The sequence below is a fragment of the Streptomyces sp. MspMP-M5 genome (assembly GCF_000373585.1).
Taxonomy (GTDB): domain Bacteria; phylum Actinomycetota; class Actinomycetes; order Streptomycetales; family Streptomycetaceae; genus Streptomyces.
In genome coordinates, this window is record NZ_KB891908.1 from 1 (window position 1) to 57129 (window position 57129).

The window sequence follows — 57129 nt, forward strand, 5'->3', positions numbered from 1 at the left end:
GCGCTGCTGATCGACATGTCCTCGATCACCCCGCAGACCTCCATCGACCTGGCCCAGAACGCCGCCGAAAAGGGCATCCGGGTCCTGGACGCACCGGTCTCCGGCGGCGAGGCCGGCGCCGTCGAAGCCGTCCTGTCCATCATGGTCGGCGGCCACCAGGACGACTTCGACGCCGCCCAGCCGATCCTCCAGACACTGGGCAAGACCATCGTGCTGTGCGGACCGCACGGCTCCGGCCAGACCGTCAAGGCCGCCAACCAGCTCATCGTCGCCGTCAACATCCAAGCCTGCGCCGAGGCCGTGGTCTTCCTGGAGAAGTCCGGCGTCGACCTGCCCGCCGCCCTCGACGTCCTCAACGGCGGCCTGGCCGGCTCCACCGTCCTGACCCGCAAGAGGGCCAACTTCCTCAACCGCGACTTCAAGCCCGGCTTCCGCATCGACCTGCACCACAAGGACATGGGCATCGCCACCGACGCCGCCCGCACCGTCGGCGCCGCCCTGCCCCTCGGCTCCGTCGTCGCCACCCTCGTCGCCTCCCTGCGCGCCCAGGGCGACGGCGGCCTCGACCACTCCGCCCTCCTCCGCGGCGTCGAACGCCTCTCCGGATACGACCTCAAGGACTGAGACCCGGATCATGGGGGCACGTCGGATTCCCGCCGTACAGGCGGCCGTTGAGATCATGAAGGACGAGGGCGCCGACACCGTCTTCGGCTGCCCCGGTGCCGCGCTGCTGCCGCTGTACGCGGCGATGGAGCGGACCGGCGGCATCGCCCATCTGTCCGCGGGCCACGCCGAGGGCGCCGCACACATGGCCGACGGCTGGGCCCGGACGACCGGGCGGGCCGGCGTGGCCGCGGTGGCGGGCGGACCCGGGGCGGTCCGGCTGCTGAGCGGCCTGTACGCGGCGCAGCAGGACGCCGTCCCGCTGGTGTGCCTCACCGGCCGGGAGGCGTCCGTGCCGCCCGCCCCCGCCGTACCGCTGCGGCACGCGGGCCACCGTCCGCCGGATCTGGTCCGGCTGGCCGGTGCGGTCACCAAGCGTGCCGAGCGGATCGAGGACCCCGCGCGCATCCCGGGCGCCTTCCGTGAGGCGTTCCGGATCGCGCGGGAGGGCCGGCCCGGGCCCGTACTGATCGACGTTCCGGCCGACCTGGCCGCGGCGGAGATCGAGTACGGCCCACGGCCGGTCGCCCCCTCCGCTCCCGGCGCCGGACCGCCTCTGGTGGACGGCGACCGGTCCCCGGCGCCGGGAGCGGTGGTACCCCTGGCCGGGCCCGCGGAGCGGGTGACCTCCGGGGTCCGCCGGGCCCTGGCTGAGCTGGCCGAGGTCTTCGCCGCGCGGTCGCCGGCCGGCACCTATGTCGTCAGCGGACTGCCGGAGGTGTGCGCCGTCGGCGCCGGCCCGCGGCGCCGCCACCGGGTGCCGCGCCGGAACGGCCCGCCGGGCTGGGAGGTGCCGACCGCGATCGGGGTCCGGACGGCACTGGACTCCCGGGGCGAGCGGGCGGCGGAGGTCGTGGTGGTCGTCGACGGCCGCGGATTCCCGCTGACCGCCGGGGAGTTGGCCGCGGCGGCACAGTACGAAGTGCCGTTCGTGGTGGTGCTGCTCGGCGGCCCCGAGGACGCCGACCCGTTCACGGACCCGGTGAAGCTCGCCGAGGCGTACGGCTGCACGGGCCGCGATGTGCTCGATCCGGCGGAGCTGCGTTCGGCGGTCGAGTGGGCCCGCAAGGAGGCCGTCTCCACCCGGCGGCCGGTCCTGGTGGAGGTCCGCACCGAGCGCGCGGCGGACGCCTGCGACGGGGCGCCGGCGGGCCTCGCGCGGGGCCGTGCGTACGGGACCTGAAACCCCGCCGCGCAGGGGCTTCCCGGGCCCGTGAAACCAAGCTTCCGGGCGGTGGTCGCGCTGACACCTGTCCTGTCGCGCCCAGGCGCGGCCGCCGCCCGGAATACCCACCCGGGTTTTGTTTCAACAAACTGTTGACGTTTGGTCGGAGCGCTTTCTACGCTCCGAAACGCGGAAGCCAACTTCCGCGCTCTCGTACGGAAGGTCACCATGTCGAAGCCCACGCTGACGGCGCGTAGTCTCACTACGGAGGCTGGCGCCCCGATCGCCGACAACCAGAACTCCGCCACCGCCGGCGTCGGCGGCCCGATCATCCTCCAGGACCAGCACCTGCTGGAGAAGCTCGCGCGCTTCAACCGCGAGCGCATCCCGGAGCGAGTCGTGCACGCCCGTGGCTCCGGCGCGTACGGCTACTTCGAGGTGACCGACGACGTCACCGGCTTCACCCGGGCCGACTTCCTCAACACCGTCGGCAAGCGGACCGAGCTGTTCATCCGCTTCTCGACCGTGGCCGACAGCCTGGGCGGCGCGGACGCCGTGCGGGACCCACGCGGTTTCGCGGTGAAGTTCTACACCGCGGAGGGCAACTACGACCTCGTCGGCAACAACACCCCGGTGTTCTTCATCAAGGACCCGCTCAAGTTCCCCGACTTCATCCACTCGCAGAAGCGCGACCCGTTCACCGGCAAGCAGGAGCCGGACAACGTCTGGGACTTCTGGGCACACGCCCCCGAGGCCACCCACCAGGTCACCTGGCTCATGGGCGACCGCGGCATCCCCGCCTCCTACCGCCACATGAACGGCTACGGCTCCCACACCTACCAGTGGACCAATGCCGAGGGCGAGTCCTTCTTCGTCAAGTACCACTTCAAGACGAACCAGGGCGTCCGCAGCCTCTCCGCCGACCAGGCCCAGGAGCTGGTGGGCAAGGACGCCAACAGCCACCAGACCGACCTGCTGCAGTCCATCGAGCGCGGTGTGTACCCCTCCTGGACGCTGTATGTGCAGGTCATGCCGGCGGCCGAGGCGGCCGGCTACCGCTTCAACCCGTTCGACCTCACCAAGGTGTGGCCGCACGCGGACTACCCGCTCCAGCGGGTCGGCCGGATGGTCCTGGACCGCAACCCCGACAACGTCTTCGCCGAGGTCGAGCAGGCCGCGTTCTCGCCGAACAACTTCGTGCCAGGCATCGGCCCGTCCCCGGACAAGATGCTGCAGGGCCGGCTGTTCGCCTACGCCGACGCGCACCGCTACCGCCTGGGCGTCAACCACACCCAGCTCGCGGTCAACGCCCCCAAGGCGACCGAGGCCAACAACTACGGCCGGGACGGCTTCATGGCGACCAACGCCCAGGACCGCCGCGCCAAGAACTACGAGCCGAACTCCTACGACGGCCCGGTCCAGACCGACCAGCCGCTCTCCGCGCCGCTGGCCGTCTCCGGCTACGTCGGCACCCACGCGGCCCCCACCCACACCAAGGACGACGACTTCTTCCAGGCCGGTGAGCTGTACCGCCTGATGTCCGAGGACGAGAAGCAGCGCCTGGTGGAGAACATCGCCGGCGGCCTCTCCCAGGTCGGCCGGGACGACGTGATCGAGAAGAACCTCGCGCACTTCCACGCCGCCGACCAGGACTACGGCAAGCGCGTCGAGGCGCGCGTCCGTGAGCTGCGCGAGGACTGACGGGAGGTCGGCATCCTTGCGCTCCCGTACCGGCCGGCCCGTTGAGGGGTGGTCGGCCGGTACGGGGAGGCAGCGCGGAGCTCCGCGGAACGCGGGGAGATTCCAGTGCGGTGGCAGGCCCGCCCGTCAAGGAGGGCGGGCCGCCTCCCCCGCCGCGGAGCCCGCCTGCTGCCCTCCACCCCTCTCCTGCTGCTCCGTCCGGCGGTGTGACGTCCCGTCGCGCCCATCTCTCGCACCGTCGGACGGGATCACTCACCGGGCCCGGTACGCGTACGGTCACGCGCGCCGGGCCCTGTGCCGTGCCCGCGCTCCCCTGTGCCCCCTTGCAACCGGCGGCTCTCGGCGCATTCCCGCCCCGGACGGGCGCGTTTGGAGGGACCATGGACGCCCAGCAGAGCCGACCGACCGCCTGCCCGACCTGCCCGGAGCCGACCATGGCCGACAGCGTGCCGGTGCGGTGCCCTACGTGCCGCCGCGAGAACGCCTTCACCCCGCCGACCTTCCCCTGCGCCTGTGGTGCCCCGCTGACCCTGCCGGTGCTGCGCGGCGGGGTGCCGGTCGAGATACTGCACCGCACCTGGGAGGCGTCCTGGGTGGAGGTCCGGTGCGAGGTGTGCGGACGGCAGGACGCCTGGCCGGCGCCGGAGAGCGGCTGCGCCTGCGGCACCGTCGTCCGGGTGCCGGTCGACCCGCCGCCCGTGGTGCCGGCCGCGCCCGGACCGCCCACCGGGCCGCTGCCCTCCCCCGCCGCGCGTCCGGGGTCCGGGCCGGACGCCCAACCACCGCCGCAGCGGCCGGTGTTCCGCCCGGTGACGATCCGGACCGCGCGGGACTGCGTCACCGCGGCCGCGCAGTACCTGAAGTGGCTGGGCTTCGCCGACGTGGCCCGGTGCCAGGAGCGGACCGCCGCCGGCGTGGACCTGCGCGGCACCGGCGTGGTCGCCCAGGTCGATCCGACGACCCGGGCCACCACCCTCCGCGACGTCGAGTGCCTCTGGCTCAACGGCCTGGCCGATTCCGCGGTCGCGGTCTTCTTCTCGCTGGCCGGCTACGCCCGCGACGCCCGGTCGCGCGCCGACGACCTGCACGTCCCGCTGTTCGTCATGGACCTCACCGGCACCCCGCAGCCGGTCAACGACGCGGCCGACGAGCTGATCGGCCCGGGCGACCGGCCGTCCGGCTGAGCCCGCGGCCCGGCCGACCGGCCCCGGCACCGGAAACCGGTTCGCCCGGGGCGCCCCGAGCGGCGAGACTGGCCCCATGCTGATCCGCGTCCCGGACCCCGCCGAGCTACCCGCCCTGCGCTCACTGGAGCGCACCGCCGGAGAACCGTTCCGGGCACTCGGCATGGCGCCGATCGCGGACGACGAGCCGCCGCCGCTGGCACTTCTGACGGAGTATCAGCAGGCTGGCCGGGCCCTCGCCGCCTACGACACCGGGCGCCCCGGCGAGCCGCCCCGCGGCTACCTCCTGTGGGACCCGGTCGACGGCTGCGCCCACATCGAGCAGGTCTCGGTCCACCCGGAGCGGGCCCGCCGCGGCATCGGCCGGGCCCTGATCGACCACGCGGAGCAGGAGAGCGGGCTGCCGGCGCTGACCCTGACCACCTTCGCCGACGTGCCGTGGAACGCCCCGTACTACGCCCGGCTCGGCTTCCGCCGACTGACCGCCGACGCGCTGACACCGGGACTGCGGGCGATCCGCGCACACGAGGCGGAGCTGGGACTGGACCGCTGGCCCCGGGTCTGCATGCGCCGGGAAGCGGGAGCGCTCGGCTGAAGCACCTGGGCACGACGTGATCCGGCTGCCGGACACCGATGTGACGCCGCATCAGTTCAGGCACACTCCGGCCTGTCGGCGCCACCCGCCATAATGTCCCGATGATCGATGCGAACGCCCTCCGTGCCGCCTGCCTGGGGTTCAACGGCGCGACCGAGGAGAATCCGTTTCCCCGGCACCCGGAAGTCTCGACGTTCAAGGTGGGCGGCAAGATCTTCGCGCTGACGTCGCTGGACGCCACACCGCTGACGGTCAGCCTCAAGTGCGACCCGGAAGTCGCCCAGCGGCTGCGCGCGGAACATCCCGAGGTGGTGCCCGGCTACCACCTCAACAAGCGGCACTGGAACACCGTTTCACTGACCGGCGGCCTGCCCGACCGGCTGGTCCGGGAGATGGTCGAAGACTCCTACGACCTGGTCGTCGCCTCGCTCCCGCGCGCCCAGCGGCTCCTCCTGGACTGGCCCGGCGAGCGCCGGTGACCGCCGCCGGTCCCGGGAACGGCGGACGCCCCGCAGCCGGACCTCCCACCGGGGCCGGCCCTCCGCGGCCGGCCAGGAGCGGCTGCGGGGCGTCGTGCCGGGCCGGCGATCAGCCTTGCGGCGGCAGGACGGCGCGGATGCCGCCCTGTGCGGTGGCCGGCGCGACGGTGTCGTAACCGCCGTTCACCGCGCCGTTGCCGGCGTACTCGGCGGTGTAGCCACCGCGCAGCACCTCGGCACCGGAGCTCGGCCGCTCGGCGTCACAGGACGCGCGGCCGGCGATGTCCGTCCGGGCCACGCACAGCACCTTGCCGGTGGTGTCCTTGAAGGTGACGGTGGCGTTCCAGATGGCGTCCTGCGGACCGGCGGCGCGGGCCCGCACCAGGGTGGCGTGCAGCCCGACGACCTTCAGCGGCCTGGTGGACAGCGTGGCCTTGCCGGCGGTCAGCCGGGTCGCCATCTCGGGTACCGTGGCGGCCGGTTCGCACAGGCCCCGGTTCCAGTCGAAGAGACCGCCGGGGGTGCAGGTCGCGTGCCCGTCCTCGGTCGCGACGCGGTGGGTGACCGGGTCGCAGCGGTAGAAGCGCGCGGCGCTGTCGGCGTCCACCACGGTCGGCGCCACGGTCGCCGCGTCCTCGCCGCTCGCACAGCCGGCGGTGAGCACCTCGCGGGTGGGACCGTCGGGAGTGCCGGGCTGGACGACATCGGCGTAGGCGGGGGCGGCGAAGCTCCCCAGGGCGGCGGCCACGGCGGCGGCAGTGGTCGCCCAACGTGCGATACGGGTCATGAATGTCCCCTCTTGGCGGGAATCCCACGGGATCTCCGGCCTGGTTAACGGCCTTACGGTTCGGCCTGGTTGACGGCCTTTCATCCGCTCCCGACGACGGGGAACGGGCCAGTTCAGGACCCTATCGGCCGGGCGGGCGGGGACCGACGGCGACCCGGGCGGGGGCGGGGCGCGGAGGCCGGGCGCCACCCCGGGCCTGCCTGCCCGGGGGCGCTCCCCGACTCCCCTCCCCTACTCCCGCCCGCCCCGCCGGAACGCATCAGCCCGTCACACCGCCCCCAGACTGTCCTCGCGGGCCGGTGCGGCGGGTTTCCCCGGCCGCTCCGCCGGGGTCTCCGACCGGGTCTCCGCCGCCCCCGGTGCCGGCGTCCCCCACTTCGCCGCGCACCGCTCGCGGAGCTCGATCTTGCGGACCTTGCCGCTGACGGTCATGGGGAAGGCGTCGGTGATCTCCAGATAGCGCGGCACCTTGTAGTGCGCGAGCCGGGAGCGGCAGAAGCGGGCCAGCTCGTCGCGGGTCAGGGTGTCGGCGGGATCGCGGAGGATCACACAGGCGGCGATCTCCTCGCCGTACTTGGCGTCCGGGACCCCGACGACCTGCACATCGGCGATCTTGGGATGGGAGTAGAGGAACTCCTCGATCTCCCGCGGGTAGACGTTCTCCCCGCCCCTGATGATCATGTCCTTGATGCGGCCGACGATCCGGACGTAACCGTCGTCGTTCATCACCGCCAGGTCGCCGGTGTGCATCCAGCGGGCCGGGTCGACGACCTCGGCGGTGCGCTCCGGGTCCTCCCAGTAGCCGAGCATCACGCTGTAGCCGCGGGTGCACAGCTCGCCGGGGGTGCCGCGGGGCACGGTCACCCCGCTCGACGGGTCCACGACCTTGACCTCGATGTGCGGCAGCACCCGGCCGACGGTCGAGGTGCGGTGCTCCAGGTCGTCGTCCCGCCGGGTCTGGGTGGAGACCGGCGAGGTCTCGGTCATGCCGTAGCAGATGGCGACCTCGGCCATGTGCATCTCGGACATCACCCGCTTCATCACCTCCTCCGGGCACGGCGAGCCGGCCATGATGCCGGTGCGCAGCGAGGAGAGGTCGTAGTCGGCGAAGTCCGGGAGGTTCAGCTCGGCGATGAACATGGTGGGCACGCCGTAGAGCGAGGTGCAGCGCTCGTCCTGGACGGCCCGGAGGGTGGCGGCCGGCTCGAAGGCGGGCCCCGGGACGACGATGCAGGCGCCGTGCGAGGTGATGCCGAGGTTGCCCATCACCATGCCGAAGCAGTGGTAGAAGGGCACCGGCAGGCACACCCGGTCGTGCTCGGTGTAGCCGAGGGTCTCGGCGACCCAGTAGCCGTTGTTGAGGATGTTGTGGTGCGAGAGGGTGGCTCCCTTGGGGAAGCCGGTGGTGCCCGAGGTGTACTGGATGTTGACCGGGTCGTCGGCGGTCAGGGCCTTCTCGCACTCGGCGAGCCGGGTGTGCGGCACGGCGGCGCCGGCGGCCAGCAGCCCGCCCCAGGTCGGGTCGCCGACGTAGACCACGTCGCGCAGCGCCGGGCAGTCGGCCCGCACCTGCTCGATCATCCGCCGGTAGTCGCTGGTCCTGTGGGCGACGGCGGAGACCAGCACGGTCACCCCGGCCTGCTTCAGTACGTACGCCAGCTCGTGGACCCGGTAGGCGGGGTTGATGTTGACGAGGATCGCGCCGATCCGGGCGGTGGCGTACTGGACGAGGACCCACTCGGCGCAGTTCGGCGCCCAGATGCCGACCCGGTCGCCCTTGCGGACGCCCTTGGCGAGCAGCCCGAGCGCCACCTCCTCGACGGCGCGGCCCAGTTCGGCGTAGCTCCAGCGGCGGCCGCCGGCCACCTCGACGAGGGCTTCCCGGTCGCCGAAGCGGGCGATGGTGCGGGCCAGGTCGGCGCCGATGGTGCGGCCGAGCAGCGGCCGGTCCGCCGCCCCGCTCGCATACGACAGCTCGGTGTGCGACTGACTGGTCAACGGTGGTTCTCCTCCCCGTACACGGCCTTCGGCAGATCGGCGAACTCCGGCCGCCGGACGGGCTCACCGCGGGCCGGCAGGGCCCCGGTCCCCCGCACTCGAAGAGGCGGCAGCCCCACTCCACCCTCCGGGGGCGCCACCCCCGGTACGTACACCAACGCGTCCATCAACTGCTCCCAAGTGCCGGTCTTCGGCCATCGCTGCCATACATCCGCAAGATTGCCCGCCGGAGCGGCCAAGCCATGCCAGGAACACCCCGTTCGTGCCCTGCCCAGCATGGCGTCCGGCGGGGTCCGAGGCGATGGCCGACACGACGACCGCCGCGACGGCCGACCCGACCTACGCGCCCGCGGCAGCACTCGTCGATACCGTCAGCGCACCGGACCACCCGCAGGATCTCATCCGGAATGGTGACTCCGGACGCCAACCGGTGGAGAACACCGGGTAGTTACCCGTGGTGTGCGGGTGCCGTCCCGGGAGCCCGTCGGGGGAACATGCCGTGGGAACCCGTCGTGGGATGCGGGACGTGCTCCGGAGTTCGACGCACCCTCAACCAGCCTGCGGCCGACTGATCTTGACGTGGTGGCGCCGAGGACGTTGCCTGCGGTGCACCCGCCACCACGCCGGTCGGGAGCCCCGCGCCCCCGGTCGCACCGCCGAACTCCACACCGCCGACTCGGTGTTCCCTCTCCACTCCGGCCAGGCCCCGATACGGGGTCGGGCGGGGGCGGCCGGAGCGGAGACCGGCTCGGTCGCTCAGCTCCGGGTGCCGTCCCCGCCGCCGGAGGTCGCCTTGACGGGGGCGGGGCCCGGTGTGCTGTGGCGGGTGAACGCCCACAGCAGGAGCCCGAGGCAGCTGAACGTGGCGCCCAGGGCGCAGACGGCGCCCCAGCCGGCCACCGTGTAGAGGGAGGTCGCGGCGATGGCGCCGGTGGCGCTGCCGATCGAGTAGAAGACCATGTAGCCGCCGATCAGCCGGCTGCCCGCGTCCGGGTGCAGCGCGTAGATCAGGGTCTGGTTGGTGACGTGCACCGCCTGCACGGCGAGGTCGAGCAGGATCACCCCGACGAACAGGGCCCACAGCGAGCTGCGGGTGTAGGCCAGGGGCAGCCATGAGACGGCGAGCAGGGCCAGGGCGATGCCGGTGGTCCGCCGGGAGAGTCCGCGGTCGTTCAGGCGGCCCGCCACGGTCGCGGCCAGGGCGCCGGCGACACCGATCAGCCCCAGCGCCCCGATCGCGCTGTGGGAGAGGAGGTACGGGGCCTCGCTGAGCGGCAGTGCGATGCTGCTCCACAGGGTGCTGAAGGCGGCGAAGACCAGCAGGCAGAACAGGGCCCGGAGCCGCAGCAGCCGTTCCCGCGCGAACAGGGTGAGCGTGGAGCGCAGGAGCTGCCCGTAGCGCAGGGCCGTCGGCGGGGCCGCGCTGTGCCGCGGCAGCACGCGGTACAGGACCAGGGCGAGCAGAGCGGTGAGCGACGCCGAGGCGAGGTAGACGGAGCGCCAGCCCGCGAGATCGGCGATGAGGCCGGACGCGGTGCGGGCGAGCAGGATGCCGATGACCACGCCGCTGGTGACCAGGCCGACGACCCGTCCGCGCCCGGCGGGCGGCGCCAGGGACGCCGCGAAGGCCACCAGCGTCTGGGTGACGACCGCGAGAAGCCCCGTCGCGGCCATGCCGGCGAGCAGCATCGCCGCCGTACGGGCGGCGGCCACCACGACCAACGCCGCGACCAGGAGCAGCAGTTGGGCCACGATGAGCCGTCTGCGGTCGGCCACATCGCCCAGCGGCACCAGGAAGAACAGCCCGAGCCCGTATCCGACGTGCGTGAGGGTGACCACGCTGCCGACCAGCGCCGGGCTCATGGCCAGGTCGTGGCCCATGGTCACCAGGAGCGGCTGGGAGAAGTAGACGTTGGCCACCGCCGCCCCGCAGGCGACGGCGAAGAGCAGGACGACACCGCGGGACAGGGCGAACGCGGGCCCCTCCCCGCCTCGAGCTTCGGTCCGTCGCGTCACGGCCGCACGGTTGCCGGGCATCAGCATTCCCCCTCGTTCAAGGTTTCCCGAATCCGAAATCCGGTCCATCCGGTTTCATCTTGCTACCAGCGCGACAGTAGCCCTCCCTGGTAGCATGTTGCAACCATCCTGAGAGTGAGGGACGCCATGGTGACCAGAACCCGCTTCGACGACAGCGAATGTCCCGTCGCCCGGTCCGTGGACGCGATCGGCGACTGGTGGTCCCTGCTGATCGTGCGGGACGCCTTCGACGGCAGCCGACGCTTCGGGGAGTTCCAGCGCAGCCTCGGCGTGGCGAAGAACATCCTCACCGCGCGGCTGCGCACCCTCGTCGCCGGCGGCGTCCTGGAATCCGTCCCGGCCTCGGACGGCAGCGCCTACCGCGAGTACGTACTGACCCCGAAGGGCAGGGCGCTCTTCCCGGTCATCGTGGCGCTGCGGCAGTGGGGCGAACAGCACTTCTTCGCCCCCGGTGAACCGCACTCGGAGTTGGTCGACCGCCGCCGGGGACATCCCCTCCGCGCCCTGGAGGTGCTGTCCGCCGACGGGCGGCGACTGGACCCCGACGACACCACCGTCCACAAGGTCCCCGCCCCCTGACCCGGACCGGCGCACCGCCGCCCGACCGGGCAGGGGACTGACCTGACGCTACGTCACACCCGTGCCGGAGTCAGTCCCTGCACCGGCCCTGCCCCTCCGTCCAGTTGACGCCGCTCAGTAGACGCCGCTCAGTTGACGCCGCTCAGTTGACGCCGCGGTCCAGGCCGGACCAGTACGGCTGGCGGAGCTTGAACTTCTGGATCTTGCCGGTGGCCGTGCGCGGAATGGCGTCGCGGAACTCGACCGAGGTGGGGGCCTTGTAGCCGGCCAGGTGCCGCTTGCAGTGGGCGATGATGTCGGACTCCTGGGCCGTTGCGCCCTCGGCGAGGACGACCAGGGCCTTGATGGTCTCGCCCCACTTCTCGTGGGGGACGCCGATGACGGCGACCTCGGCGACGGCCGGGTGGCTGAAGATGGTGTCCTCGACCTCGATGGAGGAGACGTTCTCGCCGCCGGTGATGATGACGTCCTTCTTGCGGTCGGAGATCGTCAGGTGGCCGTCGTTCTCGTCCAGGGTGCCGCCGTCGCCGGTGTGGAACCAGCCGTCTTCCAGGGCCTGTGCCGTCTCCTCCGGCTTCTCCCAGTAGCCGTCGAGGACCGTGTTCGAGCGGGCCAGGACCTCGCCGGCCGCCGAGATCCTGAGTTTGACGCCGAGTGCGGGGACGCCCGCGCGGGAGAGCCGGCGGGCCCGCTCCTCGGCGGGGAGGTCCACGTCGGCGGGGCGGGTGCGGTTGAAGGTGAGGAAGGGGGAGGTCTCGGTCAGGCCGTAGAGCTGGGTGAACTCCCAGCCCAGTTCCTCCTCGACGCGCTGGATGGTCCTGGTGGGGGGCGGGGCGCCGGCGCAGATGACGCGGACGCGGTCGCGGCCCGGGATCTCGCCCTGCCAGGTCGTCGCGGCGTCCAGCACCATGTTCCAGACGGCGGGGGCGCCGCACATGAGGGTGACGCCGTGTTCGTCGACGCGCCGGAGGATCTCGGCGCCGTCGACCTTGCGCAGCACCACCTGCTTCACGCCCAGGCCCGCCATCACATACGGCATGCCCCAGCCGTTGCAGTGGAACATCGGGAGGGTGTGCAGGTAGACGTCGCGCTCCCAGACCCGGGTGTGCAGGCCGAAGGTCATGCCGTTGACCCAGATGTTGCGATGGGTGAGCTGGACGCCCTTGGGGCGGGCGGTGGTGCCCGAGGTGTAGTTGATCGTGGCGGTGGCGTCCTCGTCGGGGTGGGACCACGGGCGGGGGTCGACGCCGAACCGCATCAGGCCGGTCTCGGTCTCGTCACCGAGGACGAAGCGGTGGCGGACCTTGATGTCACAGAGCGCGTCGTCCAGTTCGGGGTCGACGAGGAGGACGGCGGCGCCGCTCTGCTCCACGAGGTAGGCGACCTCTTCGGGCTTGAGGCGGAAGTTGATCGGGACGCAGATGCGGCCGCTCATCGGGACCGCGAACAGCAGCTCCAGGAGGCGTGCGGAGTTGTGGGCGGCCACTGCCACCCGTTCACCCTCGCCGACTCCGAGGGCGTCCAGGCCCGCCTGCCAGGCACGGACGCGTTCGGCGAACCGGCCGTAGGTCGTCTCGGGCACCGGCCGGGCGGGTTGCCGCGGCTCGTCGACGACGCCGGGGCTGTCGCGGAACCCCAACTCGGCCCGGTCGAGGAAGTCGGCAATCGTCATCGGTGTCCGCATGCGTTCTCTCCTGTGCTGGTCGGACGGGGAGGGGGCCCGGGCGTCGCGGCCGCCCCCTGGTCAATTCCCTTGCCGCGCCGGCGGCGGCGTCGACATCATCTCCCCATGATCGATGCCACCGCGCTCGCCGAGAAGCCGGTCCTCGAAGGCGACCGGATCCGGCTGGTGCCGCTGTCCGAGCGGCACGCGGACGCCTTCCACGCCACCTTCCAGGACCCCGAGACCAGGCGCCTGACCGGCACCCACCACGACTGGACGCGGGCCGAGATCGGGGCCTGGGTCGCGCAGTGCGCGGAGCGCACCGACCGGCTGGATCTGGCCATCGAGGACCGGGAGACCGGCGCCTATCTCGGCGAACTGGCGCTGAGCAGCATCGACCGGGACAACGCCCACGGCTCCTTCCGGATCGCGCTGGTCCCCGCCGCCACCGGCCGCGGCCTGGGCCCGGAGGCGATCCGGCTGCTGCTCGGCCACGCCTTCGACCGGGTCGGCCTGCACCGCGTCCAGCTGGAGGTCTACTCCTACAACGAGCGGGCCCGGCGCGCCTACGAGGCGTGCGGCTTCGCCCTGGAGGGCCGGATGCGCGAGGCGCTGTACTGGGACGGAGCCTGGCACGACGTACTGCTGATGGCGGCGCTGCGGCCGTCGGGCCCGGCCCGCACGGCTCAGTAGCCGCGGCCGGCCACGGGAAGCAGGCCGCCGGCAGCGCCCTCGGCCCGTTCCGTCATTGCGGGGTGCGCGGTGCGTCGCGCCGCTCGCGGGCTACGCATGCGTCGTAGGCGGCGCGGGCCGTCGCGATTTCGTCTTGGTGTTCCTCGGTCCAGGTGACGAGGGACTGGATGGTGTCGTGCAAGGTCGCGCCCAGTGGCGTGAGTTCGTAGTCCACCCGCGGCGGGACGACCGGGTGGACGGTGCGGCGGACCAGGCCGTCGCGCTCCAGCTGGCGGAGGGTGACGGTCAGCATCCGCTGGCTGATGCCGTCGACCTCCCGGCGGAGTTCGGTGAAGCGCAGCACCCGCCGGTCGAGCAGGGCGATGACCAGCAGCGACCACTTGTCGGCCACCCGGTCGAGGATCTGCCGGACCTCGCAGCCCTCCCGGACGTCCCACTGGCGGGCGTCGTAGTCGCAGTCGGCGTCGGCCGCGCCGCCGTCGGTGCCGCCGGCGGGGGCGGTGGCCCTTTTCCCGTGCATGGTTCCTCCGGAGTGACCGGGTGACTTCACAGTGCCTTCTTCCATGATCCTCCACGGTGCCGCACGATGCGGTCAGTAACAAGAGGTAACCGTCGTGGTCATGTGAGGTCTTGTGAGGAGCACCGCTATGTCCCGGTCCCCGGCAGCGTCCTGGCCGCTGCTGCTCGTCCTGTGTGGGGCGATCTTCCTGGAGGGCATCGACATCGGGATGCTGAATGTCGCACTGCCGCCGATCCGCGCCGAACTGGGCTTGTCCACGGGCGAGTTGACGTGGGTGATGAGTGCGTATGTGCTGGGCTACGGCGGGTTCATGCTGCTGGGCGGGCGGGCCGCTGACCTGTTCGGACGGCGCCGGATGTTCCTGGTGCCGCTCGCGGTGTTCGTGGTGTTCTCGGGGCTGGGCGGACTGGCGACCGAGGGGTGGGCGCTGATCGGGGCGCGCTTCGTGACCGGGGTGTGCGCGGCGTTCATGGCCCCCGCCGGGCTGTCGATCATCACCACGAGCTTCCCGGCCGGGCCGCACCGCGACCGGGCGCTGCTGATCTACTCCGGGACCTCCGGCGGCGGGTTCTCCGCCGGGCTGATCGCGGGCGGGCTGCTGACCGCGGTCGACTGGCGCTGGGTGTTCTTCGCCCCGATGGTGCCGGCGCTGCTGGTGCTGGTCGCCGGGTGCCGCCTGGTGCCGCGGGACGCGGTGCGCGGCGGCGCCCGGCCGTCGGTCGACACGGCCGGTGCGCTGACCGTGACCGGCGCCGCGCTGCTGCTCGTCCTGGCCGTCGAACAGGCCGCGCACGCACCCGTGTTGCGCACCGCGGCGGTGCTGGCCGCGGGGGCGGCGCTGCTGGCCGCGTTCGTGGTGATCGAGCGGCGGTCCGCGGCGCCGCTGGTCCGGCTGGGCCTGCTGCGCTCCTGGCCGCTGGTGCGGGCGAACGTGACGGGGCTGCTCTTCACCGCGGGGTTCTTCGGCTTCCAGTTCGTCGCGGTGCTCTACTTCCAGGAGCTGCGCGGCTGGTCGGCCGAGCGGACCAGTTACGCGATGCTGGCGATGGGCGCCGACGCGGTGCTGGCGCCGGTGCTCACCCCGCGGCTGGTGCGGCGGTTCGGGCACGCCCGGGTGATCGTCGCCGGCCTGCTGTGCGCCGGGCTGGGCTATGCGCTGTTCCTGCCGGTGGGCGCGGACTGGCCGTTCCTGGCGATGTTCCCCAGCATGCTGCTGGTCGGCGTCGCGTTCGCGCTGGTCTACGGCCCGCTGACGATCGTGGCGACGGACGGGGTCGCGGCCGCCGAACAGGGCCTGGCCGGCGGCCTGTTGTACACCTCGTTCCAGTTCGGCGCGGCCTTCGGGCTGTCGGCGGTGACCGCGGTGACGGTCGCGGCCACCGGTGCCGGCGGCAGCCCGGGCGCGGTGCTCGCCGGCTATCACGCGGGGCTGGCCGTGCCCGCCGGGCTGGCGCTGGCGGCCCTGCTGGTCGGCGCGGCCGGGCTGGTGCGGCGGCGCGACCGCCCGGGGCCGCCGGACGGGATGGGCGGGCCGGGCCTCGGCCCGGACGCGTGCCGGCACGGGCGCGACCCCCACACTGTCGCGCCCGTGCCGTGAGCGGGCGACGGCACTCCCACGGGTCATCGACCCCCGTGGTGCACCGCATACTTGACGCTACGTCAGGCCACCTCGCCGATCCGCCCCACCGGCCGGGAGGTCTCCCGGTGGATGGGGGTGTGCGCGCCGGTCAGCGGGGCGCCGGTGCCGCCGCGGCGGTTGGCGACGATCTCGGCGGCGATGGAGAGCGCGGTCTCCTCGGGGGTGCGGGCGCCCAGGTCCAGCCCTATGGGCGAGCGCAGCCGGTTCAGCTCCAGCTCGGTGACTCCGACGTCGCGCAGCCGCTGCTGGCGGTCGAGGTGGGTGCGGCGGGAGCCCATCGCACCGACGTAGGCGACCGGGAGCTTGAGCGCCCGCTCCAGCAGCGGGATGTCGAACTTGGCGTCGTGGGTGAGGACGCAGAGCACCGCGCGGGAGTCCAGCTGCTGGGAGTCGAGGTAGCGGTGCGGCCAGTCGACGACGATCTCGTCCGCGTCCGGGAAGCGGGTGCGGGTCGCGAAGACGGGGCGGGCGTCGCAGACCGTGACGTGGTAGCCCAGGAACTTGCCGACCCTGACCAGCGCGGACGCGAAGTCGATCGCCCCGAAGACGATCATGCGGGGGGCGGGGACGGAGGATTCCACGAGGAGGACGACAGGCTGCCCGCACTGCGAACCATCCGCGCCGATCTCCAGCGTCGTGGTCCGCCCGGCGTCCAGCAGGGCCCGGGTCTCCTCGACCGCGGTGCGGTCCAGGGCCGGGTGTCCGCCGAGGCTGCCGGTGTGGCTGCCGTCGGGGCGGACCAGGAGGGCGCGGCCGAGCAGTTCGGCCGGGCCGTCGATGATCCGCGCGACCGCCGCCGCCTCCCCCGAGACGGCGGCGGCCAGCGCGGTGGCGAGCGTCGCGGCGTTGCTGTCCACCACGTCCACCCCGTCCCCCGTGGCGCCGCCGTCGGCGGCGGGGGTGCTCGCCCGTATCGGAGTGATGAAGATGTCGATGATTCCGCCGCAGGTCAGGCCCACCGCGAAGGCATCCTCATCGCTGTATCCGAAGCGCTCCAGGACCGGGCGGCCGGTCTCCAGGGCCTCCTGGCACAGCTCGTAGACCGCCCCCTCCACGCACCCGCCGGAGACCGACCCGATCGCCGTGCCGTCGCTGTCCACGGCGAGTGCGGCGCCGGGCTGGCGGGGGGCGCTGCCGTTGGTGGCCACGACGGTGGCCACGGCGAAGGTGCGTCCCTGCTCCATCCACCGGTTCAGCTCGTCGGCGATGTCCAGCATGTCGGTCTCCTTACGGACGGGGAGCGGGCGGGCGCTACTTGACGCCCAGCCACTGCTCGATCGGATGGAGCGAGAAGTAGACGAGGAAGATGCCGGTCAGCACCCACATGAAGGCACCGATCTCGCGCCACTTGCCCTGGGCCGCCTTGATGGCGGTGTAGGCGATGACGCCGGCACCGACGCCGGTGGTGATCTGGTACGTGAACGGCATCAGGGCCACGGTCAGGAACACCGGGATCGAGGTCGCCCGGTCGCTCCAGTCCACGTGCCCCGCGACACTCATCATCATCGACCCGATGACGACCAGCGCGGCGGCGGCCACCTGGGCGGGCACGAGCTGGGTGACCGGGGTGAAGAAGAGGCAGGCCGCGAAGAGCAGGCCGGTGACCACCGAGGACAGGCCGGTGCGGGCGCCCTCCCCGACGCCGCTGGCCGACTCGATGAACACGGTCTGGCCGGAACCGCCGGTCAGGCCGCCGATCGCCCCGCCGGCGCCGTCGACGAACAGCGCCTTGGACAGGCCCGGCATGCGGCCCTTGTCGTCGGCGAGCTTGGCCTCGGTGCCGACGCCGATGATGGTGGCCATGGCGTCGAAGAACCCGGCCAGCACCAGGGTGAAGACGATCATGGTGACGCTGAGGGCGCCGATCGAGCCCCAGCCGCCGAACGCCACATGCCCGAAGAGCCCGAAGTCCGGCATGGAGACCGCCGAGCCGCCCAGCTCCGGGGGCGTGCCGCCCCAGTCCTTGGCGGTCAGCCCGCCGAACTTGGTGGCCCCGATGGCGAGCGCCGAGCCGACGACGATGCCGATCAGGATCGCGCCGGGCACCTTGCGGGCCTGCAGCATGAAGATCAGCAGCAGGGTGATGCAGAAGAACAGGACCGGCCAGCCGACGAGGTGGCCCGACAGGTCGCTGCCGAGCGTGACCGGGCCGCCGGCGCCCTTGCCGACGAAGCCGGCCTTCACCAGCCCCAGCAGGGCGACGAACATGCCGATGCCCATGGTGATGGCGTGCTTGAGTGCGAGCGGGATGGCGTTCATGACCATCTCGCGCAGCCCGGTGACGACCAGGAGGCAGATGACGACGCCGTACATCACGCACATGCCCATCGCCTGCGGCCAGGTCATGTGCGGGACCACCTGGGTGGTCAGCGCGGCGGAGACGTTGAGGCCGGCGGCCAGGGCCAGCGGGACCTTGCCGACGAAGCCCATCAGCAGGGTGCAGACCGCGGCGCCCAGTGCGGTGGCGGTCACCAGGGCGGAGTGTTCCAGGGTGTTCTTGTGGACGTCCTGCACGGTGCCGAGGATCACCGGGTTGAGCAGCAGGATGTAACACATGGCCATGAAGGTGGTGATGCCGCCGCGCGTCTCCCGCGCGAGGGTCGACCCTCTGTCGGATATGTGGAAGTACCGGTCGAGCCAGGATCGGCCGGCGGGCGGGCGCGAGCCGTCACCCGCGTCTTCCGCTGTGATTCTCGGCTCGGTGGACTGCTGGGTCATGGTGCCTTACTCCCAAGGTTCACAGGGGCACTCGCGAGGGGGCGAGATTTGGGATGGACTTCGGCTGCACGACCCGGGGGACGGCCCGAGACGAACGTGGTACTGCCTGCCCGGAGTTGTAGCAGGTCAGCCTGGGGTTGGTGCGGTGGGGGACGCCGGGCGGTGCGCTGAGGAGGTCGGACCGGACACCCCTTTGTTCGCGCACCGCCCGGAGGGTTCGGGGGCCTGGGGAGGCGGCCCCGGGCGGTTCCGCTACGTACCCGTCAGGTGCTCGGGACGTACCGGGGTCCGGTTGAGCTCCAGCCCGGTCGCGTTCCGGATCGCCGCGAGGACGGCCGGGGTGGACGACAGGGTCGGGGCCTCGCCGATGCCGCGCAGCCCGTACGGGGCGTGCTCGTCGGCGAGTTCGAGGACGTCGACCGGGATGGTCGGTGTGTCGAGGATGGTGGGGATGAGGTAGTCGGTGAAGGAGGGGTTGCGCACCTTCGCGGTCTTGGGGTCGACGATGATCTCCTCCATCACCGCCACGCCCAGGCCCTGGGTGGTGCCGCCCTGGATCTGGCCGACGACGGAGAGCGGGTTGAGCGCCTTGCCGACGTCCTGGGCGCAGGCCAGCTCGATCACCTTGACCAGGCCCAGCTCGGTGTCCACCTCGACCACCGCGCGGTGCGCGGCGAAGGAGTACTGGACGTGACCGTCGCCCTGGCCGGTCTTGAGGTCGAAGGGCACGGTGGGCCGGTGGCGCCACTCCGCCTCGATCTCGACGACCTCGTCCTCCAGCACGTCGGCCAGGTCCGCGAGGACCTCGCCGCCGTCGGTGACGACCTTGCCGCCCTCCAGGAGGAGTTCGGCGGTCGCCCACGCCGGGTGGTACGTGCCCATCTTGCGGCGGCCGACCTCCAGCACCTTCTCGCGCACCAGCTCGCAGGCGTTCTTGACGGCGCCGCCGGTGACGTACGTCTGACGCGACGCGGAGGTGGAGCCGGCCGAGCCCACCTGGGTGTCGGCGGGGTGGATGGTCACCTGGGTGACCCCCAGCTCGGTGCGGGCGATCTGCGCGTGGACGGTGACGCCGCCCTGGCCGACCTCCGCCATGGCCGTGTGCACGGTGGCGACGGGCTCGCCGCCGAGGATCTCCATGCGGACCTTGGCGGTGGAGTAGTCGTCGAAGCCCTCGGAGAAGCCGACGTTCTTGATGCCGACCGCGTAGCCGACGCCGCGGACGACGCCCTCGCCGTGCGTGGTGTTGGACAGGCCGCCGGGCAGCTGCCGGACGTCGGCGCCCTCGCTGGACTCCCACTGGCGCTCGGGCGGCAGCGGCATCGCCTTGACGCGGCGCAGGAGTTCGGCGACCGGAGCCGGGGAGTCGACGGGCTGGCCCGTCGGCATGATCGTGCCCTGCTCCATGGCGTTGAGCTGCCGGAACTCGACCCGGTCCAGGCCCAGTTTGTCGGCCAGCTTGTCCATCTGCGCCTCGTAGGCGAAGCACGCCTGGACCGCGCCGAAGCCGCGCATGGCGCCGCAGGGCGGGTTGTTGGTGTAGAGGGCGATGGCCTCGATGTCGACGTCGTCGACCACGTACGGGCCGACCGACAGGGACGAGGCGTTGCCGACGACGGCCGGCGACGCGGAGGCGTAGGCGCCGCCGTCCAGGACGATCCGGCACTTCATGTGCGTGAGCTTGCCGTCCTTGGTCGCCCCGTGCTCGTAGTAGAGCTTGGCGGGGTGCCGGTGGACGTGCCCGAAGAACGACTCGAACCGGTTGTAGACGATCTTGACCGGCTTGCCGGTGCGCAGCGCCAGGAGGCAGGCGTGGATCTGCATCGACAGGTCCTCGCGGCCGCCGAACGCGCCGCCGACGCCGGAGAGCGTCATCCGCACCTTGTCCTCGGGCAGGCCGAGCACCGGCGCGATCTGGCGCAGGTCGGAGTGGAGCCACTGGGTGGCGACGTAGAGGTCGACGCCGCCGTCCTCGGCGGGCACCGCGAGGCCGGACTCCGGGCCGAGGAACGCCTGGTCCTGCATGCCGAAGGTGTACTCGCCCTTGACGATCACATCGGCGCGCTCGGCGGCGGCCGCCGCGTCGCCGCGGACGATCGGCTGGCGGTGCACGATGTTCGGGTGCGGGACATGGCCGCTGTGGTGGTCGTCGCGGCCCTCGTGGACGAGGATCGCGTCCGGCGCCAGGGCGCTCGCCTCGTCGGTGATGACGGGCAGTTCGCGGTACTCGACCTTGATCTTGGCGGCGGCGCGGCGGGCGGTCTCCGGGTGGTCGGCGGCGACCAGCGCGACCGGCTCGCCGTGGTGGCGGACCTTGCCGTGGGCGAGCACCGGGGTGTCCTGGATCTCCAGGCCGTAGTTCTTCACCTCGGTCGGCAGGTCGTCGTAGGTGAGGACCGCGTAGACGCCGGGAGTTGCCAGTGCCTCACCCGTGTCGATCGAGACGATCTCGGCGTGCGCGACCGGGGAGCGCAGGAGCTGGCCCCACAGCATGTCCTCGTGCCACATGTCGGACGAGTAGGCGAACTCGCCGGTGACCTTCAGGGTGCCGTCGGGGCGGAGCGTGGACTCGCCGATGCCGCCCGAGGTCTGGGACCCCTGGGTGACCTTGGCCGGGATACCGGTGGTGCGTGTGTCTGCCATGGCGTCAGACCCCCTCGGGCTCGGACTGGCGGGCCGCGGCGAGACGCACCGCGTCCATGATCTTCTCGTAGCCGGTGCAGCGGCACAGGTTGCCCGACAGCGCCTCGCGGATGTCCGCGTCGGACGGGTTCGGGTGGCGCTCCAGGAGCTCGTCGGAGGCGACCAGCAGACCCGGTGTGCAGAAACCGCACTGGACGGCGCCGGCGTCGATGAACGCCTGCTGGATCGGGGCCAGTTCGGCGCCCTCGCCGGTCTGCGAGTCGGTACCCTTGGCGGACCAGCCCTGGGCCTCCTGGAGGGAGGTGCCGGCGGCGCCGTCCTCCTCGTGGCCGCCGCAGGAGCGGTTCTTCGCGAAGTCGGCGAGGCCCTCGACGGTGACGACCTCGCGGCCCTCCACCTGGCCGGCGGCCACCAGGCACGAGCAGACCGGCACACCGTCCAGGCGGACCGTGCACGAGCCGCACTCGCCCTGCTCGCAGGCGTTCTTGGAACCGGGCAGGCCGAGCCGCTCACGCAGGACGTAGAGCAGCGACTCGCCCTCCCACACGTCGTCGGCTTCCTGCTTGCGGCCGTTGACCGTGAAATTGACGCGCATCACGCAACGCCACCCTTCTGAGAAGTGCCCGCACCCGGGCCGCGGTAGGACTCCCAGGCCCAGGTCAGCGTGCGGCGGGCCATGATGCCGACCGCGTGGCGGCGGTACGAGGCGGTACCGCGCACGTCGTCGATCGGGTTGCAGGCCGCCGAGCACAGGGCGGCGAACTGCTTGGCGACCGACGGGGTGATGATCCGTCCGTTGTCCCAGAAGCCGCCCTCCTCCAGGGCCGCGTTCAGGAACTCCTCGGCGGCCTTGGCCCGGACCGGGGTCGGGGCGGCGGAGCCGATGCCGGTGCGCACCGTGCGGGTATCGGGGTGCAGCGCGAGGCCGAACGCGCACACCGCGATGACCATGGCGTTGCGGGTGCCGACCTTGGAGTACTGCTGGGGGCCGTCGGCCTTCGCGACATGCACCGCACGGATCAGCTCGTCGGGCTGGAGCGCGTTGCGCTTCACGCCCGTGTAGAACGCGTCGATGGGGATGATCCGGGTGCCGCGGGCCGCGGACTCCACCTCGACCTCGGCGCCGGCGGCGAGAAGGGCGGGGTGCGCGTCACCGGCCGGGGAGGCGGTGCCGAGGTTGCCGCCGACGCCGCCGCGGTTGCGGATCTGCGGGGAGGCGACCGTGTGCGAGGCGAGCGCGAGGCCCGGCAGCTCGGCGCGCAGGTTCTCCATGATGCGGGTGTACGGGACGGAGGCACCCACACGGACGGCCTGCTCCCCGACCTCCCACTCCTCCAGGTCGCCGATCCGGTTCAGATCGAGCAGGTACTCCGGGCGGCGGTGGTCGAAGTTGATCTCGACCATCACGTCCGTACCGCCCGCGATGGGCACAGCGGTAGGGTGCTCAGCCTTGGCGGCGAGCGCCTCCTCCCAGCTGGCGGGGCGAAGGAAGTCCATGGTTGGCCTCTTCTACGAAATGGGGTCGTCCGCTGCTCATGGTCGGGACCTCGGGCCCTTGTCGCCATGGCGCCGTTCATGTCTTGTTCACGCGGTTGGCCTTAGTGAACGCGCCCGGCACCCACGCGGTGCAGTCACCGAAACCATGAAGCGGTTGGCTGGCCATGCCGCCCGTCTTGTAGATTCGAACGAAAGACGAGGGATCGACACCTCGCGGCATTCCACCGGAAACACCAGACAGCACAGAACGGCGGGCGAGGTCATGCGGCTCCGCGCACTCCTGGACACACACTCTCTGGGCCTTCGGCTCCTCGGGGGCGAGGAAGAGCTCGACCGTACCGTCCGTGGCGTGATGACCACCGACCTGCGGGACCCCAGCCGGTACCTCTCCGGCGGGGAGCTGGTCCTCACCGGCCTGGCCTGGCGCCGGGAGGCGGAGGACTCCGAGCGGTTCGTCCGCATCCTGGCGGGCGCGGGCGTCGCCGGACTGGCCGCCGGCGAGGCCGAGCTGGGCGCCATCCCCGACGACCTCGTCCAGGCGTGCGCCCGGCACCGCCTGCCGCTGTTCTCGGTCGACGAGAAGGTCTCGTTCGCCTCGATCACCGAGCACGTCGTCCGGCAGGTCTCCAGTGAGCGGGCCGGCGACCTGGCCGCCGTGGTGGACCGGCACCGGCGGCTGATGACCTCCGGACCGGCCGGCGGCGGCCCCGAGGTCGTCCTGGACCTGCTCGGCTCCGACCTCGACCTGCGCGCCTGGGTGCTCTCCCCCACCGGCCGGCAGATCGCCGGCTCCACACTGGCCGACGCCGGGCCGGAGCTGCCCGCGGAGCTGGGCACCCGCCTGGCCGGCGAGCACCTGGCCGCCGCCCGCGGCGGCCGCCGCGGCCCGCACCGGACCGCCCTCGCCGGTGCCACCTACTCGCTCTTCCCGATCCGCCACGAGGGCCGCGACCTGCGGCAGACGGTGCTCAGCGACTGGCTGCTGGCGGTCGAGGCGGACGCCGGCGACTGGTCCGAGGAGCGCCTGGACCTGCTGCACGGCGTCACCCAGCTGATCGCCGTCGAACGGGACCGCCGGGAGGCCGCCCGCACGGTCCGCCGGCGGCTCGCCCAGGAGGTCCTCGAGCTGGTGCAGACCGGTGCGCCGCCGGCCGAGATCGCCGCCCGGCTGCGGGTGGCGGCCCCGGTGCTGCTGCCCGGCCTGGGCGCCGCCCCGCACTGGCAGATCGTGGTGGCCCGGGTCGAGTGGGAGGGCGGCGACGTGCCCGGCGGCCCGGTGGCGCAGAGTCTGCTGGAGGAGGTACTGATCGATCCCGGCACGTTCGGCCCGGAGCCGTCGGACCGGATCGCGGTGGCGCACACCGGCGACGAGGCGGTGGCGCTGGTGCCGCTGCCGGCCGTCCCGGAGGACTCCGCCGACACCGCCGCGACGGACGGCCTGCACGCCGACCGACTGCTGCGCGCCGTCCAGGAGCCGCTCGCCCGCGGCCTGGCCGACGACGGCCGGCTGACCATCGGCGTCAGCGCCTCGGTGCACTCGGCCGAGGGGCTGCGCGGCGCCCTGGAGGAGGCCCGGCACGCCCGCCGGGTCGCCGCCGCCCGCCCCGGCCGGGTCTGCGCCGCCGGCCACGAAGAGCTGGCCTCGCACGTCCTGCTGCTGCCGTTCGTCCCCGACGACGTCCGCCGGGCCTTCACCGCCCGGCTGCTGGACCCGCTGCGGGACTACGACCGCCGCCACCGCGCCGAGCTGATCCCGACCCTGGAGGCGTTCTTGGACTGCGACGGCTCCTGGACGCGCTGCGCCACCCGCCTGCACCTGCACGTCAACACCCTCCGCTACCGCGTCGGCCGGATCGAGCAGCTGACGGGCCGTGACCTCTCGCGCCTGGAGGACAAGCTGGACTTCTTCCTGGCCCTGCGGATGAGCTGACGCTCCGTCGGACCGGGAGGGAGGGCGGGCCCCGCCCTCCCGGGTCCCCCGATCGGGCGGCGTCGCGTCGGCGCCGTTGCCGCGCCCGGCGCACGGCCCGTCGCCCACGGCGGCCAAACCACCGCGTATCGGCCACCGGGAGCGCCCCGCGCGATTGTGAAATCTTTCACCCACCCCCTTGGCCCGGCGACGGGATTCATGCTGAGATGCGCCCACTGCATCCTGCATTCCCGCTCAATGGCGCGCTCGGGGAGGGCACTGTGGCGGATACCGCCATGTCCGGATCCGCGGATCCCGCGGATTCCATGAGGTCCGCGGATCAGGTACCGGTCCCGGCACCGCGGCCGGGAGCCGCGCCGGGAGCGGGCGGCCCGTCGGGCGACGATCCTCTGGACCGCGCCGTGTGGCGGCTGCGCTCCCGGGGCTGCTGGCTCGACGCGGCCGCCCTCCTGGAGCCCCACGCCGCCCGGCAGGCCCCCGCCGCACTGCGCCGCGCCGCGCTCCTGGTGGAGCGCTGCATGTTCACCGCCGCCGGCTTCGCCGAGGCCGAGGACGCGCTGCGCACCGCGGAGGCACTCGCCGGCGGCGACGGCGAACGCGGCGCCGCGGCCTGCGAACGCGGCCAACTCGCCTACACCTCAACGGTGTTGGGCGTCCGCGACCGGGCCGACGAGGCACGGTCGGCGCTCGGCCGGGCGGCGGCGCTGCTGGCCCCCGGCGCGGCCGGCCGCCCGCTGCTGGACTACCGCCGCGGGCTGATGGCCGAGCACCTCGCCGACAGCCCGGACGCCGCCCGCGCCGCCTACCGCCGCGCCCACGCCGGCGCCGCCGACCAGGGCGACGCCTTACTGCTCTCCTTCACCTGGCGTCACCTGGCCGGACTGGCGCTGCGCGAGGGGGAGTTGGCGGAGGCCCGGCACGGCTTCACGGAGTCCCTGCGGATCCGCGAGGAGCTGGGTTTCCTGGTCGGCACCGCGCCGGCGCTGGCCGCCCTGGCCGACGCCGTCCCCGACGACGAGGCGGTCCGCCTGCGCACCGAGGCCGCCCGCCTGTTCCGCCTCATGGGCGGCCTCCCCACCTGGCTCGCCGGCCAGCTGCCCCCGGCCCCACCGGAGAAGCCCGACGCGGCGGGCTGAGGCGGGCCGGTCCACCGTCACCGCCCGCCGCCCCCGTTCGCCGCCCGGAAGGGCCCCGCGTCCGCGTCCCCCGGCCGTCAACCACCCCGCCTCGGCCATGCCGCAACCCGCGCCGATTGGCCGAATCCGGACCCTGCCGGGGGCGGATCGGCCGGGCCGAGGGGGCTGCCGGGCGCCGAACGGTCGGTAGCGCCATGCCTCACGTGCCCCGAGAATGGCCACAAGTCGCACTGCGACCGGGCGGCGCGGCCTGGATGCTGGTCCGCGACCAGCTCCCATTGGCAGAGCCTTCAGGAGGCGCACCGTGGCAGGAGTGACCCACCCCACCAGCACCGGAACCGACTGGGGCAAGGCGCATTTCGAGGCGATCTACAACTGCCCGGATCCGCGCCGCTATTTCGGCGGGCTGCAACCCCTGGAGTACCAGATCCCGCACCACGGCCAGGCGGTGTTCCGCGCGCTGGCCGATGCGCTGCAACGCCGGCGCGGTGACCGCCCGCCGCTGCGCGTCGTCGACCTCTGCTGCTCGTACGGGGTCAACGCGGCGCTGCTCAACCACCGACTGACCCTCGACGACCTCTACGACCGCTACACGGGAGGCGGGCCCGGCGCCCCGGCCGGCGACGCCCTGGCCCGCGAGGACCGCGCCTTCTACGCCGGGCTGCGCCGCCCCGACGCGGCCCTGGTGACCGGCATCGACGCCGCGGAGCACGCGGTCGGCTACGCCGTGGCGGCCGGCCTGCTCGACCGCGGCTTCGCCGCGAACCTGGAGGCGGACGCCCCGAGCCCGCAGCTGTGCCGGGCGCTGGACGGCACCGACCTGATCACCGTCACCGGTGGCGTCGGCTACATCACCGCGCGCACCTTCGCCCGGCTCTTCGACTGCGTCACCGCGCCGCCCTGGGTCGCCGCGTTCGTGCTGCGCACGGTGTCGTACCGGCCGGTCTCCGCGCTGCTGGCGCGGGCCGGGCTGGTCACCGAGCGGGTCACCACGCGGACGTTCCGGCAGCGGCGGTTCGCCGACGGCGCCGAGCAGCGGGCGGCCTTCGAGGCCCTGGCGGCACGCGGACTGACCACCGGCGGCAAGGAGGCCGACGGCTTCTACCACGCCGAGCTGTACGTCTCCCGGCCCGCCGCCGACGTCGCGGCGCTGCCGCTGGCGGAACTCCTGCCGGTCTTCTGAGGCCGCCCCCGCGGCACCCCGCGCCACCTCAGTGCGGGTGCCGGGCCGCCGACAGGTGCTCGCGGGCGATCCGCTCGGCGACCGCGCACTCCCCGGCGACCAGCGCGTCGAGCAGGGCCGTGTGCTCGGAGGCGTCGGCCAGCAGCTCGGCGGTGCGCGGCCGGGCGGCGCCGCCCCCCGACCACTGCGCGCGGCGCAGCAGATCGCCGGTGACCTGGGTGAGCCGGCGGTTCCCGGTGAGCGCGATCACCGCCTGATGGAAGGCGTGGTCGGCGTCGGCGTACCCGGCCCGGTCGCCCCGGGCGGCGGCGGCCACCCCCTCCTCGGCCAGCGGCCGGAGTTCCTCCCAGCGCTCGGGCGGCACCGCCTGGGCCAGCCGCACGATCGCGGGCAGCTCCAGCATGGTGCGGACCTCGGCGAGCTCGGCGAGGTCGCGGGAGCTGCGCTCGCAGACCCGGAAGCCGCGGTTGGGCACGACCTCGACGGCGCCCTCCCCGGCGAGCTGCTGCATGGCCTCGCGGACCGGGGTCGCGGAGACGCCGTACCGCTCGGCGAGGACCGGCGCGGAGTAGACCTCGCCGGGGAGCAGCTCCCCGGCGGCCAGCGCCTGGCGCAGCGCGTCCAGGACCTGGCCGCGCACCGAGTAGCGGTGCGGCCGCGGCCCGGGCAGCGGGCCGCCGGCCCCGGGCGTCCGCACCCGGGCCTCCGGCTGCGGCTCCGCTGTGCCCTGCTCCATGGCGCTCCTCCTGCTGCTGACGGCTTGCGTGGATCCGCCGGCGCGACGCCGGTGTCCGGATCCGGGGTGTCAGCACCATAAGCGCCCGAAGTGCCGGTTCACACCTTCGCGGGCACGGGTAGGGATGTCGGATAAGGTAAGCCTTACCTGCCAACGATCGCGATTCGGTGGTCCCCCGCATGCCTCCTGCCACTGCTGCCGCGCCCGCCGCCCACTGCGCCCACCCCGCCGGGGACGCCTACGCCCGGCTCACCGAGGTCTTCCCTGACCTGCGGGTGACGGTGTGGGACGCCACGGACGCCACGCCGCCCGAGGGCGACGACTGGCTGGCGGCGTCCGCCCTGGCCGCGGGCGGCCCGGCGCTGGACGCCTTCCTCGCCGACGAGGCGGACCGGATCGTCCGGGACTACGGCCGGCCCGCCCGCCCCGACGTGGTCGCGAGCTTCGCGCTGCACCGCTACGCCTGGCCGGCCTGCCTGCTGATCACCGTCCCGTGGTTCCTGCACCGCCGGGTGCCGCACCTGTCCGCGGAGGACGTGGCCCTCCACCGCGGGCTGGGCCGGATGGCGGTGCGCGCGGGCTCGTTCGGGTGTCTCCCGGACGATCCTGCGGCGGCCCTGCCCGGCGCACGGGTGGTGCCGGACGAGGAGGCGCTGCGCGCCGAGGTCCGCACCGCGGTCGCCGACCATCTGCGGCCCGTCCTGGAGGGCTTCCGCGCCCGGATGCGGCGCGGCCCCCGGGCGGCCTGGGGCATGGCCTCCGACGAGATCGTCGAGGGGCTCTGGTACATCGGGCACCTGCTGGGCGAGGAGGCGCGGGCGAGGGCCGAGCTGGCGCGGCTGCTGCCGGGCGCCACCGCGCCGTACGTGGCCGGCGCCGGCTTCCGCGAGCTGCCCGGCCCGGCCGGCACCGCGCTGCCCACCCGGGACCGCGCCAGCTGCTGCATGTACTACACCCTGCGTCCCGAGGACACCTGCGTGACCTGCCCGCGCACCTGCGACGCGGAGCGCATCAGCCGCCTCACCGCAACCTCCTGACCGGCCGGCCACCCCCGCGGGCGGACCCTCTCTCGCACGCAACTTCCCCTCGACGCAAGGAAGTTCGAGACCTCCGGGTCATTCCGCCGCCGGCCCCGTTCACCTTGGCGTTCTCTTGCCCCGAAACCCCCTGCACCCGGGGCCGGTTCCGTAAGGATGGCGCGCGCACTCGCGAACCCGCGGAAGTGCCGCCATCCGAGCAAGGAATCCCGGAGTGAGAATGAACGAGATATCGCTGAATTGGATGATTCCGACGTTTCTGCTGCTCACCGGGGGCACCGTCATCGCCTTCCGGGTCCTGCGCGGCAGGCACGCGGGCCGGCGGGCCGGCACCGACGAGTCCTGGGAACGCACCGTGGACCGCCGCCGGCGCAAGGAGGCGGTCTTCGCCTCGGCCGCCTACATGCTGCTGTTCTGCTGCGCCGCGGTCGCCGCGGCACTGTCCTTCCACGGCCTGGTCGGCTTCGGTGTCCAGAACCTCGGGCTCACCGGAGGCTGGGAGTACCTGGTGCCGTTCGGACTCGACGGCGCCGCGATGTTCTGCTCCGTGCTGGCGGTGCGCGAGGCCAGTCACGGCGACGCGGCGCTCGGCTCCCGGATACTGGTGTGGACGTTCGCCTGCGCCGCCGCCTGGTTCAACTGGGTGCACGCACCGCGCGGGTTGGACCACGCGGGCGCCCCGCAGTTCTTCGCCGGGATGTCGCTGTCGGCGGCGATCCTCTTCGACCGGGCGCTGAAGCAGACCCGCCGGGCGGCGCTGCGCGAACAGGGCCTGGTGCCCCGGCCGCTGCCGCAGATCCGCATCGTGCGCTGGCTGCGGGCGCCCCGTGAGACCTTCGCGGCCTGGTCGCTGATGCTGCTGGAAGGCGTGGGGACGCTGGACGAGGCGGTCGAGGAAGTCCGCGACGACAAGCGGGAGAAGACCCGCAGCCGGCTCCACCGGCGGGAGCAGGACAAGCTCGACCGGGCCCGGATCAAGGCCCTCAACCGGCAGCACCGCTCCTGGGCCAGAAGCGGTGGACGCCACGCCCTCCCGGCGGGCGCGCCCCTGCCGGCCCCCATGGAGGCCGCTCCGCCGGCCGGTCCGGACGCCGTAGCGCCGCCGGCCGACCCGGCTCCGCTGCCCTCCGGCGAGCCGGCCAACCGCCCCCGGCCGGCCCTGAAGGCCGTGGCCGGCGCCGAGCCCGAGGGCTCCGCCGCGCACGGACGCCGCGCCGCCGTCGACCTCACCGCCGAGGACGACACCCAGACGATCCCCCGGCTGGACTCCCTGGAGGAGAAACTCGCCGAGATCGAGAGGCAGTTCGGCTGAACGGTGGCGGACCGCGCCGACCCTCACCCCCGGCTTGACGACAGGACCTCAGGCCGGTCCGCCGCCCAGCTCGAACCAGACGCACTTGCCGCCCCCCTCGGGGCGGATGCCCCAGGCGTCCGCCAGGGCCCGTACCAGCATCAGCCCCCGCCCCGAGGTGCCGTCGACCGACGGGGCACGCGGCTCCGGACGGCGCTCGGCGCCGTCCCGCACCTCCACCCGCAGGCGGTCGGTGACCCGGGCCGTCACCACCGCCCCGCCGTCGGTGTGCAGCAGGGCGTTGGTCACCAACTCGCTGGTCAGCAGCGCCGCCACCTCGGGATCCGCCGGCGCCCCGCCGTCCGGCGGCGCCCAGCGGCCGAGTAACTCGCATATCTCTCCGCGGAGTTCGCCGACCGCCTTGAGATCGGCCTGCCGCACCTTGCGCTCCAGCACCCCGGGCGCGCGCAGCGCCACCGCGCCGCTTCCGTCCCTCCTGTCCGCTCGCTGCGGTCTGTTCCGTTCCTCGCACCGCACAGGCTGACGCATCTCTCCCCCGCCCCCCAGACGAACCACCGGCGCTCTGCCTCGAACAGCCTCACGGTCAGCATTCCCATCGGGCCCGCCGCCATGCTTCCGCTTGCCACCCGCGGACACCCGGCCGGCCCGGCGCCCGCCGTGGGCGGTCTGCGGCGCCCGGCGGAACGGGCGAGCGCACGCGCCGACCTGGTCCGGTGAGCTGTGCCTCCAGTTCCACCGCGGCCGCGCTCGCGGCACCGTCAGGAAGTCCCCCATCAGCATCGCGAAGCCGCCGTCGCCCGACATCGACACGATCTGCCGCCCGCGGTCCATGAACTGGGCACCGATCGCCTGCGGCAGCGCGTCGGCGTGCTTCTTCAGCATCCGGTCCAGGAACCTGCGGTTCTCCTTCACCCGCACCCTCGGGGTCAGGTGCTCGGGCCGCGCGTCCACCTGGACGATCCGCACGTCGTCGGGGAGGAAGGCGTTGTACGGGAAGTCCGTACCGAGCAGGATCAGCAGATCGCACTCGCGGGTGGCCTCGTAGGCCGCGCCGTAGCCGAGCGGCCCGCTCATCCCGACGTCGTACGGGGCCGGTTTCCGCTGCCGTGCGCTACGGCTGCCAGATGCCCACCGTCGTGCGGTCCTTGGTGTCGCCGGCGCCGCGCGGCTGGACGGCGGCGAGGAAGTCGACGAGGTCGGGCGGCCCCGGGACGGACCATGCGGCGGCGAGCCGGGCGGCGAAGTCCGGATCTCCGCTCAACGGTGCCACCAGCCCGGCGCCGCACAGCAGCAGCACGTCGCCCGACCGGCCCGACACGGCGCGGAACCGGAACGGTGCCGACGGACACGCCGGAGAGGAGGCAGGGACGGCGTCAGGGGCAGGGACGGCGTCGGTGGCGACGGCCGGGGCGGGGTGCGGGGCCGGGACGGCCGGTGTCGCGCCGACCGGATCCAGGTCCTCCCAGCCGCCGTGGCGAAGCCGGAACAGCCCGCCCGGGCCGGCGCCGAAGAACACCCGTGTACGGCACTCCGGGTCGCCCGGCACCAACAGGCAGCACAGCGCGGCCGGGTCCGCGTCGGCCGGCACGCCCAGCTCCGCCGCCCGACCGCGCAGCCGGCCGAAACCGCGGGCGGTGAGGCGCTGCAACCCCGCCTTGAGCGCCTCGCGCCGCTCGGCGCGGAGGTCCTGCGCCAACCGGGTGGCGCAGCGGCCGACGGCACCGCCGGCCCAGGCACAGGCCACGCGGGCCGCGCGCTGGGCGGCCGCTCCCCTGGGGGACAGCCCGGTGGCGACGGCCACCAGGAGGACCGCGTCCGCATCCGCCCCGAACCGGGCGACGAGGAACGCCTCCCCGCGCGCCTCGCCCCGCTGAGACGCGTCGGCACCGCGTTGCGAGACGGCACGGACATCGACCGGGCCGAACCGGGCGCCGTCCATGACCGTGTCGGGCACCGGCTCACCGAGGGCGTCCGCCGGCTCCGCCTCGGGGATGGGGCTGGGGCTGGGGAAGGTGGCGGGGGCGGTCGCCCAGACCGCGGGCTCGGGGTCCATGACGTCGTCGAGCGGCACGTCCGCCGTCGCGCCGTCGTCGCCGGTCGCCGGGGCCGACGGCGGCGGGAGCGAGGAGGACAGCGGAGGTGGAGGGGGTTCCGCGGGCCGGGGCGGTGACGGCGCCCGCCGGGCGGGCGGGTCCCAGGACGGCGGTTCCCAGGCGCTCGGCTCCCACGGCCGGGGCTCGAACGAGGTCATGGAGAGCTCCCCTGGAGCGGCTGCCGAGGGCGGGGGCTCCGTCCGAGGCGACTCCTGGGGCGCGGACTCGCCGGGCACGGCTCCCCCGCGCCGCCCCACCGTCCGCAACACCGACTCGATCCGCTCGTCGAGCGTGTCGGCGGTTTCATGGGTGCCGTGAGTGCCGTGAGTGCCGTGGGAGTCAGGTGTACCGGGGGTGTCAGGTGTACCAGGGGCACGGGGATTCTCACGGGCATCAGGGGTGCCAGTCGTACCCCGGCTACCGCCCCGCGGCCCCCCGCCGCTCCCGTCCCCCGCTCCTTCCCCTGTCCCCTCCCCCGTCCCGGAATCGTCGCCGTACAGCTCCCGCCACCACCAGTCGTCCTCTCTTCCGCGGCCCGCCCCCTGCTGCTTCATGGCCCGCATTGTCCCGTGGCGCAAGCCACCGAAACAGGGCGCGAACAGGGCACTCCAGGAAGCGCCGGTCGCCCGCTTCCGGCAGGCTTGGGCCATGCGGGCCGTGAGAGAGTGCAGCGTCCGGGCCCTGGTCCGGCGTGCGCCGTTCGGGCCGCGCCCGCGCGCCGGCGGCTCCGGGGCCGGCGCATGAACGCCTGGCAGCTGATCGGCGTCGGGCTCGTCATGCTGTTCGGCGTCTTCGGGGTGCTGGTCCCCGGCCTGCCCGGTCCGCTGGTCATCTGGGCGGGGCTGCTGTGGTGGGCGACGGCCGAACGGTCGACCCTGGCGTGGACGGTGCTGATGGCCGGCACCGGCGTCCTGCTCCTCAACCAGGTGCTCAAGTGGCTGCTGCCGACCCGCAGTCTGCGCGACGCGGGCGTGCCCTTCCGCACGCTGTTCCTCGCGGGCGCGGCCGGTGTCGTGGGGTTCTTCCTGGTGCCCGTCATCGGCTGCCCGCTGGGCGCGCTCGGCGGCCTCTACCTCCTCGAACGCATCCGCCTGGGCAGCCACGGCGATGCCTGGGCCTCGACCCGTACGGTCCTGCGCGCCATCGGCCTGAGCGTGCTGGTCGAACTGTTCGCCTGTCTGCTGGTGGTGGGTGCCTGGGTGGGGGCGGTGCTCGCGGGCTGACGGGCGGCGGCCCCCGAGCCGCCACCCGGAATCCGCCGCCCGGAGCCACCACCCCGCGAGCCCCTACCGTCCCGCGCGTCGGCGCCCGGCCGCCGCCGGTCCCCGCTTCCGTTCCATCTGGTGCCGGCCCAGTGCCTGCTTCTGCTTCCAGTCGCGCCGGATCTCGGCACGCAGCCGGGCGTCCGTCTTGGCCACGATGCGCTGGTTCTCCCGCTGCAACTTGCGGTAGCTCTCCAGGCGACGGGGCGTCAACTGTCCGTGCTCCACGGCCTCTTGGACCGCACAGCCAGGCTCGGCGTCGTGCGCGCAGTCATGGAAACGGCACCGTTCGGCCAGTTCCTCGACGTCGGCGAACGTCCGGGCCAGGCCGGCCTGTGCGTCCCACATGCCGACGCCGCGGAGTCCCGGCGTGTCGATCAGTACGCCGCCTCCGGGCAGCACCAGCAGATCGCGGGTCGTGGTGGTGTGCCGGCCCTTGCCGTCCTGGTCGCGCACCGCGCGCACGTCCTGGACGTCCGCGCCGTGGAGGGCGTTGGCCAGGGTGGACTTGCCGGCCCCGGACCGCCCCAGGAGGACGGAGGTGGCGCCGGCGAGCACGGTGGAGAGCGTGTCGACGCCCTCCCCGGTGGCCGCGCTGACCGCCACCACCCGCACTCCGGGGGCGGCGCCCACCGCGTCCGCCACAAGGTGGCCGAGCGTGACCGGGTCCGCCACCAGGTCGGCCTTGGTGAGCGCCACCACCGGCTGCGCCCCGCTCTCCCACACCAGGGAGACGAACCGTTCGACGCGGTCCAGGTCCAGGGTCTCGGCCAGGGAGACCGCGACCACGGCGTACTCGACGTTCGCGGCGAGGACCTGGCCCTCGGAGCGCTTGGTCGAGGCGGACCGCAGGAGGGCGGTGCGGCGCGGCAGCAACGCCCGTACGACGCCGTCGAGATGGTCGCCGACGCGCCCGTTGTGCAGGTCGAGCACGGCCCAGTCGCCGGTGCAGGGGACCCGCGTCGGATCGCCGGTGGCCACCAGCGCGGTGTCCGCCAGGACGGTGCGGACGCGGTCGCCGTCCGGCACCACGGCGTCCACCCGGCCGCGGTCGACGCGGACGATGCGGCCGGGCACGAACCCCTGCCCGGCGAAGGGGGTGAAGAGTTCCGCGAATCCGTCGTCCCAGCCGTAGTCGGCGGTCAGCGGATGGGCAGCGGAGAGGGCATGAGCGAACAACGGGAGGGCCCTTCGGAAAGGCGCGGTCCCGGCCGTGCGTGCTCGGTGCGCCGGACGAGGCCGGCACACGGGAGCACGCGGAGGAACGAGAAGGAGTCGGCTCAGCCGAGGACCGCGGGGAGGACATCGATGGTCTTCTGGATGCGGGCGGTGCCCGTGGCAGCGACGGTCATCGGATGCCACCTCCCTCTTCGGTGCGGTTCCCCGGCGCGGCGCGCACCGGGCGCCGACGGATGGTGTCGACGACGGGTCAGACGGTAGACGGGCCGGGCCGCGTCGCGCCAACGATTTATCCGGCGCCGGCCCGCGCGGTGTCACCGGCGGCGGAGCCCTGATCTGCGGCGGCGCCCGGATCGGCGGCGGACGGACGGATCTCCACCCGGTGCGCCACACTGGCCCGATGACGAGTGAATCCCCCGGTGGCTCCCCTGACTTCTCCGAGCAGGAGCCGACCATCATCTGGGAGGGCGCCGGACCGGTCGGTCCCGACGGGCTGACCGTCGGGCGCACGGCCGCGCTCGTCGGGGTCAGCGTGAAGACCCTGCATCACTGGGACGCGATCGGCCTGGTGCGGCCGAGCGGCCGTACCTGGGCCGGGTACCGGGTGTACTCCGGTGACGACATCGCCCGGATCCACCGGGTCCTGGTCTACAAGGAACTCGGGTTCCCGCTCGCCCAGATCGGCCGGCTGCTCGACGATCCGGACACCGACGCCCGCGCGCATCTGCGGCGGCAGCGGTCCCAGCTCGTGGAGCGGATCGCCCGTCTGGAGAAGATGGTCGGCGCGGTCGACCACATGCTGGAGGCGTCGCGGACGGGGATGCGGCTGACGCCGGAGGAGCAGGTCGAGATCTTCGGCGCCGACTGGCGGCCGGCCTGGGTGGACGAGGCCGAGGACCGCTGGGGCGACACCGCGCAGTGGAGCCAGTACGCGGAACGGGCCGCGCGGATGGCACCGGAGGACTGGAAGGAGATCGCGGCCACCACCGACGCGCTCAACGCCGATCTCGCGGCCGCGCGGCGCGCCGGCGTGGCACCCGGCTCCGACGGGGCGAACGCCCTGGCCGAGCGGCACCGCGCGCTGCTCTCCCGGTACTTCGACTGCACCCACGCGATGCACGCCTGCATCGGGCGGCGGTTCGTCGACGACCCCGGCTACGCGGAGTACTTCGACGCCTTCGCACCGGGCCTCACCCGCTGGCTGCGCGACGTGATCTTCGCGAACGCCGCGGCCCACGGCGTCGATCCGGAGTCCGCGACCTGGGGGTGACGGCACGTCCCGGGCGGCCTGCCCACCGGCTGATCTGCGGTACGCGGTCCACGAAACGCTCGTCGTCGTCGCGGTAGCCGTTCGGGGTGACGTGGCGTCAGTGCACGGTCACGGTGACGGTGGAGGAGTGCGTCGCGCCGTGGGCGACCCGGAGCTTCTCCTTCCCCTTCTTGCCGAGCTTGACCTTGACGCTGTAGTTGCCGCCGTGCTTCGTCTTGGTGCTGGCGTGCAGCGTGGTCCACTTGCCCTTGTTCATGTGCTGCACGGTGAGCTTGCTGCCCAGCTTGATGCCCTTGGTCCGGCCGCTGAGGGTGACCGTCTGGCCGGCCTTGACGGACTTCGTGTTCGCCTTGACGCTGATCGCCTCGTGCGCCTTGGCCACGGCCGTGGCGACGGTGGCGGAGTGCAGGTCGGGTACCGCGCTCGGCACGGCTACCGCGGTGCCCGCGCCGCCGGCGAGCAGGGCGGCGCACGCCGCTCCGATGATCGTGGTCCGCCAGCGGTGGGTCTTCACGGTGGTCGGCATGGAAATCACCTCACCTGGATTCCTCTGGGTTCCGGTTCCCGGCCAGTATGCGGAGCGGTCGATGAGGCGACCGTGTGGGGTGGATGTGAGTTCTCACATCCACCCGGGTCCCGTGGGCCCGTCGAGACCGGAGCAACCCCACCCCGTCCCGTCCACCGGCCTCAACCGCTGGTCACGGGGGTCGGGTTGAGCAGTCGGTAGCCGGCACCGCGGACGGTCTCCAGGTGGGACGCCGCGCCCGCGCGGTCGATCTTGCGGCGCAGGTAGGCCACGTACTGGTCGACGACGTTGGACACCCCGTCGCAGGGGAAGTCCCAGACGTGTTCCAGGATCATGGTCCGGGTCAGCACCTCGCCGGGGTGCCGCAGGAACAGCTCCAGCAGCGCGAACTCCTTCGCCGACAGGTGGAGTTCGGTGCCGTCCCGCCAGGCGCGGCGGCCGGCCGGGTCCAGTCGCAGGTCGCCGACCGCCATCACCGGCGGCCGGGCGTGCGCACCGCGGCGGGCCAGCGCCCGCAGCCGGGCGTACAGCTCGGCGAAGCTGAACGGTTTGGCCAGGTAGTCGTCGGCGCCCGCGTCCAGTCCGCGTACCCGGTCGCTGATCTCGTTGCGGGCGCTGAGCACCAGCACCGGTGACCAGCAGCCCGCGGCGCGCAGCCGGCGGCACACCTCGAAGCCGTCGTAACCGTGCAGCAGCACGTCGAGGACGATCAGGTCGTACGGCACCCCGCGGGCCCGCCAGACCGCTTCCGGGCCGGTCTTCGCCAGGTCGACGACGTAGCCCTCCTCGGTGAGGCCGCGCCGCAGCAGCGCCGCCGTGCGGGGCTCGCCGTCGACCACCAGGACGCGCATGCCTCCACGGTAGGAGTTCTCCGGGCGGACGACATGTGGAGCGGGGCGCCCCGGACGGGAGCGGCGCGCCGGGCGGGGCGCCCGCTCAGTCGTGCGGCGGCAGGTGCCGGACCTGGTGGTCGGCGACGTTGAGGGCCTCGTCGACCAGGCGGCGCAGGTGTCCGTGGCGCAGGGCGTACACGGCGCGGCGGCCGTCCTTGCGGGCGGTGACCAGCCCGGCCAGCCGGAGCCGGGCGAGGTGCTGGCTGACGGAGGTGCGGGAGGCGGCGCACGCCTCGGTGAGGGTGGTGACGTCGGCCTCGCCCGCGCTCAGGCGCCGCAGCAGGGTGAGCCGGGTGCGGTCGGCGAGGAGGCCCAGGATCTCCACGGCGGCCGCGATCCGCGTGCCGTCGTCCGGCTCCTGCGCATCGTGCGCAGCTGATAGGTGCATGCGTGCGCTCATACGCACATAATGGGGGGACGAGGGCGGGCGGCACAAGCGCGCCCCGGACGCGGGAAGGTGCGATGCCTGTGAACGCGCACGAGTCGGTCCCCGAACACCCCTCCCACAATCACGACCACGGCCAAGGCCACGGGCACCACCACGCGCCGCACGCCCCCGGCGGGCGCTCCCGGGCGGCCCGGCTGCGGCACCGGCTCGCGCACGCCGTCACCCCGCACAGCCACGAGGCCATGGACAAGGTCGACCCCGCGCTGGAGAGTTCCCGCGAGGGCCTGCGCACGCTCTGGCTCTCGCTCGCGGTCCTCGGCCTGACGACCGTGGTCCAGGCGGCGGTCTTCGCGCTCTCCGGCTCGGTGGCGCTGCTCGGCGACACCCTGCACAACGCCGCCGACGCGCTGACCGCCGTCCCCCTCGGCATCGCCTTCGTCCTCGGCCGGCGGGCGGCCAACCGCCGCTACACCTACGGCTACGGCCGGGCCGAGGACCTGGCCGGGGTGGTCATCATGCTCACCATCGCGGCGTCCGCGGTGCCCGCCCTCTACACCGCCGTCGACCGGCTGCTGCACCCGCGCGACGTGCAGCACCTGGGGGCGGTCGCGGCCGCCGCGCTGGCCGGTTTCGCGGGCAACGAGTGGGTGGCCCGCTACCGCATCCGCACCGGCCGCCGGATCGGCTCGGCCGCCCTGGTCGCCGACGGGCTGCACGCCCGCACCGACGGCTTCACGTCCCTGGCGGTGCTGCTGGGCGCGGGCGGTTCCGCACTGGGCTGGCGGGCCGCCGACCCGGTCGTCGGCCTGCTGATGACCGCCGCGATCCTGCTGGTCCTCAAGGGCGCCGCCCGGGAGGTGTTCCGGCGTCTGATGGACTCGGTGGACCCGGCGCTGGTGGCGGCCGCCGAGGCGGCGCTGCGGGCGGTGCCCGGGGTGCACGGGGTGGGGCCGCTGCGGATGCGCTGGATCGGCCACACCCTGCGGGCCGAGGCGGACATCGTCCTCGACCCGCGGCTGACCGTGGCCGGGGGCCACCGGATCGCGGTGGCCGCCGAGCACGCGCTGATCCATGGCGTACCGCGGCTGACCGCGGCCACCGTCCACCTCGACCACACCCCGGAGGACGGCGGCGCGGACCCGCACGCGGCACTGGACCACCACGCCCCGCCGCCCCGGGGCCGGGCCGCGCCGGCTCAGCTCAGGATGGGGATCAGCCCCAGCCCGAACACCACGTAGAAGCCGGCCGCCAGGGCCAGCCGCCGGGGGGTGAGCCGGTGGGCGCGCATGGTCAGCAGGAGGTAGCCGATCGCGACCATGGTGATCAGGCCGGACCACAGCAGGGCGGTGTCGAAGTGCCAGCTGGTGAAGAGCAGGCCGAGGCCGCTGGGGACGGTCGCCTGGATCATCATGGCGCCGGAGATGTTGGCCAGCGCCAGCTTGGTCTTGCCCTGCCGCACCCAGATCACCGCGTTCATGATCTCCGGCAGCTCGGTGGCGATCGGGGACAGCAGCAGCGCGGTGACCGACGCGGAGAGTCCGAGCATCGGACCGATGGCGTCCAGCTGGTGGACGAAGAGCTGCGAGGCGAAGAAGATCACCACCAGGGTGACCAGGGTCTGGACGACGACCGCCCAGGTCGCCGGGGACGCGGCCGTCGGCTGGAACTTCAGCGGCTCCAGCTCGGCGCCCTCCTCGTCGTCCTCGTGGTCGCCGCGGATCTCACGCCAGAAGTACACGGCGTACACCGCGAAGAACGCCACGCCGAGCACCGGCTTGAAGGCGAAGGCGACCAGGCCGAGCGCGACCTTGACGACGAAGACCGGCAGGAACCACGTCTGGTCCTTGGCCAGCCGCCGCAGGTCCCGCTCCGTACCGAGGGCCTCGCCCGGCCGCTCCGCGGTGGCCGTCCCGCCGCCCGCGCCGGCGGACCCGCCCGCCGGGACCGCGGCGTGCCGCCTGCGCCGCTGGAGCAGCAGCATCGCGCCGGTCACGCCGTACGCCACGGTGGCCAGCGCCAGCGGGCCGCCCATCGCGGCGCCGACGCCGATGTCCTTGGCCTCCGGGGTGGCGCCGGTGGTCACCGCGACCAGCGTCACGACGGACTCCGGGAGCGCGGTGCCGAAGGCGGCCAGGATGGTGCCCACCGCCATCCGTCCGATGTTGAGCCGCTCACCGAGCCATTCCACGGCGTTGACGAACCACTCGCAGGAGAGGTAGATCGCCACCGCGCACGCGATGAGCAGGACGAAATGCAACACGCTGATCGTCAGCCTTTCCGCACCGGCGGGCTTCGAGGGCGACCGGCGTGGGAGCGGCGGACGGCTTCGACCCCGCCGACGCGTTCGAATCGTCGACAAAGGGCCGAAGGTCTCGCCCGCCCGCACCGTGACGGCGCGGGCCCGGCCACCGGGAGCCGCCTGCGGCTCCAGTGTGTCGACGACCGGTTTGCGGGGCTACTCCCCTTCGCAGCCCCCCACCCTACACACCACGGGCACGGCACGGCCTCCGCAGGGACACCGCGGAGGCCCGCCGGGCGGGGTCAGCCGGACTGCTGGAGCCGCTGGAGCGACGCGGCCAGTTGGTCCACCTCCTCCGGGGTGTTGTAGAGGGCGAGCGAGGCGCGGGCCGCGCTCTCCAGCCCGTAGTGGGCCAGGGCCGGCTGGGCGCAGTGGTGGCCGGCCCGGACGGCGATCCCGTCCTGGTCGAGCCACTGCGCGATCCGGCCCGGGTCCTGGCCCGCCAGGGTGAAGGTGAGCACCGCGATCCGTTCGGGGGCGGAGCCGATCAGGTCCAGGCCGGGGACCGCGGCCAGCGCCTGTTGGGCGTACCCCAGCAGCTCGGTCTCGTACGCGGCGACCGCGGACCGGTCGAAGCCGGTCAGCCAGTTGATCGCGGCGAGCAGGCCGACCACGCCGGCGATATGGCCGGTGCCGGCCTCCAGGCGGTGCGGGACGGGCGCGTAGGTGGTGCGGTCGAAGGAGACCGAGTCGATCATGTTGCCGCCGCCCTGCCACGGCGCCATCTCCTCCAGGATCTCCGGCTTGGCGTACAGGGCGCCGATGCCCGTGGGGGCGAACAGCTTGTGGCCGGAGAAGACGTAGAAGTCGGCGTCGAGGTCCTTCACGTCGACCGGGAAGTGAGCCACCGCCTGGGCGCCGTCCACCAGGACCTTGGCCCGGTAGCGGTGGGCGAGCGCGGTCATCTCCTTGACCGGCGGGACGGTGCCGAGGACGTTCGACGCCTGGCCGAGGGCGACCAGCCGGGTCCGCATGGAGAGCCGGTCGGCGTAGGCGTCGAGGTCGATCTGCCCGTCCGGCCGCAGCGGTACGGGCACCACCCGGGCTCGGGTCTCCTTGGCCACCATCTGCCAGGGCACGATGTTGGAGTGGTGCTCCAGCACCGGCACCAGGATGTCGTCGCCGGGGCCGAGGTTGGCCCGCCCCCAGCTCTGGGCGACGAGGTTGATCGCCTCGGTCGTGCCGCGGGTGAAGACGATCTCGTCCGGGGACGCCGCACCCAGGAAACGGGCGACCGCGGCCCGGCCTCCCTCGTACGCCTCGGTGGCCTCGCGGGCCATCGTGTGCGCGCCGCGGTGGATGTTGGAGTTGCCCGCGCCGTAGAAGCCGGAGACCGCCTCGATGACCTGGCGGGGCTTCTGGGTGGTGGCCCCGTTGTCGAGCCAGACCAGCGGTTTGCCGTTGACGGTCCGGTGCAGGATCGGCACGTCGCGGCGCGCGAACTCCGGTGAGAAGGGCGGCGGTTGGGAGAGGTGACGGCCCGTCGGTTCGGTGCCGTTCCAGGGGGTGCCGGCGGACTCGGGGGCCGGCACGGGGGCGCCGGTGCCGACGCCGGTCGCGGCTGCGGGGGCCGCCGGGACCGCGGCGGTGCCGAGGCCCGGCACCGCCGCTCCGGTCGTGGGGACGGCCGCCGCGCCGGTCCCGGCCGACGGAAGTCCCAGCAGGTCAGGCGTAGTCATGGTAGCGGGACACCTCGACGTTCTGGAGGACGGCGAGGGCGTCCTCGACGAGGACCGCGGCGTTGAAGTACGCGGTCATCAGGTACGAGGTGATGCCCTTCTTGTCGACGCCCATGTTCCGCATGGCCAGGCCCGGTTCGATCTCGTCGGCGACGTTCGCCGGGCGCAGCCCGACCACGCCCTGCTCGGCCTCGCCGACCCGCATCAGCAGGACCTCGGTGGTGCCGGTGTCCGCCCCGCCGGAGAACCGCACCTTGTCGGACGGCAGCAGCGGCACTCCGCGCCAGGTCAGCAGCGGGCTGCCGAAGCTGGTGTCGATCACCGGGGGCACGCCCCGACGGGTACATTCCCGGCCGAACGCGGCGATGGTCCGGGGGTGGGCGAGGAAGTAGCCGGGCTGCTTCCAGACCCGGCTGAGGAGCTCGTCGAGGTCGTCGGGGGTGGGGGCGCCGTAGCGTGCCTGGACGCGCTGGCCGGGGGCGACGTTGTTGAAGAGGCCGTGCTCGGGGTGGTTGAGGAGGACGTCCTCCTGCCGCTCGCGCAGCGCGTGCGCGGTGAGGTTGGCCTGGGTGCGGACCTGGTCCATGGTGCCGCTGTAGAGGTCGGAGACCCGGGTGTGGACGCGCAGCACGGTCTGGGCGAGGTTCATGTGGTACTCGCGGGGCGCGTCCTCGTAGTCGACGAAGGTCGCCGGCAGTTCGGGTTCGCCGGTGTGTCCGGAGCTGAGGTCGACCGGCACCTCGCTGCCCGGCAGGACGCCGTCCGCGGCGAGGTAGGCGTCCGTCGCGGCCCGCAGTGCCGGGTCGCGGTCGCCCAGGCGGGCCAGGACGGCGCGGTCGAGGCTGAGCGCGGTGCCGGGGGTGAGCGCGGTGACCCGGTAGGGCATCGGGGCCGAGCGGGTCCAGGCGTCGAGGTCGAAGAACTGGCCGTCGCCGATCACGTCGAGCAGCGCGTCCTCGCCGTAGCGGCCGCGCGCCCGCTTCTCGGCGCGGCCCTGCACCACGACGAGCAGACGGTCCGTCACCTCGCCGCTCTCGGCGAGGACTTGGCCGGTGTCGAAGCTCACCGTCTCGAAGGCACCGGCGAGTTCGGTCAGCAGCGCGTCGTCTGCCTCGCGCAGGTACGGCAGTTCACGCAGGTCGCCGGGGATGACGCGGTGGGTGTCGCCGTCCTGGTAGGTGGCGATGCGGTCGTCGCCGAGGACGTAGGTGCGGCGGCGGTTGACGCGGAAGACGCCGGATTCGACGTCCACCCACGGCAGGGCGCGCAGCAGGTAGCGCGGGGTGATGCCGCGCATCTGGGGGGTGGTCTTGGTCGTGGTCGCGAGTTGCCGTGCCGCATCCGGGGCGAGCGTCATCCGGTCGTTCACAGGGGACCTCCATACGGGACCAACGGCATGCCGGCCGCCCGGCGCGGGGCCGGCGGCATGCGGGACACCGGGATGGTCGGGGCCGGAATATGCGGTGCGCAACGGCCCGCCGACGGGCCCGCGGCCGGAAACGCTCGGAACCCGAAACCCACGATGACGGACCTACGTGCGATTACCTTGTGTCGCAGGGTCGCTACACCGCGTGGAATCGGCCTTCACGGGTCGCTCCGAGGGGCGCCGGGGGTCCTGCACCGGCGCCCACCCACCCTCCACAACCGACCAAATTTGCCCTCATAAAGCCGCTTTGTCATTCCAAAAGGAACGCTTATGACGGCGTGCAGCTGATCGCTGCCCGAGGGTACGCAGTGCTAAATATGGCGCGTGAGGGAAAATTTCGAGCAAAAGAGACATTTCTGGCCTGATGTCGGGCGCCGTCTCCGCTCGGTGCTGAGCGTGCACAGCGTCGCGGGCCAGGTGCTCGTCCTCCAACTCGCCCTCGTACTGCTGCTGGTCGTGGCCGCCGGGGTCGCCCTCGCCCTCCAGGCCCAGCAGGCGAGTCTGGCGGAGGCCGAACAGCGTTCGTCCGTCGCCGCGCTGGCCTTCGCACACGCCCCCGGGACCGCCGCCGCGATGCGGTCCGCCGACCCCACCACCCGCCTCCAGTCCCGCGCCGAGGACGCCCGGCGGGAGGCCGGGCTCGACTACCTCGTCGCGTTCAGCCCGTCCGGGATCCGCTGGACCCACCCCGACCCCGCACTGATCGGCAAGCGCGTCCCCGGCGGCTACGGCCCCGCACTCGCCGGCCGGACCGTCACCTCCACCTCCGCCTCGGCGTTCGGCCGCGCCGTGGACACCACCGTCCCGGTCAAGGACGCCGGCGGCCGCGTCGTCGGACTGGTCGCGGCCGGCATCAAGGTGCAGCGGACCAACGAGTGGGCCCTGCAGCGGCTGCCGCTGCTGATCGGCTGCGCCGCCGGCGCCCTGGTCGTCGGGGTCTGCGGGACCGCCCTGGTGAGCCGCCGGCTGCGGCGGCAGACCCGCGGTCTGGACCCCGCCGAGATGACCCGGATGTACGACCACCACGACGCCGTCCTGCACGCCGTCCGCGAGGGCGTGCTCATCATCGGCGGCGACGGGCGGCTGCTGCTCGCCAACGACGAGGCCCGCCGGCTGCTCGGCCTGCCCGACGACGCCGAACGCCGCCGGGTCACCGAACTCGGCCTGGAACCGGGCACCGCCGCCCTGCTGGCCTCCGGGCGGGCGGCGACCGACGAGGTGCACCCCGCCGGCGACCGGCTGCTCGCCGTCAACATCCGCCCCACCGGCCCCTACGGCGGCCCGCCCGGCACCGCCGTCACCCTCCGGGACACCACCGAACTCCGGGCGCTGACCGGCAAGGCCGAGGTCGCCCAGCGGCGCCTGAAACTGCTCTACGACGCGGGCATGCGGATCGGCAGCACGCTGGACGTCCGCCGCACCGCGGAGGAACTGGCCGCGGTCGCCGTGCCCCGCTTCGCCGACGTGGTCTCCGTCGAGCTTCTGGAGCCGGTGCTGCGCGGCGACGAACCGACCGGGCGGCATGCGCCGATGCGGCGGCTGGCGGTCCACGGCGTACCGGAGGGCTCGGCCGTCTACCGCGTCGGCGAGCGGATCCGCTTCGTCCCGGGCAGCCCCATCGCGGCCGGTATCGCCGACGCCCGCCCGGTCCTCGTCCGGGACCTGCGCGCCGAACGCGAGTGGCGGGACCAGGACCCCGACGACACCCGGCGCATCCTGGACAACGGCATCCGCTCGCTGATCGCCGTGCCGCTGCGGGCCCGGGGCGTGGTGCTCGGGCTGGCCAACTTCTGGCGGGCGGCCGGCTCCGAGGTGTTCGGCGAGGAGGACCTGTCGTTCGCCGAGGAGCTGGCCGCGCGGGCCGCGGTCTCCATCGACAACGCCCGCCGCTACACCCGCGAGCACGCCACCACCCTCACCCTCCAGCGCAGCCTGCTGCCGCGGGCGCTGCCCGCACAGTCGGCCCTGGAGGTGGCGCACCGCTACCTGCCCGCGCAGGCCGGGGTCGGCGGCGACTGGTTCGACCTGATCCCGCTGCCCGGCGCCCGGGTCGCCCTGGTCGTCGGCGACGTCGTCGGGCACGGCCTGCACGCCGCCGCCACCATGGGCCGGCTGCGCACCGCGGTCCTCAACTTCTCCGCCCTGGACCTGCCGCCCGACGAACTCCTGGGCCACCTCGACGAACTCGTCAGCCACATCGACACCGACGAGGCCCGTACGGGCGGGACGGGGACGGACGGGGACGACGGCGGGAGCGAGGGCGGCGGGGACCCGGCCGGGACGATGGCCGACGAGGCGTCGGCATCGGGCGGGGAGGTCTCCCTGGTCGGGGACGGCGCCGCCGGCATTACCGGCGCCACCTGCCTCTACGCCATCTACGACCCGGTCGGCGGCGGCGTCACCCTGGCCCGGGCCGGCCACCCGGGGCCGGCCCTGATCCGCCCCGACGGCACCGTCTCCTTCCCCGAGGTGCCGGTCTCCCCGCCGCTCGGCCTCCGGGGCGGCCTGCCCGTGGAGACCGTCGAACTGGCCCTGCCCGAGGGCTCCCGGCTCGTCCTCTACACCAACGGGCTCGTCGAGGACCGCGAACGCGACCTCGACACCGGCCTGGAACTGCTGCGCAGCACCCTCGCCGACGGCCCGGACCACTCCCCCGAGGAGACCTGCACCGCCGTCCTGGACGCCATGCTGCCCGCCCACCCCAGCGACGACATCGCCCTGCTGGTCGCCCGCACCCGGCTCCTCGACCGGGACCGGATCGCCGAGTGGCAGGTCCCCTCCGACCCCGCGGCCGTCGGCCCCGTCCGCTCCGCCTGCATGCGCACCCTGGAAGCCTGGGGACTGGACGAGATCGGCTTCACCACCGAACTGATCCTCAGCGAACTGATCACCAACGCCATCCGCTACGGCGCGCAGCCCATCCGCGTCCGCCTCCTCCACGACCGCGCCCTGATCTGCGAGGTCTCCGACGGCACCAGCGCCTCCCCGCACCTGCGGCGGGCCGCCACCACCGACGAGGGCGGGCGCGGGCTGTTCCTCGTCGCCCAGTTCGCCCAGCGCTGGGGGACGCGCTACACCCCCGGCGGCAAGGTCATCTGGACCGAACAGACCCTGGACGCGACGCAACCACCGGGCGCCGGCGGCGACGACGGCATCGACACGCTCCTCGACCAGTGGGACGAGACGGGCTTGTGAGGCGGGCGACTTCGTGAGGCGGGGGTGCCTTCGTGCGGCGGGGCGGCCTGCGCGTCACATGCCGCCGGAGCGCCGGGCCCGGGCGGCGCGGAAGGCCGCCGCGCACCCCGCCGCGGCCAGGCCGGCCCCCGCGAGGACCCACAGGCTCGTCCGATCGGCCTGCTGCCAGCCGAGTTCCGCGTGCGGGTGCACCACGAAGCCGTCGAAGAACAACCAGGAGACGAGGACCACGGCGGGGACCATGAGGGGCCGGGCCGCGGCCGCGACGGCGACCGTCAGCAGCGCGAACACGGCGAGCAGGAACGCCGGATGGGCGGCGGCCCGGCCGGTCGCCAGCAGCACCGTCACGGCGAGCGCGGTCACCGCCGCCCCGACGGGCAGCGCGAGTTCGCGGCCCAGCTCGTCGGCGGGCCGCGGGTGAGCGGGGACAGGATGGTGAACGGTGGCCATGAGTGCACCTCCTGGGACCTGGTGCCAGGGTGCGCGGACCGGGGAACGCGGGAAGCGTCGGGCCGGGAACTTAACGCGGTGCGTACGGCACGGGGGGTATTTCTGACACGTCCCTGACGCCGAGGCGGCACACCGGATGGTCCCGGACGCGCCCCGGACGCCGGGCGGCGCGGAAGTGTGTTGCATACTCGCTCCTCGTTGCCCGGCGCACCCGGGCGACGACCCGTGGCGAAAGCGACAAACGGCGGCAGGAAGAGAGAGTTGGACGGAATCGGCCTTTATGGGGGTGGGCCGCCGATATGTCCGCTTGGGCGTTTTCGGGGCGGCTTTCGGGGTGGTCTTCGCGGCGCCCGGTGCGACGCCGCGTGCCGCACCGCACCCCACCCGCACCCCGTCCCGGCCCGCGCGACGACCACGCGGCCGGGACCTCCTCGACAGACCCGTACCCCTCGACCCACCACCCGACCGACACCCATGACCGTCGGCGGGCCGAACCACGATCGGCAGGACGTAGCCGTATGACCAGTACCCAGGTGGACCCCACTCCGCCGCCGGCCGCCGCCCCGCCGAGGTGGCGGTCCTGGCTGCTGGACGGCCTGAGCGAGCAGAGCGCCCGCCACCCCGGGCCGCACGGCACCCCGCCCGCCGAGCACAAGGGCCACTCCTGGTGGCGGGTGATGTGCCTGACCGGTGTCGACTACTTCTCGACGCTGGGCTACCAGCCGGGCATCGCGGCGCTGGCGGCCGGGCTGCTCTCGCCGTTCGCCACGCTGGTGCTGATCGCACTGACGCTGCTGGGCGCGCTGCCCGTCTACCGGCGGGTCGCCAAGGAGAGCCCGCAGGGCGAGGGTTCGATCGCGATGCTGGAGCGGCTGCTGCCCTGGTGGGCGGGGAAGCTGCTGGTGCTGGTGCTGCTCGGCTTCGCCGCCACGGACTTCGTCATCACGATGACGCTGTCGGCGGCCGACGCCTCGGCCCACGTCGTGGAGAATCCCTTCGCCCCGGCCGCACTGCACGGCGCCAACCTCTGGATCACCCTGCTGCTCCTCGCTGCGCTGGGAGCGGTCTTCCTCAAGGGGTTCAAGGAGGCGATCGGGATAGCCGTGGCGCTGGTCGGCGTCTACCTGGTGCTCAATGTGGTCGTACTGGCCACCTCGGCCTGGCAGGTGCTCTCCCACCCGGTGGCCATCCGCGACTGGTGGGGCGCGATGACCGCGCAGCACTCGTCACCGCTGGCGATCGTCGGGGTGGCGCTGCTCGTCTTCCCGAAGCTGGCGCTGGGCATGTCCGGTTTCGAGACCGGCGTGGCCGTGATGCCGCAGGTGCGCGGCGACGCCGGGGACGACCCGGCCAAGCCGGCCGGCCGGATCCGGGACACCCGCCGGCTGCTGACCACCGCGGCGCTCATCATGAGCGGCTTCCTGCTGCTGTCCAGTCTGGCCACCACCATCCTGATCCCGCAGAAGGAGTTCGCCCCCGGCGGTGCGGCCAACGGGCGGGCGCTGGCGTATCTGGCGCACCAGCACCTGGGCGAGGCGTTCGGCACGGTCTACGACATCTCGACGATCGCGATCCTGTGGTTCGCCGGCGCGTCGGCGATGGCGGGGCTGCTCAACCTCGTCCCGCGCTACCTGCCGCGCTACGGCATGGCCCCGGAGTGGGCCGGCGCGGTGCGGCCCCTGGTGCTGATCTTCCTGACCATCGCGTTCGGGATCACCATCGTCTTCGACGCCAGCGTCGACGACCAGAGCGGCGCCTATGCCACCGGTGTGCTGGTGCTGATGCTCTCCGCGTCGTTCGCCTCGACCGTCGCCGCCCGGCACCGCGGCCACCGTGGCGCCACCATCGGCTTCGGCGCGATCACCCTGGTCTTCGGCTACACGCTGGTCACCAACGTCATCGAGCGGCCGGACGGACTGAAGATCGCCCTGCTGTTCATCCTCGGCATCCTGCTGACGTCGTTCGCCTCGCGGGTGCACCGCGCCTTCGAACTGCGCGCCGCGGACGTGGTGTTCGACGAGACCGCGGAGCGGCTGATCGACGAGGCGATGGCGGCGGGCCCGCTGCGGGTGATCGCCAACGAGCCCGACGAGCGCAACGCGGCGGACTACCGGGAGAAGGAGTACAGCCAGCGCGAGGAGACCCACATCCCCGACCGCGGGCCGGTGCTCTTCCTGGAGGTGCTCGTCGAGGACTCGTCGGACTTCAGCGCGGAGCTGGAGGTGCACGGGGTGGAGGCGTACGGCACCCGGATCCTGCGGGTGCAGGGCGCGGGCGTGCCGAACACCATCGCGGCGGTGCTGATGCGGCTGCGGGAGCGGACCGGCCAGGTGCCGCACATCTACTTCAACTGGACCGAGGGCCATCCGCTCAGCCATCTGCTGCGGTTCCTGGTCTTCGGTGACGGGGAGGTCGCGCCGGTCACCCGCGAGGTGCTGCGCCGCGCGGAGCCGGACCTGCGGCGCCGCCCGCGCGTCCACGTCGGCTGACGCCACCCGCTCCCCCGCCCCGCCCCGGCCGCCGGATCACTTCCGGCGGCCGAGGCGTTTCTCGCGAGGGCCGTCAGCGCAGGACGGCCTCCGGATAGAAGTTGCGGGGGTGGCCGTTGGGGTCCTTGAGGCGGCCGAGGAGGCTGGCGGGGTATTCGATGAGCCAGTAGCTGGCCGTGGCCGCCAGCAGGGCGGCGAGGAGGACGATCAGCAGGGCCCAGGGGAAGCCGGACGGGACCTGGGGCAGCAGGCCGGCGTTGTGGAGCAGGAGCATGACCGGCTCGTGCCAGATGAAGAGGCTGTAGCTGATCAGGCCGACCGGGGTGAGCCAACGGGCCGTCAGGAAGCGGTTCCAGAGGGTGCGCCGGCGGATGTGGAGGGAGCTGAAGAGCAGCAGCGCCCACAGTGCGGAGGCGATCGGGTGGTAGTAGGTGAAGGTGAAGCCCTCCGCGTCGGACTGGAGCGAGAGGCAGAAGAGGCCGGCCAGCGCGAGGGCGGTCAGCGGCAGCGCGACGCGTCGGGGCAGGCGGGCCCGGTCGCCGAGCGCGGCCAGCACCACCGCCAGTCCCATACCGGCCGCGAAGCCGCCGAAGCGGGCCTGCGGGCCGAAGTAGGCGACCCAGTCGGTGTGCGGGACGTCCAGGGCGTAGTGCGCGACGGTGATCCAGGCCAGCGGTGCGGCGAAGAGGACGAGGCAGCCGGTCGCGCAGAGCGCCACCCGGCTGCCGCGGCGGCGCAGACGCCGGCAGGCGCGGACGGCGAGCGGGCCGAGGCCGACGAGGACGAGGTAGAAGAACACCTCCAGGGAGAGCGACCAGGTCGGGCCGAGGGTGTAGAAGATCCGGTCCTGGTCGAAGACATGGGTGAACGTGAGGTGTTCGAAGAGGTCCTGCCAGTCGCCGGGGAGGGTGGGGTTGCGGGTGGCCCAGACGACCACGACGGCCAGGACGTAGAGCGGCAGGATGCGGATGGCGCGGCGGAAGAGAAAGGCGCGGGCCGGGCGGGTGGAGCCGCCGTCGATGGCGGCGCGGGCGTAGGACTGGGTGAGCAGGAACGCCGACAGGACGAAGAAGAGGTCGATGACTTCGAGGGAGAGGACCGCGTCGAGGGCCGGGTCGGCCACCGGCGGGTGGGTGCCGTGCGCGTCGTAGACGGTGTACTGCTGCCAGACGTGGAAGGCGACGGTGCTGAGCGCGGCGAGGCCGCGGAAGCCGTCGATGTCTCCGGCCCGGCGGCGGGGCGGACTCTCGGGGGCGGGCGGCGAGGTGGTCGCGGGGGCGGTGGCGGTGGTCATCGGCGGGCCACCGCCCCGGCCGCCTGCCCGGCCGTCCGGGTGCGCGGGGTGACCCGCCACTGGCGGTCGCCGAGGGCCTCCTTGAGGTGCGCCTGGCGGGCGACCATGTTCTTGAAGTGGCTGTAGAAGACGGTCGAGACCAGCAGGTAGGACCAGAACCAGCGGCGGCGGGCGCGGAGTTCGGGCACGGCCAGCCGCCAGGCGAAGAGGGCCTGGACGGGTCCGGCGGCGAGGGTGAGGAGCAGGGCGACCACGCAGACCGGTACCGCCCAGTTGAGGTGGCCGGGACCGCCGGTCTTCCACATGGCGTAGAGCAGGATCGGCAGGATCTGGAGGGTCAGCCAGGGCTGGATCTCGCGCCAGCCCAGCAGGACCAGCAGGCCGAGCTTCTGACGCAGCGTCAGAATCGGCGAACGCAGGCCGTTCCGGAGGTGTTTGAGGGAGACCTGGAGCCAGCCCTGGGCCCAGCGGGAGCGCTGGTTCCACAGGGCGGTGAGGGTGGTGGGGGCCAGTTCGCGGGAGATCAGGGTGCGGTCGACGGCGATCCGGGCGCCCGTGGTGAGGGTGCGCAGGGTGGAGTCGATGTCCTCGGTGAGCATGGAGCCGTGCATCCGGGTGCGGGCGAGCAGGTCCGTGCGCCAGAAGCCGTTGGAGCCGCCGAAGACGCCGAAACCGTACAGCCGGGTGCGGCCGGGGTGGCTGACGGCGTAGATCGCCTCGAACTCGACGGCGACGAGCCGGGCGATACGGGAGCTGTCGCCGTTGCGGACGACGCAGTGGCCCTGGACGACGTCGTAGCCGTGGGAGAGCCAGTGCCAGGCGTGCCGGAAGGCGTGCGGGGCGGGGTGGTGGTCGGCGTCGAAGATGCCGACGAACTCGCCTCGGACGCGGGTGACGGCGGCGTTGACGTTCTGGGCCTTGGAGGTGCTGCCGGCGACGGGCAGGAGGACGAGGCGGGGGTCGCGGGCGGCGATCTCGCGCAGGGTGTCCTCGACGGGGAGCGGGTGCGGGGTGTTGTAGGCGAGGACGATCTCCAGCTCGCCGGGGTACTCCTGGCGCAGGAACGATTCGACGGTGTCGACGATGGTGGCGGCCTCGTTGGGGAGGTACGCGGCGATCACCGCGCTGGCCGGCGGGTAGGCGGCGCCGGGGCGTTGCGGGCGGGCGGGCGCGTCCAGCGCGTAGAGGCATTCGAGGACGATCAGCAGCGCGGAGAGCACCAGTCCGGCGACCACCGCCCAGTACATGCCGGAGCCGAGGTCCCAACCGGCCAGGTACGCCTGCTGGTAGAGGACGAACGGCGCGCCGATGCCCAGGAGCAGCGCCAGCACCGGGGAGAGCGCGGAGAGCGCGGGGCGGAGCAGGGCGCGCAGCGGGGGCCGGCGGTGGCGGCCGGGGGTGCCGCGCATCCAGGGGGCGTGGCGGACGGGGCGGAGGTCGCGGTGGCGGAGGGCCTCACGGGCCGCGTCGCGGGCCCGGTCGACGGCGTCGGCGGCGTCGGTGGCCTCGGCGAGCGGGAGCCAGCCGACGGCTGGGGTCAGGCGGACGTTCTCGTCGGCGACGACGAAGCGGGTGCCGGCGGCGGCGGTGGCGAGGGCACTCAGGCCGCGCACGGCGGTCTCCTCGTCGATGGCGGGGAGCAGCATCAGCAGGTGGCCGTCGTCGTCGCGGCCGAGCCGGTCGCAGGCGCCGCCGAGTCTTTCGGCGACGCCGGCCAGCCGTTCGGCGATCTCGCGGCGGACCCGGGGGCCGAGCCGTTCCTCCAGGGCGGCGAGTTCGGCGACCGCGACGACGGCGAGGACGCCGTGGTGCCGGGCGGCGTCCGGACGCTTGAGTTCGCGGTCGAGTTCGTCGAGGAAGTGGGGCCGGGAGTAGAGGCCGGTGCGCGGGTCGCGGAGCAGCTGCTCGACGGGGACGGGGACGCGGCGGAGCTTGGCCTCGATGCGGGCGGAGAGTTCGTCGGGGTCGGACGCCTCGGATATGCAGTCGTCGGCCCCCCGGCGGAGCAGGTCGGCGACGCCGGCGGGGCCGGGGGTGCCGGTGACCATGAGGAGCGGCAGGGCGCGTCCGGCGGGGGCGGTGCGGACCTCGCGGATGACGTCGGCGCCGGCGTGCCCGGTGGCCGGTTCGTCGAGGGCGACGACGGCGTCCGGGGGTGCCTGGTGGAGCCGGAGGCCGGCTTCGCCGGGTGGGGCGTGGGTGACGTCGTGTCCGGTGGTGCGGAGGGTGTGGGTGAGGCGTTCCAGGCGCGGGCCCGGGGTGCCGACGACGAGGACGTGGCCGGCGGGGTGAGGGGCGGTGGGGGTGGGGTGGTCCGTGCCGCCGAGCAGGGCCGTGGGTGAGCCGCCCTGGGAGTGTGCGTGGTGCGAAGTGAGCACCTGAGGTGGTCCTTTCTGGCTGCGGGGCACGCGGAGGCCGGCGGTGGGGGCCGTGGCCGGGGGCCGGTCGGGCTCCTCGGGGCGGGCCGGGCCCGGTGGCCGGGCGCGGGCAGGGCGGAGCAACCGCCCTCGCGCGGCGGCGAGTTGGGCATGCCGGGTGGCCGGCGGTGGGGGCGCCGGCGGCTCCGTGGTGCGCGTGCTGCGGGAGGGTGACGATCAGGCGGGCGTCGGACGGCGCTCGGGTGCGAGGGTCGGCGACGCGGGGCTGATTGTCAGATGCATGACAGCTGGAGAGGGTGCGCGGGGGTCCGTCTTCTCTCGGCGGGACGGACGGCGGCGCGGTGGCACACGGCCCCGGCGGGCGGCACGGCGGACGGCAGGCATCGGACCGCGCGGGGGCGGTCGAGCGCGTATCGCATAGGAAGGGTCCCATCCTGATCGGATCGTGGGGGGAGGACCGGATGTCTGGTGTACACCGAAGGGCCCCGCTCGGCAAGGCCCGTCGGCACCCGCCAGCCTCGGTGACCACTGTGACGCGGCACCGTCATCCACGTAACGCCTTCATTACGTCCCGCCCTCGTGACGATCCCAACTGCCGCTACCGCCCGGTAGACACGGGTGCGTCGGCTATACCCATGGGGCAGATCCGCACTGGAGGTTCGTACGTCTGGCCGATCTGTTAATCTGCCCGCTCCTGGATGTTCCTCCATGTCCGCTCCCTTCTCCTCCCCCCAGCACCCCCTGCTCACCGGGTGCAGCGAGGTGTCGCGTACGTGAACAGCGTTCCGTTTTCTCCCGCTCAGGCCCGCTCCGCCCGGGCCCGGGTGGGTCTGACCACGAGTCAGGTCGCCCAGTCCATGACGGCGTGCGGTGCGCCGGTGCGCCCCGAGGTCATCGAGGCGTGGGAGTACGGCTCCCTGCTGCCCACCGAGCCGCAGTTGTTCGCCCTGGCGGATGTGCTGTGGTGCCCGCCGGCGGTGCTGATGGGGGTGGAGCCGCGGACGCTGGCGGAGCACCGGCTGGCCCGGCAGCTGAGCGGGGAGCGGCTGGCGCAGCTGGTCGGGATGGACCCGGAGGCGTACCACGCGGCGGAGGTGGCCAACGAGTGGCCCGGCGACTACCGGCAGACCAAGGCGCTGGTGGAGGCGCTGGGGCTGTCGCTGCGCACGCTGATCGGGGTGATGGGGCGGGTCGAGGAGCTGGCCGGGCATCTGCGGGCGGCCATCGAGGGCCGCTGGAAGCCGCATGTCGCGCCGGTCACCGAGATCACCACGCTGAACCGGACGCGGGTGAGCGACGCGCTGCGCACCATGCACGCGGAGTTCGCGGACTTCTCCGAGCGGTACATGGGGCACGTGGTGGCGCGGAACGCCGATGCCCGGCTGAAGGAGATCGCGGCCGAGCGGTCGGCGTATCTGCGGCGGCTGGTGGACCACTTCTGGGAGCTGATCGGGGAGGCGGGCGAGGCGCCGCCGTTCAACTCGGTGCACTGAGACGGCCGTTCGGCGGGGCGGGGCCGGTGGTGGGCCCGCCCCGCCGAAACGGCCGAGGGTCGGTGCGCGGGGTGCCGCGCGGTCAGTAGGCGTTCGGGGAGTGCGGCGGGGGGCCGGCCGGCGTCGGCTCGCCCGGGGCCGTGGTGGGCACGGCCGCGTCCGCGGACTCGTCCTCCGCGAACTCGTCCCAGTCGATCTCCACCGACCTGCGACGGGTGAAGACATTGAAGACGAGGTTCAGCGTGATGGCGGTCAGTCCGCCCAGGGTGATGCCGGAGTCGAGCACCGCCCGGACGCCCTGCGGCATCCGCTCGAAGAACGGCGCGACCGCGGTGGGCAGGAACGAGGCGCCCAGACTCACCGCCAGGATCAGGGCGTTGCGCTCCTCGCGCAGGTCCACCTTGCCGAGGATCTGGACGCCGACCGCGGCGACCATGCCGAACATGGAGAGTGCGGCGCCGCCGAGCACCGGGTGCGGGATCGCGGCAACCACCGAGCCGGCCTTGGGCACCAGCCCCAGCACGATCATGAAACCGCCGGCCGCGACCACCACGAACCGGCTCATCACCCGCGACATCCGCACCAGGCCGATGTTCTCCGCGAAGGCCACGTACGGGAAGGAGTTGAAGATGCCGCCGAGGACGGTGGCGACGCCGTCGGCGCGCAGCGCCCGGGCGACGGTGTCGTTGCCGACCTGCTTGCCGGTGATCTCGCCGATGGCGTAGACGTCGCCGGTGGTCTCCACCATCGTGATCAGCATGACGACGATCATCGCGAGGATCGGGAACGGCTCGAACTTGGGCATTCCGTAATGGAACGGCGTGCTGACGCCGAACCAGTCGGTCTGGCCCACTCCGCTGAAATCGACGTCACCGAGCAGCCAGGCGACGGACGTTCCGCCGACGAGTCCGAGCAGTACCGCGATACTGCTCAGCAGCGGCTTGCCGATCCGCACGATCGCGAGAATGAACAGCAGGGTGCCCAGCGCGTATCCGAGGTTCTTCAGATCGCCGAATTCCGGCTTACCGGCCAACTGCGCGCCGCCGGCCGCGTCCTGGAGTGCCTGCGGGATGAGGGTCAGGCCGATGATGGTGAGAATCGTGCCGATGACGACCGGCGGGAAATACTTCACCAATTTGCTGAAGAACGGGGCGAAAAGGAAAGTGGCGATTCCCGCGGTGATGACCGCGCCGTAGACCACCAGCAGTCCGGCGGTGCCGCCGCCCGCGCCCAGTCCGATGGCGATCATCGGGGAGACCGCGGTGAAGGTGACGCCCTGGACGAGGGGCATCCGGGCGCCTATCCTCCATATCCCGAACGCCTGGATGATGGAGGCGATTCCGCAGGTCAGCAGGTCTGCGTTGATGAGGTAGACGAGTTCCGCGCGGGACAGTCCGAGGGCGTTGCCGAGCATGATCGGGACGATGACGGCGGCCGCGTAGAAGGCGAGGACGTGCTGGAAGCCGTAGAGGGCGAGTTTGCCGAACGGCAGCACCTCGTCGACGGGATGGGGCCGCTGCCGGGGAAACTGCTGGGGGGATTGTCGCGCGAGTCGTGCCATCTCTGCCTTGCCTTCACGAGGTAGGTGAATAAGAAGGAACCCGGGCCCTATGGTGCGTTGCCCTGCAGGTGCGGTACGTCCCGGTTCGCCGGGGCATCCTTTGATCAGCGGACCGAAGTCCGGCAATTCCGTGGAATGCGCAGGTGCGGGCTCATCGGGGCGCTCACACTAGTTGACCTCCGCCGCTCCGCGCGAGTAACCAGGGGCGAGGGCGAGGAATGCGCCGTAAAATCTGAAATATGGCTGAGCGGCCGGATGCGTCCCGTGCGCCCGAACTCCTCGTGGAGTCCGGCGGGGTCAGCCAGGTGATGAGTCCGGACCACGACTACCACGTCGGCCGGGACCCGCACAGCGAGCTGGTGTTCCGCGACGACCGGGTGTCGTGGCACCACGCGGTGCTCCGGGTCTCCGAGGGCCACTGGCTGGTGGAGGACGAGGGCAGCACGAACGGTACGTACACGGAGGGGCATCGGGTGTCGCGGTCCGGGGTCGGGCCGGGGAGCGTGATCCGCTTCGGGAATCCGGCCGACGGACCTTGCGCGGTGCTCACCGGCGTCGCCCGCCCCACGGCCGCCGGCCGCCCGTCGTCGGTGTCGCATCCGGCGGCCACCCACACCTTCCGCCGCCCCAGCACCGTCCGGCCGCTGCCGCCGGCCCGCACCACACGGATCGGCCGGGCCGCCGACAACGACCTGGTCCTGGACGACCTCGCGGTCTCCCGCCGGCACGCCGAACTCCGGTCCGGCCCGGACGGCGGCTACCTCATCGCGGACCTGGGCAGCCACAACGGCACCTATCTCAACGGCCGTCCGGTCGACTTCGCCCCGGTGCGGCCCGGCGACGTCATCGGCATCGGCCACTCCGCGTTCGTCCTCGGCGGCGACCGGCTCCAGGAGTACGTCGACACCGGCGAGGTCTCGCTGGACGTGCAGCGGCTGTCCGTCCGGGTCGGCACCGGCGCCGCGCGCCGGACGCTGCTGGGCGGGGTGTCGTTCCCGCTGGGTGAGAAGTCGCTGCTGGCCGTGATCGGCCCCAGCGGCGCGGGCAAGTCGACGCTGCTGAACGCACTGACCGGGCTGCGGCCCGCCGACGAGGGCACCGTGCTCTACGACGGCCGGGACCTCTACCGGGACTACGCCGAGCTGCGCCAGCGCATCGGGCTGGTGCCGCAGGACGACATCCTGCACACCCAGCTGACGGTCCGCCGGGCGCTGGGCTACGCCGCGGAGCTGCGGTTCCCCGAGGACACCGCGCCGGCCGAACGGGCCGCCCGGGTCGAGGAGGTGATCGGCGAACTCGGCCTGGCCGAGCGGGCCGGGCTGCCGATCCACAAGCTCTCCGGCGGGCAGCGCAAGCGCG

47 protein-coding genes and 1 pseudogene (1 of these 48 only partly in view) are annotated in these 57129 nt (G+C 73.3%); 22 read left to right on the forward strand and 26 right to left on the reverse strand.

Features of this window, described 5'->3' with window-relative positions:
• The 6 genes from B073_RS0126335 to B073_RS0126360 form a co-directional block, all read left to right on the forward strand.
• Positions 1-624 (forward strand): NAD-binding protein (locus B073_RS0126335; RefSeq protein WP_018537761.1); only part of this gene is annotated, 624 nt, incomplete at its 5' end.
• 10 nt (positions 625-634) lie between these two features.
• On the forward strand, positions 635-1846 hold the full coding sequence (locus B073_RS0126340; protein WP_078508194.1) for a thiamine pyrophosphate-binding protein: 1212 nt from the start codon (positions 635-637) through the stop codon (positions 1844-1846).
• A 225-nt stretch (positions 1847-2071) separates the two neighbouring features.
• On the forward strand, positions 2072-3529 hold the full coding sequence (locus B073_RS0126345) for a catalase (protein ID WP_026247748.1): 1458 nt from the start codon (positions 2072-2074) through the stop codon (positions 3527-3529).
• 434 nt (positions 3530-3963) lie between these two features.
• Positions 3964-4713, forward strand: a complete 750-nt coding sequence (locus B073_RS0126350) for a hypothetical protein (RefSeq protein ID WP_018541087.1) — start codon at positions 3964-3966, stop codon at positions 4711-4713.
• A 76-nt stretch (positions 4714-4789) separates the two neighbouring features.
• Complete coding sequence (locus B073_RS0126355) at positions 4790-5308, forward strand: GNAT family N-acetyltransferase (RefSeq protein WP_018541088.1); 519 nt, start codon at positions 4790-4792, stop codon at positions 5306-5308.
• Positions 5309-5409: 101 nt separating this feature from the next.
• Complete coding sequence (locus B073_RS0126360; RefSeq protein WP_018541089.1) at positions 5410-5787, forward strand: MmcQ/YjbR family DNA-binding protein; 378 nt, start codon at positions 5410-5412, stop codon at positions 5785-5787.
• A 109-nt stretch (positions 5788-5896) separates the two neighbouring features.
• On the opposite strand, the gene B073_RS0126365 is transcribed toward B073_RS0126360, so the two are convergent.
• The 3 genes from B073_RS0126365 to B073_RS46680 form a co-directional block, all read right to left on the reverse strand.
• Complete coding sequence (locus B073_RS0126365) at positions 5897-6574, reverse strand: hypothetical protein (protein WP_018541090.1); 678 nt, start codon at positions 6572-6574, stop codon at positions 5897-5899.
• Positions 6575-6841: 267 nt separating this feature from the next.
• Positions 6842-8572: an AMP-binding protein gene (locus B073_RS0126370; RefSeq protein ID WP_018541091.1), complete on the reverse strand. Its 1731-nt coding sequence runs from the start codon at positions 8570-8572 to the stop codon at positions 6842-6844.
• Positions 8569-8739, reverse strand: a complete 171-nt coding sequence (locus tag B073_RS46680; protein ID WP_158690229.1) for a hypothetical protein — start codon at positions 8737-8739, stop codon at positions 8569-8571. Before B073_RS46680 ends, B073_RS0126370 begins: the two co-directional genes overlap by 4 nt.
• 134 nt (positions 8740-8873) lie before the next feature.
• Between B073_RS46680 and B073_RS46685 the strand changes: the two genes are divergently transcribed.
• Positions 8874-9020, forward strand: a complete 147-nt coding sequence (locus tag B073_RS46685) for a hypothetical protein (RefSeq protein ID WP_018541093.1) — start codon at positions 8874-8876, stop codon at positions 9018-9020.
• A 308-nt stretch (positions 9021-9328) separates the two neighbouring features.
• Here the strand turns inward: B073_RS46685 and B073_RS0126385 are convergent, their stop codons facing one another.
• A complete protein-coding gene (locus B073_RS0126385) occupies positions 9329-10615 on the reverse strand; it encodes an MFS transporter (protein ID WP_018541094.1) in 1287 nt (428 codons plus the stop codon).
• 120 nt (positions 10616-10735) lie between these two features.
• On the opposite strand from B073_RS0126385, the gene B073_RS0126390 reads away from it, so the two are divergent.
• A complete protein-coding gene (locus B073_RS0126390) occupies positions 10736-11188 on the forward strand; it encodes a winged helix-turn-helix transcriptional regulator (protein WP_018541095.1) in 453 nt (150 codons plus the stop codon).
• Positions 11189-11330: 142 nt separating this feature from the next.
• On the opposite strand, the gene B073_RS0126395 is transcribed toward B073_RS0126390, so the two are convergent.
• Positions 11331-12872 carry an AMP-binding protein gene (locus B073_RS0126395; protein WP_018541096.1) on the reverse strand — a complete coding sequence of 514 codons (1542 nt, stop codon included), beginning with the start codon at positions 12870-12872 and terminating at the stop codon, positions 11331-11333.
• Positions 12873-12977: 105 nt separating this feature from the next.
• Here B073_RS0126395 and B073_RS0126400 point away from each other — a divergent pair, with 105 nt between their 5' ends.
• Positions 12978-13544 (forward strand): GNAT family N-acetyltransferase, encoded by a 567-nt coding sequence (locus B073_RS0126400; RefSeq protein WP_018541097.1) that lies wholly within the window; start codon positions 12978-12980, stop codon positions 13542-13544.
• Positions 13545-13596: 52 nt separating this feature from the next.
• Here B073_RS0126400 and B073_RS0126405 read toward each other — a convergent pair whose 3' ends face one another.
• Complete coding sequence (locus B073_RS0126405) at positions 13597-14109, reverse strand: winged helix-turn-helix transcriptional regulator (protein WP_037812838.1); 513 nt, start codon at positions 14107-14109, stop codon at positions 13597-13599.
• 82 nt (positions 14110-14191) lie between these two features.
• On the opposite strand from B073_RS0126405, the gene B073_RS0126410 reads away from it, so the two are divergent.
• Positions 14192-15661 carry an MFS transporter gene (locus tag B073_RS0126410; RefSeq protein ID WP_018541099.1) on the forward strand — a complete coding sequence of 490 codons (1470 nt, stop codon included), beginning with the start codon at positions 14192-14194 and terminating at the stop codon, positions 15659-15661.
• A gap of 62 nt (positions 15662-15723) precedes the next feature.
• Here B073_RS0126410 and B073_RS0126415 read toward each other — a convergent pair whose 3' ends face one another.
• From B073_RS0126415 to B073_RS0126435, 5 genes are all read right to left on the reverse strand, one after another.
• Positions 15724-16920: an XdhC family protein gene (locus B073_RS0126415; RefSeq protein ID WP_018541100.1), complete on the reverse strand. Its 1197-nt coding sequence runs from the start codon at positions 16918-16920 to the stop codon at positions 15724-15726.
• A gap of 34 nt (positions 16921-16954) precedes the next feature.
• Positions 16955-18421: an NCS2 family permease gene (locus B073_RS0126420; RefSeq protein ID WP_018541101.1), complete on the reverse strand. Its 1467-nt coding sequence runs from the start codon at positions 18419-18421 to the stop codon at positions 16955-16957.
• A gap of 252 nt (positions 18422-18673) precedes the next feature.
• Positions 18674-21064 carry a xanthine dehydrogenase family protein molybdopterin-binding subunit gene (locus tag B073_RS0126425; protein ID WP_018541102.1) on the reverse strand — a complete coding sequence of 797 codons (2391 nt, stop codon included), beginning with the start codon at positions 21062-21064 and terminating at the stop codon, positions 18674-18676.
• A gap of 4 nt (positions 21065-21068) precedes the next feature.
• The gene (locus B073_RS0126430; protein ID WP_018541103.1) at positions 21069-21659 is read right to left on the reverse strand and encodes a (2Fe-2S)-binding protein; all 591 of its coding nucleotides are present in this window, start codon (positions 21657-21659) and stop codon (positions 21069-21071) included.
• Positions 21659-22561, reverse strand: a complete 903-nt coding sequence (locus B073_RS0126435) for an FAD binding domain-containing protein (protein ID WP_018541104.1) — start codon at positions 22559-22561, stop codon at positions 21659-21661. Before B073_RS0126435 ends, B073_RS0126430 begins: the two co-directional genes overlap by 1 nt.
• 262 nt (positions 22562-22823) lie before the next feature.
• Here B073_RS0126435 and B073_RS0126440 point away from each other — a divergent pair, with 262 nt between their 5' ends.
• The 3 genes from B073_RS0126440 to B073_RS0126450 all read left to right on the forward strand — a co-directional run bounded on the left by B073_RS0126440 (position 22824) and on the right by B073_RS0126450 (position 26810).
• The gene (locus B073_RS0126440; protein WP_018541105.1) at positions 22824-24491 is read left to right on the forward strand and encodes a PucR family transcriptional regulator; all 1668 of its coding nucleotides are present in this window, start codon (positions 22824-22826) and stop codon (positions 24489-24491) included.
• 305 nt (positions 24492-24796) lie between these two features.
• Positions 24797-25627 (forward strand): hypothetical protein, encoded by an 831-nt coding sequence (locus B073_RS0126445; RefSeq protein ID WP_051094210.1) that lies wholly within the window; start codon positions 24797-24799, stop codon positions 25625-25627.
• A gap of 313 nt (positions 25628-25940) precedes the next feature.
• Positions 25941-26810: a hypothetical protein gene (locus tag B073_RS0126450; protein WP_018541107.1), complete on the forward strand. Its 870-nt coding sequence runs from the start codon at positions 25941-25943 to the stop codon at positions 26808-26810.
• Positions 26811-26838: 28 nt separating this feature from the next.
• Here the strand turns inward: B073_RS0126450 and B073_RS0126455 are convergent, their stop codons facing one another.
• Positions 26839-27546, reverse strand: coding sequence for a GntR family transcriptional regulator (locus tag B073_RS0126455; RefSeq protein ID WP_018541108.1), 708 nt, complete (start codon positions 27544-27546; stop codon positions 26839-26841).
• 179 nt (positions 27547-27725) lie between these two features.
• On the opposite strand from B073_RS0126455, the gene B073_RS0126460 reads away from it, so the two are divergent.
• Together B073_RS0126460 and B073_RS0126465 are read left to right on the forward strand one after the other, a co-directional pair.
• Complete coding sequence (locus B073_RS0126460; protein ID WP_018541109.1) at positions 27726-28583, forward strand: (2Fe-2S)-binding protein; 858 nt, start codon at positions 27726-27728, stop codon at positions 28581-28583.
• Positions 28584-28797: 214 nt separating this feature from the next.
• A complete protein-coding gene (locus B073_RS0126465; RefSeq protein ID WP_026247750.1) occupies positions 28798-29895 on the forward strand; it encodes a DUF2637 domain-containing protein in 1098 nt (365 codons plus the stop codon).
• A 48-nt stretch (positions 29896-29943) separates the two neighbouring features.
• Here the strand turns inward: B073_RS0126465 and B073_RS0126470 are convergent, their stop codons facing one another.
• The 3 genes and pseudogenes from B073_RS0126470 to B073_RS41235 form a co-directional block, all read right to left on the reverse strand.
• On the reverse strand, positions 29944-30423 hold the full coding sequence (locus tag B073_RS0126470; RefSeq protein WP_237550581.1) for an ATP-binding protein: 480 nt from the start codon (positions 30421-30423) through the stop codon (positions 29944-29946).
• A gap of 225 nt (positions 30424-30648) precedes the next feature.
• Positions 30649-30984 (reverse strand): annotated as a pseudogene (locus B073_RS44460) (thiamine pyrophosphate-dependent enzyme); the annotation flags it as partial.
• Positions 30985-31006: 22 nt separating this feature from the next.
• On the reverse strand, positions 31007-32146 hold the full coding sequence (locus tag B073_RS41235; protein ID WP_018541112.1) for a protein phosphatase 2C domain-containing protein: 1140 nt from the start codon (positions 32144-32146) through the stop codon (positions 31007-31009).
• A gap of 582 nt (positions 32147-32728) precedes the next feature.
• Here B073_RS41235 and B073_RS0126480 point away from each other — a divergent pair.
• Positions 32729-33211 carry a DUF456 domain-containing protein gene (locus B073_RS0126480; RefSeq protein WP_018541113.1) on the forward strand — a complete coding sequence of 161 codons (483 nt, stop codon included), beginning with the start codon at positions 32729-32731 and terminating at the stop codon, positions 33209-33211.
• Between the two features lie 63 nt (positions 33212-33274).
• On the opposite strand, the gene rsgA is transcribed toward B073_RS0126480, so the two are convergent.
• Positions 33275-34429, reverse strand: a complete 1155-nt coding sequence (gene rsgA / locus B073_RS0126485; protein WP_018541114.1) for a ribosome small subunit-dependent GTPase A — start codon at positions 34427-34429, stop codon at positions 33275-33277.
• A 400-nt stretch (positions 34430-34829) separates the two neighbouring features.
• Between rsgA and B073_RS0126495 the strand changes: the two genes are divergently transcribed.
• Entirely contained in the window at positions 34830-35699 is an 870-nt protein-coding gene (locus tag B073_RS0126495; RefSeq protein WP_018541116.1) for a MerR family transcriptional regulator, read from the forward strand.
• A gap of 97 nt (positions 35700-35796) precedes the next feature.
• Here the strand turns inward: B073_RS0126495 and B073_RS0126500 are convergent, their stop codons facing one another.
• The 3 genes from B073_RS0126500 to B073_RS0126510 form a co-directional block, all read right to left on the reverse strand.
• Positions 35797-36225, reverse strand: coding sequence for a hypothetical protein (locus tag B073_RS0126500; RefSeq protein ID WP_018541117.1), 429 nt, complete (start codon positions 36223-36225; stop codon positions 35797-35799).
• Between the two features lie 161 nt (positions 36226-36386).
• Positions 36387-37076: a response regulator transcription factor gene (locus B073_RS0126505; protein WP_018541118.1), complete on the reverse strand. Its 690-nt coding sequence runs from the start codon at positions 37074-37076 to the stop codon at positions 36387-36389.
• An 85-nt stretch (positions 37077-37161) separates the two neighbouring features.
• Positions 37162-37518: an ArsR/SmtB family transcription factor gene (locus tag B073_RS0126510; RefSeq protein WP_037812845.1), complete on the reverse strand. Its 357-nt coding sequence runs from the start codon at positions 37516-37518 to the stop codon at positions 37162-37164.
• Between the two features lie 62 nt (positions 37519-37580).
• Between B073_RS0126510 and B073_RS41240 the strand changes: the two genes are divergently transcribed.
• Positions 37581-38744 carry a cation diffusion facilitator family transporter gene (locus B073_RS41240; RefSeq protein ID WP_051094208.1) on the forward strand — a complete coding sequence of 388 codons (1164 nt, stop codon included), beginning with the start codon at positions 37581-37583 and terminating at the stop codon, positions 38742-38744.
• On the opposite strand, the gene B073_RS0126520 is transcribed toward B073_RS41240, so the two are convergent.
• The 3 genes from B073_RS0126520 to B073_RS0126530 form a co-directional block, all read right to left on the reverse strand.
• Entirely contained in the window at positions 38702-39766 is a 1065-nt protein-coding gene (locus B073_RS0126520; RefSeq protein ID WP_018541121.1) for a sodium:calcium antiporter, read from the reverse strand. The two genes, B073_RS41240 and B073_RS0126520, sit on opposite strands and share 43 nt — an antisense overlap.
• A 281-nt stretch (positions 39767-40047) precedes the next feature.
• The gene (locus B073_RS0126525) at positions 40048-41484 is read right to left on the reverse strand and encodes a cysteine desulfurase (protein WP_018541122.1); all 1437 of its coding nucleotides are present in this window, start codon (positions 41482-41484) and stop codon (positions 40048-40050) included.
• Positions 41471-42853 carry a family 2B encapsulin nanocompartment shell protein gene (locus tag B073_RS0126530; RefSeq protein WP_018541123.1) on the reverse strand — a complete coding sequence of 461 codons (1383 nt, stop codon included), beginning with the start codon at positions 42851-42853 and terminating at the stop codon, positions 41471-41473. Before B073_RS0126530 ends, B073_RS0126525 begins: the two co-directional genes overlap by 14 nt.
• A 444-nt stretch (positions 42854-43297) precedes the next feature.
• Between B073_RS0126530 and B073_RS0126535 the strand changes: the two genes are divergently transcribed.
• Positions 43298-46105 carry a SpoIIE family protein phosphatase/ATP-binding protein gene (locus tag B073_RS0126535; protein ID WP_018541124.1) on the forward strand — a complete coding sequence of 936 codons (2808 nt, stop codon included), beginning with the start codon at positions 43298-43300 and terminating at the stop codon, positions 46103-46105.
• Positions 46106-46159: 54 nt separating this feature from the next.
• Here B073_RS0126535 and B073_RS0126540 read toward each other — a convergent pair whose 3' ends face one another.
• Positions 46160-46555, reverse strand: a complete 396-nt coding sequence (locus B073_RS0126540) for a hypothetical protein (RefSeq protein WP_018541125.1) — start codon at positions 46553-46555, stop codon at positions 46160-46162.
• Between the two features lie 518 nt (positions 46556-47073).
• Here B073_RS0126540 and B073_RS0126545 point away from each other — a divergent pair.
• Positions 47074-49044: a hypothetical protein gene (locus B073_RS0126545; RefSeq protein WP_018541126.1), complete on the forward strand. Its 1971-nt coding sequence runs from the start codon at positions 47074-47076 to the stop codon at positions 49042-49044.
• A gap of 73 nt (positions 49045-49117) precedes the next feature.
• Here the strand turns inward: B073_RS0126545 and B073_RS0126550 are convergent, their stop codons facing one another.
• Both B073_RS0126550 and B073_RS0126555 read right to left on the reverse strand, forming a co-directional pair.
• Positions 49118-50338, reverse strand: coding sequence for an acyltransferase family protein (locus B073_RS0126550; RefSeq protein ID WP_051094214.1), 1221 nt, complete (start codon positions 50336-50338; stop codon positions 49118-49120).
• On the reverse strand, positions 50335-52716 hold the full coding sequence (locus tag B073_RS0126555; protein WP_018541128.1) for a glycosyltransferase: 2382 nt from the start codon (positions 52714-52716) through the stop codon (positions 50335-50337). Before B073_RS0126555 ends, B073_RS0126550 begins: the two co-directional genes overlap by 4 nt.
• Positions 52717-53573: 857 nt before the next feature.
• On the opposite strand from B073_RS0126555, the gene B073_RS0126560 reads away from it, so the two are divergent.
• Positions 53574-54209: a hypothetical protein gene (locus B073_RS0126560; RefSeq protein WP_018541129.1), complete on the forward strand. Its 636-nt coding sequence runs from the start codon at positions 53574-53576 to the stop codon at positions 54207-54209.
• Positions 54210-54291: 82 nt separating this feature from the next.
• On the opposite strand, the gene B073_RS0126565 is transcribed toward B073_RS0126560, so the two are convergent.
• Positions 54292-55770 carry a nucleobase:cation symporter-2 family protein gene (locus B073_RS0126565; RefSeq protein WP_026247756.1) on the reverse strand — a complete coding sequence of 493 codons (1479 nt, stop codon included), beginning with the start codon at positions 55768-55770 and terminating at the stop codon, positions 54292-54294.
• 239 nt (positions 55771-56009) lie between these two features.
• On the opposite strand from B073_RS0126565, the gene B073_RS0126570 reads away from it, so the two are divergent.
• Positions 56010-57129 carry the beginning of an FHA domain-containing protein gene (locus B073_RS0126570; protein WP_018541131.1) on the forward strand. The gene runs 1232 nt beyond the window's last position, so 1120 of the gene's 2352 nt are visible here — the first part of the coding sequence; the start codon lies at positions 56010-56012; the stop codon falls past the right edge of the window.

What these genes read in the sequence shown, in the direction of transcription:
- B073_RS0126495 (WP_018541116.1), top strand. Translation starts at nt 34,830, where the DNA reads ATGACGAGTGAATCCCCCGGTGGCTCCCCTGACTTCTCCGAGCAGGAG.
- B073_RS0126400 (WP_018541097.1), top strand. Translation starts at nt 12,978, where the DNA reads ATGATCGATGCCACCGCGCTCGCCGAGAAGCCGGTCCTCGAAGGCGAC.
- B073_RS0126340 (WP_078508194.1), top strand. Translation starts at nt 635, where the DNA reads ATGGGGGCACGTCGGATTCCCGCCGTACAGGCGGCCGTTGAGATCATG.
- B073_RS0126500 (WP_018541117.1), bottom strand. Translation starts at nt 36,225, where the DNA reads ATGCCGACCACCGTGAAGACCCACCGCTGGCGGACCACGATCATCGGA.
- B073_RS0126545 (WP_018541126.1), top strand. Translation starts at nt 47,074, where the DNA reads ATGACCAGTACCCAGGTGGACCCCACTCCGCCGCCGGCCGCCGCCCCG.
- B073_RS0126430 (WP_018541103.1), bottom strand. Translation starts at nt 21,659, where the DNA reads ATGCGCGTCAATTTCACGGTCAACGGCCGCAAGCAGGAAGCCGACGAC.
- B073_RS0126415 (WP_018541100.1), bottom strand. Translation starts at nt 16,920, where the DNA reads ATGCTGGACATCGCCGACGAGCTGAACCGGTGGATGGAGCAGGGACGC.
- B073_RS0126460 (WP_018541109.1), top strand. Translation starts at nt 27,726, where the DNA reads ATGCCTCCTGCCACTGCTGCCGCGCCCGCCGCCCACTGCGCCCACCCC.
- B073_RS0126480 (WP_018541113.1), top strand. Translation starts at nt 32,729, where the DNA reads ATGAACGCCTGGCAGCTGATCGGCGTCGGGCTCGTCATGCTGTTCGGC.
- B073_RS0126410 (WP_018541099.1), top strand. Translation starts at nt 14,192, where the DNA reads ATGTCCCGGTCCCCGGCAGCGTCCTGGCCGCTGCTGCTCGTCCTGTGT.
- B073_RS0126385 (WP_018541094.1), bottom strand. Translation starts at nt 10,615, where the DNA reads ATGCTGATGCCCGGCAACCGTGCGGCCGTGACGCGACGGACCGAAGCT.
- B073_RS0126395 (WP_018541096.1), bottom strand. Translation starts at nt 12,872, where the DNA reads ATGCGGACACCGATGACGATTGCCGACTTCCTCGACCGGGCCGAGTTG.
- B073_RS0126560 (WP_018541129.1), top strand. Translation starts at nt 53,574, where the DNA reads ATGACGGCGTGCGGTGCGCCGGTGCGCCCCGAGGTCATCGAGGCGTGG.
- B073_RS41240 (WP_051094208.1), top strand. Translation starts at nt 37,581, where the DNA reads ATGCCTGTGAACGCGCACGAGTCGGTCCCCGAACACCCCTCCCACAAT.
- B073_RS0126420 (WP_018541101.1), bottom strand. Translation starts at nt 18,421, where the DNA reads ATGACCCAGCAGTCCACCGAGCCGAGAATCACAGCGGAAGACGCGGGT.
- B073_RS0126390 (WP_018541095.1), top strand. Translation starts at nt 10,736, where the DNA reads ATGGTGACCAGAACCCGCTTCGACGACAGCGAATGTCCCGTCGCCCGG.
- B073_RS0126365 (WP_018541090.1), bottom strand. Translation starts at nt 6,574, where the DNA reads ATGACCCGTATCGCACGTTGGGCGACCACTGCCGCCGCCGTGGCCGCC.
- B073_RS0126445 (WP_051094210.1), top strand. Translation starts at nt 24,797, where the DNA reads ATGAGGTCCGCGGATCAGGTACCGGTCCCGGCACCGCGGCCGGGAGCC.
- B073_RS0126405 (WP_037812838.1), bottom strand. Translation starts at nt 14,109, where the DNA reads ATGGAAGAAGGCACTGTGAAGTCACCCGGTCACTCCGGAGGAACCATG.
- B073_RS0126455 (WP_018541108.1), bottom strand. Translation starts at nt 27,546, where the DNA reads ATGGAGCAGGGCACAGCGGAGCCGCAGCCGGAGGCCCGGGTGCGGACG.
- B073_RS46680 (WP_158690229.1), bottom strand. Translation starts at nt 8,739, where the DNA reads ATGGACGCGTTGGTGTACGTACCGGGGGTGGCGCCCCCGGAGGGTGGA.
- B073_RS0126350 (WP_018541087.1), top strand. Translation starts at nt 3,964, where the DNA reads ATGGCCGACAGCGTGCCGGTGCGGTGCCCTACGTGCCGCCGCGAGAAC.
- B073_RS0126360 (WP_018541089.1), top strand. Translation starts at nt 5,410, where the DNA reads ATGATCGATGCGAACGCCCTCCGTGCCGCCTGCCTGGGGTTCAACGGC.
- B073_RS0126425 (WP_018541102.1), bottom strand. Translation starts at nt 21,064, where the DNA reads ATGGCAGACACACGCACCACCGGTATCCCGGCCAAGGTCACCCAGGGG.
- B073_RS0126355 (WP_018541088.1), top strand. Translation starts at nt 4,790, where the DNA reads ATGCTGATCCGCGTCCCGGACCCCGCCGAGCTACCCGCCCTGCGCTCA.
- B073_RS0126565 (WP_026247756.1), bottom strand. Translation starts at nt 55,770, where the DNA reads ATGGCACGACTCGCGCGACAATCCCCCCAGCAGTTTCCCCGGCAGCGG.
- B073_RS0126510 (WP_037812845.1), bottom strand. Translation starts at nt 37,518, where the DNA reads ATGAGCGCACGCATGCACCTATCAGCTGCGCACGATGCGCAGGAGCCG.
- B073_RS0126550 (WP_051094214.1), bottom strand. Translation starts at nt 50,338, where the DNA reads ATGACCACCGCCACCGCCCCCGCGACCACCTCGCCGCCCGCCCCCGAG.
- B073_RS0126470 (WP_237550581.1), bottom strand. Translation starts at nt 30,423, where the DNA reads ATGCGTCAGCCTGTGCGGTGCGAGGAACGGAACAGACCGCAGCGAGCG.
- B073_RS0126435 (WP_018541104.1), bottom strand. Translation starts at nt 22,561, where the DNA reads ATGGACTTCCTTCGCCCCGCCAGCTGGGAGGAGGCGCTCGCCGCCAAG.
- B073_RS41235 (WP_018541112.1), bottom strand. Translation starts at nt 32,146, where the DNA reads ATGACCTCGTTCGAGCCCCGGCCGTGGGAGCCGAGCGCCTGGGAACCG.
- B073_RS0126540 (WP_018541125.1), bottom strand. Translation starts at nt 46,555, where the DNA reads ATGGCCACCGTTCACCATCCTGTCCCCGCTCACCCGCGGCCCGCCGAC.
- B073_RS0126440 (WP_018541105.1), top strand. Translation starts at nt 22,824, where the DNA reads ATGCGGCTCCGCGCACTCCTGGACACACACTCTCTGGGCCTTCGGCTC.
- B073_RS46685 (WP_018541093.1), top strand. Translation starts at nt 8,874, where the DNA reads ATGGCCGACACGACGACCGCCGCGACGGCCGACCCGACCTACGCGCCC.
- B073_RS0126525 (WP_018541122.1), bottom strand. Translation starts at nt 41,484, where the DNA reads ATGACTACGCCTGACCTGCTGGGACTTCCGTCGGCCGGGACCGGCGCG.
- B073_RS0126505 (WP_018541118.1), bottom strand. Translation starts at nt 37,076, where the DNA reads ATGCGCGTCCTGGTGGTCGACGGCGAGCCCCGCACGGCGGCGCTGCTG.